Below are 45,449 nucleotides of genomic sequence, written 5' to 3'. Positions count from 1 at the left end.
ATGGAAACCGGTGGTCAAAAGCTCCCAAAAGAACTCGTTTACGATAGAGGTGGCAGAGGAAAATCAGAAATAAAGGGCGTGAAAATCTCCATCCCAAGCACTCCAAGAAAAAAAGACACTGCTTATCAAAAGCAGACAAAGCGCAAAAAATTTAGAACCAGAGCGGCAATAGAACCTATCATCGGACATTTAAAAACCGATTTTCGGCTGGCAAAAAATTACTTCATGGGAGAAACGGGACCACAAATCAATGCATTACTAGCTGCAACCGCTTGGAACATGAAGAAAATGATGGAACTACTGAAACAGAAAATTATTTTCTTATTTTAAAGTTTTCAGGAAAAAGCCCTTTTAGTTGAATATAAGGCTCTTATGGGGATAATCAAAGAAGTCAGGTAACGATTTGGTAACGGTGCTTGTTGCTTTGTATTTCAACGTGTTTCCGTTCGCTCATTGCAAATATACATTTTTTTTGTCCAAACTTTACCTACAACGCAATAGAAAAAACAGTTGAGTTAGACTGTTTCTTTGTTGCTGAAATATTCCTGTGCAATTGTTATTATTTCTGCACTAAAATATCTTTTGCCATTGCAAGCACCTATGATTGCTTTCTTAAAATCGTCTGCATCACTACCGATGACCAGATAACCGCTAACTCCGATTTTTAAAAGAGATATTACAGCTTCCTCGCTATCATCGTCACTATGGGCAATAAGATTTAAGTTTGGATATTTTGCTTTTAGTTCGTGGAGCTGTGTCAATACCTTGCTATCGAAAAAATCAAGGTCAACGATACAAACTTGGGGCAATTCTTCTAATGCTGATAATTGAGATAGTCCGTTCTCAATACTTTCCGAACGGAACAGTATATCAATTCCTGAAGCTACAAGGTTGTTGCAGATTATATCTATAATCGGGCTTTTATCATTGATAAACGCAATGCTGATTTGTTCGATAGTGTTTGCCATAACTATTTCTATTACTTAGTTATACAAACTTACACAAATATTTCAAGGGTGTCTATTTATTGCCTATGGCAATTTAATGGTTGGTTTGCGAAGTAGTCCTCTATAAATCTTTGTCCATATATTCTTCCAAAGAAGATTTCAATTGGTCTAAAAATGACGTTCGGGAGCCGGCTCGATATTTCATTCGATGAAAAAGAATTGTGTAAATCCCCTAAGGTAATCTGAAACAGTCTTTCTAAAGCCAAACTGACTTTTCGTATTCCTATTTTACCGTAGGAAAGTGAGCCATTCGCATACAGCGCATAAATCAGCTCTATTAAGGCATTTTTGGTATCCGTCCAAAGGATACCGTCAGATGAGATACTGTTTGTAGAAAGAGAGCCTGCTATTTCATCATTGTTGATTTTTTGGAGTATGTAGGTATAGAGTAGCTCATTTGCTATTATCCGAGCCACTTTGTTATCATAGTAGGTTGAAAACAACGGGTCAATTTCAAAGACAAAACTATTTAGCCCATCGTGGAAATTGATGTTGCCCAATCTAAAGTAGGTTTCATCACGGTCGGTTCTTCCTGAACGATAATATCTGTAAAAATCTGAATTGTAGATATGCTCCCTGTATTCCTGTTTTAATTCCTGCAATTGTTCTGAAAAATAACTGGCATACATCTTTCCTCCGTCAACGGGACAAGCGGTCTGTATTCGAAATATCTTATTGTGGTAAATGAGTTTGGAGAGGATATATGGCTTAATGTTGCGAAAAAAATTGATTTCCTCCCATTGGTTTTTAAAGCCCTGTTTCGTAACATCCTCTCTTATAGACCATAAATATTCTTTCAGGTATATGGTCATTTGGTATGCTTCATCAATCTCATTGGGGGAAGTGAGCGAAATAGCTTTTTCTTTTCGCTGTATCTCCGAGATAATATGATTTAATGATGATGCCATTCCGATTAGTTTTTTTATTGCTTATTAAACAGAAATATCTAAAGGTCATTCATCGGAATAACCTTTAGATTTCTTTAATTTATATGATTTGTACAGAATATATTTCTTACTTCCCCTGCTCCACACGCTTTAGTGCTTCATTGTCTTTGGTGTCAAATTTGAAATTCTGAAAGTCTTTATCTGTCGGTATTTCCAATTCAAAGCTTTTCACTTCTGCAATCTCAATTTTTAGGTCTTTCCCTGTAAAATCCAAAACGTGTCCGCCTTGTGATTTGTCCGATGAAAGAAAATGAAAATGAAAACCTTTACTGTTGATACCGTTAAGATATTCGGGCAGATGATAACCGATTAATGTGCCTTGTGTATTTGAAAATTCAAAAAACTTTTGGGTGTTAAAAATTGAAGTAATAACGGGAAATGGCTCATCCTTTATAGGGGGAAACGCCCTTGTTTTTATATGGTCGAACTTTCCTGTTATTTTAATAGCATACATCGCATTTTTATTTTTCAGTTCTTTGCTTATCTGCTCCCAAAGGGCTTTTTCTCCAATGGGATTTTCAATAGTGATTACGGTATCGGCTTTAAAGAATGTGGTAAACAACATTGACGTTTTAAAGTTATCGTCCGGTTCAACGGTTTCGCCTGTGGCTTTGGTCTGATATACTTTCCCGTCCAACATCGTCAATTCGCCATCCAGCATATCCGGTGCACCTAAACCAAAATCACCTTTTAGTTTTAGTTCTTTAAGAGTTTTTGTACCCTTGTAAAGACCACTTACGAAGGCATCAGCAACACCATACTGATACAGTCTATTATATTGCTGTTTTTCATCCATTTCCAATTCCTTTTTGTTGATTATTAATACTCTGTTTTTAAGCATTTGTGGCATATAGATTTTTTGCGTGGCAGGATTATAAAAAATATCTGCTATGCTTTCTTCGGTCAGCAACATTTCAGCTTGCTGATTTTTTAAATCGTAAATCCACAATTTGCCATAACCTTTGGTGGGAAATGTTACCCAATCCGAAATCAATAAATGGGTATCATCTATCCATTCGATGCCATCAAAAAAGCCATTGGAAATATTAGGCAATTGCCGAAAATCTTCGTTGCCTGTTTTGATGTAAACCGAACCCTCGCCCAGCATTTTCCCATTGGTGCAAACCGCAATCTGGTTGGTGCTTTTATTGAACGAAATGCCGTTTACGGCAGAGATATTTCCAATGATTTCAAACGACTTTGTTCGGGTATTCACTTTGTAAATATTGCCCGAATAGGTGTCCGTAATACCGATAAATCCATTTTCCAAACGGCAAATATCATTCAGTACGGTAGCCTGTGGAATAACGAGTTCAAAAACTGTTTTTCGGGTACTGATGTCAAAGCCTACTACACGTTCCAAGTCTGCTACGTATAAGATGCCGTTTTCAATCGTCATCCCTTTGGGAGCGTGTAATACGCCTTTGGTCGGGGCAAACTTCAATTCTATCAGCTTACCGTCTGGAGAAATTTCGCTGATAAATCCGTCACTATCCCTGCTACTGAAATCCTGTCCCTGATTGGAAACAAAAAAACGCTTGCCGTCTGATGTTACGCTTTCAGGCGTTGCAAAACCGTTGATAGCCTGTTGCGAAAAACTATTTAGTCCGATGCAGATAAGGACTACGGTCAATATATTTCTTACTCTCATTATTACGATTTATTAAATTTCTTCAAACAATTTATCAGAGTTCCAGACCGTTGCAAATTCATCATTTAAGTTTGCCAAAGAAGTTAGGTGAATTAATTCGGCATCATATTTTTCTCCATTAATCCCAATTTGGTCAAATGCGGCAGTTGCATCGGAAATCAAATAGGTGTCGTAGCCGTAGTTTCCCGCCATCCTTGCAGTTGTGGATACACAGTGATTGGTAGTCAGTCCGACAATGACCAAAGTGTTGATATTTTGATAATCAAGTTTTTCTTTAAAGTCAGTACCAATAAATGCACTGTTTACATTCTTAACGATTACTGGTTCGTTATTCAGCGGACAAACATTTTCATTAAAATCAAAACCTGAATTTGTGTTATGGAGCTTCGAAGCTGGATTTTCTGAAGAATGTTGAATATGAAAAATGGGGAGGTTAAGTTTTCGCCATTCTTTCAATATTAGACCGCAAATCTGTTCTGCATTTTTATTGTTCCTGTTTCCACCCCAATAATCTTCGTCAAGAAATCCTTTTTGGATATCAATAAGTATAAGTGCCGGATTTTTACTTCTTACTTTCATTGCCTTAAAATTTGATAATGATTTTTCCGAAAGCCTTTCCAGATTTCAGTTTTCTGAATGCTTCCTGCGTTTGGTCTATGCCATAAACGCTGTCTATGACAGGTTTAAGATTATTCTTTTCGATGGCGTTTACTAAATCGCCCAATTCCTGTGCATTGCCTACGGAATACCCTTGCAGGCGGATATAGTTCATAATGAGCGGGAACACATCAAAAGACAGTTTACTGCCCGACATAAAACCAACCAAGCCTACAAACCCGTGTTCCTTAACGGAAAGAATACTTTGCTCAATGGTTTCGTTTCCTGCCACATCGAGCGTAATATCTACGCCTGTGCCGTTGTTCAGCCGTTTTACTTCATTGCTCCACTGGGGAAAGTCTTTATAATTGATGACTTCATCAGCTCCCAAATCTTTTAGCTTTTGCTCTTTTTCCTTGCTTCCTGTGGTGGCGATGACTTTCAGTCCCGACATCTTCGCGATTTGCAGGGCAGATAAGGAAACACCACCGCTTCCCTGTACCAAAATGGTCTGCCCTGCTTTAATATCAGCTTGTGTTACGAGCATTGCCCAAGCGGTCAAACCTGCAACAGATAGCGATGTAGCTTCTTCATCGGTAAGGTTTTGAGGGGTACGTACCAATGTATTTTCGGGCTGTACGGTAAACTCTGCCAATGTTCCCGAAGTCTGTACACCTGTTCGCAAAGCATTGTGATAAGGCGTTGTTCTCCCTGCTTCCCAATGGGTAACGAAAGGAATAAGCACACGGTCGCCTTTTTTCCACCGTGTTACATTCTTCCCAACGCTTTCTACCACGCCCACACCCTCTGAAACAGGAATGAACGGAAGCGGAATATTTAAGCCATTGCTGTTTTCTACTGTAAGTAAGTCAAGGTATTGGAGCGAAACGGCGGTAGTTCTTACCAAAACCTCATTTTCGCCAACTTCGGGAGTTGGAACTTCGGTTAATTTCAGATTTTCTATACCGTAATTTTCTAATTGTATTGCTTGCATAATCTTTTGAATGGAATTTGAAATTAATAACGTTGTCCTCCGATAGTCAATCCGCCATCTACCAAAATACTTTCTCCTGTAACAAAGGATGCTGACGGACTACTCAACCAGACCACCAATTCGGCAACTTCTTCAGGGTTTCCAAAACGACCCATTGGAGCGTGCTTTTTTGTTGGTTCTTTTAGTCTATCAGCTTCTTCTTTAGGAAAAGGATAAAAACGGTCAAACATAGGGGTTTGAATATAGCCAGGCTGAATGCTGTTTACCCTTATTCCGGCTTCTGCAGCTTCAACAGCCAAAACACGAACCAATCCGTCCACAGCGGCTTTACTTGCTGAATACACTCCTGAACCTCCAAAAGCCCCTCTTGAAAGCCAAGATGAAGTGTTTACGATTGTACCGCCTGTGCCTTGTTTTTTGAATTGTTCAATTTCGTATTTGCAAGATAGCCAAGTACCTTTCAGATTAATACCAACAACAGTATCAAATTCGTCTTCATTTGTTTCGTCAATCGGTGCAAAATGCCCCTCAATACCAGCGTTATTAAAAGCAATATCAAGTCTGCCAAAAATGCGAATAGTTTCTGCGATAAGATGTTTCACTTCCTCGCTTTTGGAAACATCGGTTTTTACAAAATGAATATCAGAACTTATTTTTTGCAATTCAGTAAGAGCAGTTTCACCAAGTTCCTGCCTGCGTCCCGCAATAACAACTTTTGCACCTTTTTGTAAAAACAGTTTTGCAGAAGCCAAGCCTATGCCCGTTGCACCACCTGTGATTAGGGCAACTTTTCCTTTTAAATTTTCCTGAACCATAATTCTTAATTTTTATTACGGTACAAAGTTCGCTCCGATGCTTTTTAAAAAGTTATGCAAATCAAACAAATGGTTATGAGATAAGTATAGACAATCAGAACTCTTGCACTGTTATAAAGAATTTAAAAAATCCAAATAAGGAGATACACTTTTCTCAATCCATTCCTCTGTGCTGTTCAGCTCAATTCCATAATAGGCAAAGAACGGTTTGTAATCGGCTTTTACATACTCAAAAGTCAGTTCAAAAGGTCGGGTCAGTTCAGCCATAGTATATTTGTATTTCCCCGTTGTGTTATACTCGTGTTCATCTATTCCAACAGACATCGCCAAAGCGATTTTCTTGCCCGAAACCTTATAACCGCTCTTGCTTCCATACGCCCACCCATAGGTAAGCACATCATCCAGCCATTTCTTTAAGAATGGCGGGCAATTGAACCAATAAAAAGGAAACTGAAATACAATTTTATCGTATTGCTCTATCAGTTTTTGTTCTGCCAATACATCAATTTGATCATCGGGATAAACCTTGTGCAATTGATGAACATCATATTTATCGGGATGCTTGCTTAATTCTTCAATCCACCTCTTATTAATTACCGAACGCTCTATATCGGGGTGAACAATGATTATCAATGTTTTCATATTGTAATGATTTTCAACTATCTGTTTTTTTAATAAAAGTCGGATGTATCCATATTTGCATACACCACATTTTTATACAATGTACCCAAATCATTATGATTGGGGCGGAAATACTCCTGTGTAAAGACCAATCCAATGATATTTTCTTTGGGATCTGCCCAGTAGTGTGTACTGAAAGCTCCACTCCAAGAAAAAGTACCGATACTTGGGGATTTAGAAAATTTGTTTTCTTCAGTAACCAATTCAAAACCTAATCCGAAACGGAAATCGGGGTCGCCTTTTAAAATTACTTGATTTGAAAGTTGGTTGGTAGTCATCAGTTCAACGGTTTTTGCACCTAAAATCCGTTTTCCATTGTAAGTGCCTTTGTTCAACAGCATCTGTAAGAATTTTGCATAGTCGGCAGTCGTAGAAGACAAACCTGCTCCACCAGACAAGTATATTCCGTCTTCCAGTGGATAATCAGGGCTACTATTTTCATAAATCGTATGATTAACTTTTGCAAAATCTTTATCCGTTTTCTCCGAGACGGAAACCAAACGGTCAGCCTTATCCTGTGGGATTTTAAACTGTGTATCGGTCATCTGTAACGGTTCAAATATGTAAGTTTGGAAAAATTTGTCTAATGGAACTCCGCTGACAACTTCTACCAAATACCCTAAAACGTCTGTATTCAGACCGTAAGTGAAAGCTGTATTAGGGTGGTGTCGCAATGGCTGTTTGGCAAGCAATTCCATTTTTTCTTTCAACGTACCTTTGCTTCCAATACCCGTTACCGCTCCTGCCTTGGCGTATATTGCCTGCATTCTTGTATCATCGGAAATTAGCGGATAATCAATACCCGAAGTATGGCGTAACAAATCTCTAATAGTAACTTCCCTTTGTGCAGGAACAGTTGTATAACTGCTGTCGGTAGGATTAAATTTGTCAAGCACCTGCGGATTTTTGAATTGAGGAATATATTTTGAAATCGGGTCGTCCAACAGGATTTTTCCTTTTTCGTAAAGCATCATAACCGCTATGCTCGTTATCGCTTTGGTCTGAGAAGCAATGCGAAAAATGTTATCGGTTTTTAAAGGTTGTTTTGTGCTAACATCGGCATAGCCAAAGGCTTTGTTATAAATCACTTCGCCGTCTTTGAGCAATAATACATTCACTCCCGAAACTTCTTTTGCGTTTACCAATCGGGCAGATAAATCATCAATACTCTTTTCAAGTTTAGTATTTTGTGCGAGGCTGTTTAACGCTATTACGCAAGCTATAGTTGATAAGATTTGTTTTAACATTTTTTATTTGATTTTAAAATTACACCACAAAATTACATAGGCTACATTCGATTTCGTGCCTTTGCAACTTATTGTATGGTACTAACAAAAATGTAAGTATTGATTTGGATGTTTCCTGGTGTATGTTTTAATTTGTTTATTTCATTTCCTCGTTCAATCGGTAGCTGTCTTCCATAAAATGGTATTTTACGATTTTACCGTTGCGGATTTTAAAAATATTGACAAATTGAGCATTAAATACTTTATTGTATTTTAGAATAACTGATGATAATTGACCGACTGCTACTGCATTTTCGCCATTTATGGCGATATACTCCACATCAAATTTTAAGGATTTGATGTTTTGATATAAAACTTTGAAATAATCCTCAACTTCTTTTTTGGTTTGTCGTTTTCCAGTCCACGGAAACTTTTCTTTATTTCCTGGCAAATCAAAATCTACCATATCGGCAAACAAATCTGCTAAACTTCCCTGTTTTTTACCCGATTGAATTTCGTAAAATTCATCAACAACTTTTTTGGTTTCGGCTTCAATTGTTTTATGCTCTATTTCTATTAAATTTTTGTTTTCACTTTTCAACAAATCCACAACTTCTTTATCCTGTCCTGCGTGGTCTGGGTCAACGTAGCAATACATTCTTTTAATATGGTTTCCCTCAAATTCAAAGACCGTGCAAAATTTTCCAAATGAAATCTCATTGTCGGGAAAAACCGCTCCTGTGTGGATTGCACCTATCTCTACGCCCTCCACTACAATAGTGTTATCGGTTACGATAAAGTTGAATTTGTCCAACTCAAAAGTCAAGTTATTGAACAGATTTCGCACCTGTTGTCCGAATTTCTTAACTCCCAATTTTCCCTCCGCAAAACCAAATTTCGGATAGAAAATTTTCACATCTTCCGTAAAAAGGTCAAAATAACTGTCGTCATTAAAATCTCCGCTATTGATTTTCTCGTAATAAGATTTTGCAACCCGAAGTTGCTCGTTTTGCTCTGAATTATTTGTCATAATTTTTTCTTTATTGTTGCTTATTTTTTGTGCAAAGACTTCTCCGCTTGTCATCAAGATCGCAAAAGCTAAAATCGTTCTTGCTTGTTTTCTCATATTGTTTTTGTATTTAATTTATTTTAAACCAATCGTTCCAAAATAGAACAAAAAAAATTTTTACCGTTTTATTTGTTCCGTCAAAAAGTCCACCATTTCCAATACTTCCTGCTTATTTTGGTTCAAAATATAATGGCTCCAATAACTACTGAACGAAGCGAGAATATATCGGGCAATCACTAAGGCAGAAGTTTGGCTTTTAATATCTCCGTCTTTTTTTGCTTGTGCAATCAGGTTTTCCAAAATGGATTGCAAGGCATTTCCGCTTTTTTGGAGGAGGTTTTTCACTTCCTTGTCCGCAGGAGCAACCTCAAAAATGGTGTTCACAATCAGACACGCCTTGTCATCTGCCAAAGTCTGATTAACTACATCTCGGATAACGTATTCCAATGCTTCAATGGCTTTTCCCTTTACTTTTGAGGCTTCCAAATATTGCCTTTCTTTGAAAGAAGCGTAATTGGATAGGCATTTCAGAAACAAATCGTGTTTGTTGCCGTAAGTATCGTAAATACTACTTCTGTTCAAATTCATCGTAGCGACTATATCGTGCATAGAAGTAGCATTGTATCCCTTTTTCCAAAAAAGGTTACGCACAGTTTCTAATTTTTCGTTATAGTCAAACTCTTTATTTCTCGGCATATCGGATGCAAAGATATAATATTAAACCGAATGTTCCAAAATAGATTTATGTTTTCTGCATATTATCTGTATTGAAATTTTACAGTGTTAATCCACATACGCAACTGTCCATTTTGTATCTTTGCAACAAATTGTATAGTACTAACAAAAATGTAAGTATGAGTAAAGTAAAAGAGAGTTCTGTCAACTATGAGAACAGGCAACAGTTAGGTTCAGAATGTTCTCAAATTTATGCTACGAACCTTATTGGCGGACAATGGACATTGGCTATCTGTTGCCATTTGGCAAAGGGAAAACTACGTTTTGGTGAACTGAAAAAACGTATCCCTAATATAACCGAACGTATGCTAACGTTACAGCTCCGAAAAATGGAAGAAAATAAATTGATAACCCGAACAGTTTATGCGGAAGTTCCGCCACGTGTGGAATACGAACTAACCAAAAGTGCAATTCAACTTATACCGATATTGGAACAGTTGGAAGTATGGGGAGAGAAACATAAGAAGATGATTTAAAGTTTGCTGCATTACAGGAACTTTATCCAAGTTCTTGTAATGCTTCAATCAGTCTTTTTGTGTGGTCTTTTGCCCTGTTCTTTACTTCTTCCTCTGTATAACCTGCAACCAAAGAAGTTCCGTGAAAATAAATCGGGTCGATATAATTCATCTGTGTATGGTAAGCGGTCTGTTCCAAATGTTTGCAAAATTCATATACTCTGAAATGCTGAAAGCCCAATGTTTTATAACTGCTTTCCGATGAACCCACGGTAAAACTCGGTACAAAATTTTTGTCTTTCAACTTGTCGCCTTTCGAGCCGTAAGCAAACTGATGTAAAAACACTTCGTCAAACCAATGTTTCAAAATGGCAGGCATACTATACCAATAAAAGGGATATTGGAAAACGATTGTCTGATGTCGCAATAACGCTTCCTGTTCAGCTTCCACATCGATTTTATAATCGGGATAGAGGTCGTGAATGTTTCGGATTTCCAATTCCAAATCACTTTTTTGTAGTTCTTCAATAATCGTTTTGTTAGCAAAAGACTTATCGAAATTCGGGTGTGCTAAAATAACTAATGCCATACTATAATAATTTTAGTTGCAAAACTAATTTTAGTAAATTACATTTGCAATAACTATCGAAATGGATAGACTGAAAAAAAAATAGTAAAATGAAAACAGAATGTATAGGCGATTTCGTGAAATTGAATGGTAAAACTTATCCTTGCACGGTAAGCCTGACAATGGATTTAGTAGGTGGTAAATGGAAAGCTGTAATCCTTTATCATTTAAAAGATGAAGCAAAGAGATATAACGAACTTCGTAAAGAAATACCGTCTGTTACCGAAATGACTTTAAGTTTACAGTTGAAACAATTAGAAAAAGATGGTCTTGTTTTAAGAAAAGTTCACGGCAAAAAACCGCCTGTAAAAGTCATTTACAGTTTAACCGATTTCGGCAAAAGTATTGTTCCTGTTTTGGAAGCAATCACAAAATGGGGAAATAGAGTTGTGAAAGAAAAGGGAGAATTTATTTCTGCTGAACGTCCTATGTAATAAAATTCAAAATCTCCTGTCTAAACAACATTTGCTCCTATTTCTTTCCTAAACTGCAAAGGCGTTACCTCCGTTTGCTTCTTAAAAAAGATGATAAAGTTTGACGAATGCTCAAAGCCTAAGCTAAACGCTATTTCTGCAATATCCCAATTGCTGAATTGTAATAATGCTTTAGCTTCTTTAGTTATTCTTTCGGCAATCCATTCTGTTGTAGTTTTGCCCGTGCTTTCTTTCAAAGCCCTGTTTAATGTATTGGTATGAACGTTGAGCTGTCCGGCAAACTCGTTTGCTGTTTTAAGTTGCAGCGTTTGGCTTGGGGCATCAATGGGAAATTGTCTTTCCAGCAATTCCAAAAACAAATTGCTGATGCGCTCCGAAGCATTGGCGGGCTGATAAAAGGTTTCGGGTGGTTGTATTTTCATTGCTTCGTGCATAATAATCTGCACATAGCTCCTCAATAAATCGTACTTATTGGTGTATTCCGAGCGTATTTCACGCATCATATTCTCAAAAACGCTTTCCAAAAGTTTTAAACTTTCTTCACTCGGAAAAAATATATGGTTGCCCCCAACTTTGAACAATGCCGACTGTGAAAGATTTTCATTTTTCAGTGTCGGGCTTACAAAATCTTCTGTGAAAAGGCAGAAAAAACCTGCCTGATTTTCCGACGTCGGCTCCCACGAATAAGGAATAAGCGGATTAAGAAATGTAATAGACGGTTTGTCAATCTGTATGGATTTGTCGGCATAGCTCAAAACACCTGTTCCTTTAGTAATCATTGAGATTTTATAAAAATCCCTACGGTTAGGCGGTAATGAGGTGCTGTCACACGCAAATTCCTCTCTACGGTATATATTGAATTGTCCCGTTTTTGGATATTCCTGTCCGTGATTGGTGTAAAACTCTTTTATTGTTTCCTTACGTTTCATATTGCAAAGTTATGAAATTCAAACAACCGTTTTCACAATCTCCTCCCTTTCTGCTTCTTTTTCTTAATCCGATTGGCAAACTGGTCTTCTTCATAATTCTCTCCCTGTGCATCAGGCAACAGGCTGAACAATCCCAAATCGGAACTATGCGAATGTTCCTGTGAGATAAACTCAAAAAGGTCTTTTGGTTGGTTGTCTATTGTATTCGGTTTAGAGACAAGGCTGTCCTGTGTTTTCAGTTCGGGTTTGTTTCCATTGTTCCACCAATCGTTAAATACGTTTGCCGACAGGTTTCTGTCTAATTGTGAGCCGTTCCAAACGGTACGACCTTCGTGATCGATGAAGGTCATTCCGTAAATTCGCCCTTCATTATTACGTCTCACAACCGTATTAATTCCTTGTTCAGTCAATTGCTTTTTAAATTCTATTTCATTGTTTGTGGTGTGTATAGCCAATTCAATGGTATTCTTTAGGACAGACCTTATAGGCGTGGTTTTCATTTTCTCTTTAGACTGCTCAAAGTGTTTTTGCAGTTGTGCAACGCCTGCATCTTTCCCGAAAAGAGATGCTTTAAATGGATTGCTTGCCTTGTTGCCGTTTTCATCCAATGCAACATAGACCAATCCGTTTACAGGTTGTCCGTTCCGTTCGCCTTTGACTTCTTCTGCTGTGATATTGAAAAGAGAAAGTAACGCATTGTAGCTACCCATAGACGAAAAGCTATAATGCTTTGGCAAATACCGTACTACCGAAGCAATCTGACTTTTGATGTCGCCATTTTTATGACTTACAGGCTTGAAAACTTTATTGGCTTGTTTCTGCTCTTGTTCAGTTGCCTTTTTCATATTATATCTCTGTTCTAAATCCCGACAGATTGCCATTGAGCGTGGATGGTCGTAATCATCGGGGATTTTCTTTCCGTCAATGCCTACACAGGTCGAAACGATATGAATATGGGTGCGGTCAATGTCCGTATGTTTGAAAACTATATAAGGTTGATTGCTATAACCCATACGCTCCATATACTCGTGTGCCATTTCGGTAAACTGTTCATCGCTAACCTTGTCTTTCGGGTCGGGGTTCAATGAAATATGCCGTACCGTTTTATCCGTTTTGATATTTGCCGATAGATACGGCTCAAAGCACTTGTTAAAATACGCTACGGAATACCTGCCGTTCATTGTATCGGGTATCTTGTTCAACAGTAAAACCGCTCCGTTTTCCGTTTCCACTTTCTGCTGATTGTACAAAATAGCTCCATACATATTGTTTCCCTTTCCTATTTTTGCAATCATTTTTCTACTCTTTATTTAGATATTTCTTTTCAAATTCTTCGGTAAGAATTAAAACCTTTTGCAATAATTCTTTCATTTCTTTGGTCTCTTTTTCCAATTTAAAGAGGTATGCAGATGCTTTTTTATCTGAAAAGTTGGCGTTCAAAAGCTTTACAATTTGATTGTAATTCGTTGCTATTCCTCGAAATTGACCGAAAAACTTGGTCAAACCTGCGTGGTATTCTATTGCATCCATATCAATTTTAACGGTCTTAACCGTCTTTTGAAAGATGCAAGCTGTAATAAAATGAGCTATTACTTTCATTCCCGATTGGTCAAAGAGAGCAAGGAACTTGGCATCGTCTTCTGCATTCAGGTTAATGGAATACCGATTGACCGCAGGGTCGTTCTTCGGTTTTCTTCCTGTTTTACTAAACTTTTTTCTGTCTTTCTCTTCCATAATATCCATTTTTAATTTTTAATAAACGTGCGACTTCGGAGCCGTTTCCAGCCCCCTGCAAGGGCAAGTGCTTTTGAGGTGCCGAAATTCATTTCGAGTACCTCAAAAGATAACTTGCTCTGAACAGGAGTTCAGAAAAATCCGTTTTGCAAACGGATTGTAGTTAGCAGGGAAAACCCATAGCTTCCATTACAAATTTCGGTAAGACTATTTGAATAACAGCTATTTACAATCACGACAATGAACGCCAAATGCTACCTTTGAGTGCCACATCAACATAGACTGGAATTGCTTTCGCTTCCTTTGTATATGGTTAGCTGGCTGATTGGTTATATCCTTAATGAAGTAACTAAACAGCATAAATCCCGACAGTAAATCTGCGTGATTGAATGCATACGAATTGCAGATTTTTGAGTTAATGAACTAACCAATTAAGGGTCTGCAGGTGCTTAGGTAGATAGGTAGTTACATAGATTCAACAGTATATACAGCTGATTGCTTAGTTAACCAAACAGCTAATTGGATATAATATTAAAAATGATAGATATGATACACGAAGAAAACAAAAATCAGCAACCCGAAAAAGAGGATTTCTCTATTGAAAATTTCATAACTGATGAAAATAAACAATCTTTCACGGAACAACAGGTAGTAGCACATCGGGAAGATTTTGTCAAACCCAAAGTAGATGAGGAAGCTATTATGCGTGTAATGGCAGGCGAAGAACCTTCGGAAACTGAAACGGAAAATACAAAAACACCTGAGAGTAATACAAGAAGGATGACTTACAAGCCAAAGAAGCTGACCAAAGTGGACTACTGCGGACGGTTCTTCAAAATTCCCACGACAACGGCAAGCAGGGGGAAATCAGTGTATGTACGGCAGGAACACCACGAGACATTTAACAGACTTACAAACATTATGGGCATCGACAAACTGACGATTTATGCGTATCTGGACAACATTATCGAATACCACTTTCAGGAGTTCGGGGAATTGATTAGGGAAATCTATAACGAGAAACACAAACCGTTGTTTTGATAACTATACGTGGTGGGAGGTACGTTTCTACCTCTTAAAATTATTTTCCAAAAGAAAAAAACAAAAAAAAAGAAAGCCATTTTAACAAGGGGGACAGGCGGAAAAACCAAAAGGAAACGGAATAAGTCCCGAAGGGTGGCAGGGCAACAGATTAACCAGATGAAGCCATCATATTTGCCCTGCCATTATGCCGTAAGCTTTTGGTTGGGCGGTGCGGTGGCTGTCCGCCTTATCTTTGCTATCTTTTTTATTCTTTTTGGGTATAATTTTAATCCACATCATTGTTTCCTCTTACAAGTTTCCTCATATCAGTATTAAATGATTTTTCTTTCGATTGCAAAACTGAAAAGAAACTGTTGTCGGTTTCTTCAACTATTTTCATTGCTTTTTCTAAAATCGTCTTTCCGCTTTTCGAAAGCGAAATATTTTTGGCTCGTGTATCGGTTTTGTCTTCTTTCCGATTTACAAATCCTTTTTCCTGTAAAGTTCGCAACACTTTTGAAACCATCATTCTGTCCGTATTGCTATGCTTAGCAATATCAACCTGCGTAACTGTTTGATTGCTTTTGGAAAGCCAAGCCAATACCGCTAATAAAACATATTGTGTATGAGTTAAGTCCAATTTGTCCAATGCTCTTTTCATCTTTCTCTGCCAAAGCATACTGACCTGCCAAAGCAAAAAACCCGAACTTTCTTCGGGCTGTTCGTGATAGAAATCTACTGTATTATTCATGAATTTTCTTTTAACATTAATGACGAAATCAATTCAAAATCATTTTGATTTATTTCTAAAATACCAAAGCGAAACGGATAACCCCAACTTTTTTTGTTCGGAATAAAATCCAACAGATTGACTAACGGCAAAATGGAAATCTCCTCACAATCGAAAAAGTTAATATTTCTCCGAAACGGGCAGAAATCTGCTGTCATTTGGAACGGATAAACTTCATCATCTTTCACTTTGCCTATCGCTGTAAACTCCTGACATTTGTTTGTTTTTCCAAATGTTTCTTTCCCCGAATAATAAATCACAAAATCGCCCTTTTGCATTCTTTTCAATGGCGTTGCTTTTCCGTGACAAGCTTGTGCAACACCTTGTTTCACACCTATTTTTACGTGGTCTTTCGATGCGACGATAATCCAATATTTTATATCCCGCATATTTTTAAGGAATTAAGAGGTTCGTATATTCGAAACGATAAGCGTAAATTAAAAACACGTTCATCAGAAAAATAAAAAGTCCGGGACCGACAACAGGCGGAGCAAGGAATGTGTGAAATAACAGAATATTGATAGAAATAGGGAGTAAAATCAACAATGCTAATGGTGTAAGATAACCCGTAAGCAAAGCAATTCCGATAATCAATTCCGTTCCTTGTATGAACGTCAATAAATATCCTGTTTCGCTAAAGGTATTCATTACCATTTGAGCTTTTTCAGGCATTTTAGGTTTGAACGCTTTAATAAATAAAGCATTTATAGGAAAAATGACCAATATTATTCCCAATAAAATCCGTACAATAAGTGTTGCTAAAATCATGTTATTTTTAATTGTTGTTGCAAAGATAATAAACACGACAACAATATAAAAACATTCAGTAGTTTTATTAACATCATTTTGCTCACGCCTGAAAAAATATAAACCAAAGTTGGGATTATAAACGAGTATTTGGCAACTGTACGCCAAATACCGCCATCGGATGCAACATTAAAATGACCTATTTGAATAGCTTTTATTTTAGAGGTTTAAATGATGCAGATATGGAAATAACAGTTTTAGACATTCAGATTTTGAAAGCATTGCATAGGGAAGTTAAGGAAGTTTCCAATTTGATAGCGGAAATGACTACACCCTACAAAGCACTGCAACAGGCAACTAAATGGCTCGACCAACAGGAAGCCTGCCAATTGCTCAACATCAGCAAAAGAACGTTGCAGACGTATAGGGCAAAAGGCATTCTTGGAGCAACGCAAATTAATCGGAAAACGTATTTCAGATTATCCGAAGTGGAGTTACTTATGCAGGGAGAGCGACCATTAAAAAAGCAAAAGAAATGAAACAGATTGGAAATTCAAACGAAGATATGCTTGCCTTGCTCGAAGCTGTGGTAGGCATCAAAAATGAACTGTTGTATATCAGAGAATATTTCCACCCATTACTAAAGGGGGAAATCTACCTGTCAGGTGAACAGGTCTGTAAGATGTTACATATCAGCAAACGGACGTTGCAACAGTACAGGGATGACGGACTGATACCCTTTATCAAACTCGAACGGAAAATCTTGTTTCGTGAAAGCGATATTGTGAGAATATTGGAAAGAAATTATAATGGATAGTGTTTTTTCAATAGCTGAAAATTGTAAATGACCACCCATTTTGTTCAATTAAAAATCCCTCAAGCCTCTAAATTGTGGCAGGCAGGTCAAGGGTAGGTTTTATGTATCTGGTTAAGCCGTATTTTGGCGTAGCAAAATGTGGTAAAGGGGTGTCTCTTATCTTAATCCAAATCTATAAAAATCGTCCGGCAAAGCCTTTTCTTTGAAGTGAAGTTGATTAGCCCAATAAAGTTTGTCGAAATCTCCTTGCTCGTAGGGGGAAAACGTTAGAAAAGTATCGGTTGCTTCGGAATAGCTTTTAAATTTTAAAGGACTTTGAAGATAAGTGGCACAAACATCCAATTCATCAATTGCATACATCCGTCCGTGCATTTCTCTTCTAAGATTTAAGAAGTTGAGAAACTGGCTTACAGGGCTTTTAATATTCTGTTTTAAAGCAAGTAAAAATATTTCAAGGTCATCAATATATATAGACCAAGGATAATCAATGTTGTCATCCTTTTGAAGCAATAAACTTAAATCTGTTTGTAAACTACCAAACCGCTCTAATGTAACTACAATGGAATAAATATTCTTTATCTTATTTGGATTTACCTTGTACAATATTTTACCTTTCTCATCTGTAATATCAAAAGGATTATCATCGAAAAAGTAATCTTCAACTCTTTTGCATTGTTCGAAACCGTATTGAATAGAATCTTTAAAATCATCTTTTAATCTAATGATGGCTTTATCTACATCTCTGAATGGTTCTCTTAATTTGGCTGCTTTTGTTGCTACAATGATAACAGTTCCTTTAAAAATTATCAGAAGGTCTTGCTCGTAATTTTTTTCAATGAAGTAGTTTTCATAAAAGAATGCTTCTTGTTTTGGAAAGAAGTATTTAAAAATGTCTGTCACTTTATGTTCGAGGTTTTTTTCTCTATGCTTCCGTAACTTACTGTTGTATTTCTGGTCACTTATTAAATGAGCATAAAATAGTTTGTAAATAGAAATGGGAAGTTGTTTGCCGTATAAGCTTAAATATTGCCCATTAGAAAATCTCAGCAGTGGAGCTAACTCAAAAGGACTTTCAGCAGTATAATACCTAATACTTGCATCTGGTAATGGTTCACGGGAAAATAGCGCTAAAAATTTATCAACTTTTTCGGTTTCAAAACTATGGTATAAATCTTCGGCTTTGAGCATCAAATAAGCATACGTTTTAGAATGAAAAGAATGAAATGCTTCCTGAATATTTTCTGGTAATAAATCGAAAGCCTCAGAAAATCCCATTTTCTTACTCTGAACTCTTTCCGAAAATTCTACAAACTCATCGGTATGCATAAATTCCATTGTATGCTTACGCCTAATCATAGATATCAACTCTATTTCTTTGCAAACCTCAATTAGGAAATTAATATCTAATCCAAAGTCTTGAATAATTTTGTCTTCAAAAGGCGTGAAAACTCTTCTTATTTTTTCTAAATCCTGCTCCACATAACTCAATACACCATTGTCAAAATGGTTTCTTACAGCCATTTCGTGAATAACGGATTCTTTTGTGTAATCATTTACTTTTTTAGGATTATTAAACCCTTTGATATCATTAAGTTTATCTACAAGTATTCCTAAATTATTTTGAGGAAATTCAAATTTTTCATTTCCTCGTTTGTCTGAAAATGCATTTAATCCGATTAGATAAAGAAAATCTTTCAACTTAGATTCAAACTTATTTAAATCAATTTGTGCAGCGGGGTCTGGGTGCCTTTTTATAAAAAAGGCAAAGAATCCTGCAAAACTTTCGGTATCATATTGTGATACTAATTCTTGTAGTTCATCAATTTTGTTTTCAATATTCATTATTTTCAATCAGGTTACTTCTTTATAAATAAAAAGGAGCTATCGGTATGAATAACTCCTTTAATAGTAATTTAAAAAAGCGATAGTTATTATGCAGATAAAAACGCCTTGAAAAGTTTTGTCCATTTATCTATATACTCTTGTGGTATAGCATCAGCTTTCTTACTTTTTAATTGAGCTTTTGCAGCCATAGATATGCCTACTTTCCATCCCTTTTCTAACTCAATTCCATTAGCCGCAGCAAATGTTTCAATTTGAGTAACTACAGGAATTTTTTCATTATAAGTATCTTCAAAATCTACTTCATCTAAAGAGTTGAAAAGTCTTCCAACACCTTTCTTTATCAATGAAAATGGAATCAAATCTTCCACTTCTGATTTTTCAATTTCAGTAAAATCTTTAACATCAAGTATTCTATTTTCAAACCCTTGATACAAACCGGATAATAATCTTTTCTTCGCATCTTCGCCGCTCTTGTCAGAATCGATAATTAAATAAGGTATCTCATCTGCTTTACTCGAAATCATACTAACTACACCTGGAACTCCTTTTACACCGCCCGACGGTACAAATACAATTTCTTGTTCCGGAGCAATAAGTTTTTCTCTAATTAAAAATCCTTTAATAGCATTAAGATAAAACTGGTCAGATGGTCCTTCAACTACGACAGCTTGGCAACCCTGTAATAAGACATCTGAAACACTTAACCCTAAAGCGGCGTGAACTGCATATATAGATTTTTCATTTAAGGCATCGCTACCTTGTCTTAAATTACTTGAAGCAACCGTATAGCCATCCTTATCCATAAAAACGACCCTGCATCTGTCTATATTAGAAGTGTCAACAATGAATGGAGAATGGGTTGTATTGATTATCTGATTGCCTTGCGACAAATTATCAAAAAATACAGCAAGGTCTTTTTGTGCCAATGGATGTAAAGTAAGTCCCGCTTCATCAAGCAATAAAATTGCTCCTTTATGTTGTTCTTGACTTTCAACAAGGAAAATTAAGTAAAAGCTGATAAACCATTGAAGCCCTGTACTACGAAGTTCTAAGGCAACTTCGTCGGTTCTTACACTATCAGATACCCAAATACGGAAATAGTCGCCATCTGCTTCAAACCTAAATCTATATTCTCCCTGTTTCCACCATTCTTTAAACTTATTTGTCAAATCGCCGGAAGCAGACTGCAAGAGAATACTTCTTTCTTCCTTATCATTTTCTGCTTGTTTAATTTCTTCAGCAGTTGGTTGCATATTACCGTTTCTGCCGTTCCTAAGCATTGCCATTTCCTTAGGGTCTTGTCCCAGTTCCAAAATTTCTTTTGGGTCTAACTTCACAAATTCAAAAAGAACTCTTAATGTACGAACTTGTTCTTCGTTTATATCTATTCCATCTACAGCTTGCCCATTCAACCATTTGATAACATTAGGAAGATAGATTTTCGATGATAAGTTTCCATAGTTTGAGTAATAAACAAATGAAGGTAATTCTGCAAGAATTGCCTTTTCTAAATCCACATCTTTAAGGGGAACAATAACATCTTCTTCAATCGGTTCTTCGCCTTCTTCAACTTCTTTTGTTACTTTTTCTGTTTTAGTTGATTGTGGTTTCCCACTTGGAAATTCAAATGTGTAGCTTCCATCATAAAAACGTGTAACAGTTACTAATTTATCTCCTTGCAAGCTACATTCAACTTCATCTTCAATGCTCTTTATCGCTTCATCATCAAGTTCAAATTCTGCTGTAATAAATTTTACTTCTTCAGGAGTTTTTCGATAAGTACTTAGTTTAGAAACCGGCATATCGTGTAAAATATCAATATTTCCTTCTCTTGCTGGATTTAGCTTCCACAAAGCCAAAAGTAAGTTTGATTTTCCTGCTTCGTTAATTCCCACTAACGTTGTCACATTATCACAATCAATCCAACCGCTATCAAGAACTGACCGAAAATTTTCTACTTTGTATCTCTTTAGTACCATATTTTATTAAGGATTTACATTTGTTTGTTTTATGTATTTAATCTTGATGCCCATAACCAAGCTCTTCATTCTTATCCCAAAAAGACATAAAAAGTTCTGCCGGCGTTCCTTTTCTACTTGTCCATTCTGCAACAATTTTTATTGCTTCTTCCAAATCTTCAGTATAAGCCATTCTACCGTCGCTTCCTCGAATACCTTTTTCATCTTTTTTAGCACCTCGGTTTATAAGGACATTCTTTTCATCATATACTATTCTGCGAACATCCTCAAACTCTTTACCTTTAGGTAAATTATCTTTTAATAATTTAGTAAGTCCGTGATAGTATAACTGAAATTTTTGAACAGGGTCATCTATTTTTTGACCGAGTAGTTTTTCCGCTTCGTTTTCAATTACTACTTCTGAATCATAATTTATAAAAAGCTGTTCGCCTTTTACTTCTTCTGATTTTTGTAAAATCTCTAATCTTTCTAAATCTTCTTTAGAGAGATTACGTTCTACTTTGTTTTTGTTTAAATTATTATCGTTCATTCTGGTGGCTTTATACTGTTAATAATTCTCTTATTTTTAATGATGCTTCTTTGATTGATTCCACATCCCAATTAGCAACATTCAATTTTTTGGTTATATTTTTTATGTTCGGAAAAGCATCTTTAAATGCTGCCCAATAATCGTTTCCTAATTCAGATTGCCTCCATTGATATTGAGAATAAATAATACAAGAATGTATTTGACACTCCTTAGCAAATTTCTCTACCATAAACTTATTATGAATCAATTTCTCGATGTATCTCATTTTTTCTGAGGACAACAAGTATTCAGAGGCAAATTCATTTGCTTTGTCCTCCTGAATTAAAAACAAATCCGGCTCTCCTGATAAATGGTAACTTGTTTTCTGTATTGTTTCTAAATCAAATAATACGTGATGTAATTCGTGGATTAACGCAAACCAAATGGTGGCATAGTTCTTATTGAAATCAGTGATAACAATACACGGTTTATCATTTATGAAAAAAGTTGCGCCCCTAATCTGTGTTTTAGGTAATAATGGCTGAAAAACTACGGTAACGCCAATATTATATAATGCTTGAAAAACAGTTAGCAATCCATTTTCTATATTTTGAGTGTAAGGTTTGATTTTAGGAATCAGTTCCACTAATTCCTTTCTGCTATATTCATTTGGATTGTCAATAAGCTCGAAATATTTATAGCTGGATTTTATCCAAAAGTCTTTCATTTTATCACTGAAAGACTTTTTAGTTCTACTGTAAAGAGCATCACTTAACTCTCTATCGTAATCGTAAATAGAATCCAAGCCAAAAAAGCTACAAATTCGGTCTTTCAGAGTTTCCAAAGAATCATTCTTTTGAATAAATCCTAATCCCGCCAATGTTTTTAAATCAAAATATTTATTGATGAATGTAATATCCATTGATGATTGAAGCTCTCTGATTTCTTCAACCGGTCTATCTTTGAAATAAATAATGAGTAAGTCACTTAAATCAACTTCTAAAAACTCGGCGAGCTTTAATAGTTTAATAATATCAGTTTGCTTAGAAGTCTTATCTAAAATAGCATCCAAACTTCTTCTCTCCATTCCAGATAGCTTCTCAAATTGGGTTTTTGTTAAGCCTGACTGCTCTAATTTCTCTGTAAACAGGTCTTCAATAGAAGGTCCGTTATACTCAAAACTTTTATGTAATAAATTATCTATCATTCCTACTAAAGGTAAATTTACCTCAAAAATAATAAAATATTTCGAATAAAAAACAAAATAGAGGTAAATTTACCTCTATTTTGGAATTAGTTATTTTAATAATGTAGATTATAGTTCAGAAACAAAAGACCTCTCCATATCTTTAAACTTGTGAGATACCTTTTGCATATCCTTACCAACTTTCTCGTTGAGTATCTTGGCATAAATCTGTGTAGTGGCAATATTTTTATGCCCTAACATCTTACTCAAACTTTCGAGCGGAACACCTTCGCTTAAAAACAGAGTGGCAAAGGTATGACGTGCCAAATGAAAGGTTACTTTCTTCTCTTTAAGACAGTCTATTTGTTTGGATATTCGTTTTAAGCTGTCATTGCAAACAGTGTTTGAGGGTACAGGAAAAACCCTGCCGTCCTTTGACAATCCTGCATATTTTTCGATAATCATTTTGGGAATATCCAACAGCATTACATTGGATGATGTTGATGTCTTTTTTCTGCGTATGATAATCCATTGATTGCCGTCAAAGAATTCTTGAAGATTGCTGTTTTTCAATCCTTTTATATCTGAATAGGAAAGTCCTGTAAAGCAACTGAAAACAAACAGGTCTTTTACCAACTCATCTTTTTTTATGTCGCAGTTAAATGTTACAAGCTGTTCCAGCTCGTTCCGTAACAGATAGCCTCTGTCTTTGTCCTTTTTGGTATTCTTGTACTCGCTGAAAGGATTAAAAGCAAGATGTTTTCTGCTCATTGCCAATCGGCAAAGCGTGGTAAACCCAATCATATACACCCAAACCGTGTTATGCCCCAAATGGTGGTTATCACGCAGGTAGTAATCAAAGTCCTGCACAAAATCAGGAGTAAGGTCACTAAACGATACATCGGTATAACCGTATTTCACACGTGCAAAATTGCGAAGATGCTTTATGAGTGTTCTGTATCTCCGGTAAGAACCTATAACCCTAAGTCCGCTACCGACTTTTTTCTCGAAGTCCAAAAGAAATTGTTCGCAGAACTTGAAAAAGGTCAGTTTTCCGCTTTCCATACCGAGAAAGGCATTTTTAAGTTTCGCACTGTTTACTGCTCCCTCGTTTTTCAGGATTTTGGTATAGCACTCTTCAATACCCAAACGTATCTTATCAAGTTTACCGTTTACGTCTTGAGCTTCTCGGCTTTTCCCTAAAACCCTGCCGTACTTCAAATCCCAATTTGTTGAAGAAATATCCAGTTTGGTACTGAATGCAGACTGCGTACCGTTTACGGTAATCCTACACATAATCGGAATCAATCCGTTTTTCTTTGGAGCGTTCTTTTTAAGGTAGAAAAGCACCTTGAATGTTGATTTTTTTGTCGTTTCCATACTCACAATTCTTAATGATAAAATTAAACTTATGTGAGCCACGGAACAATATGAAAAACTATGCAAAAGGCTGAAATACAGTGTCTTGAAATATTTTTTTTCAATATTCAAAAGTAACGTTTTAGTAACCTTACTTTTGCCAATCGTTGCTTTTTCCTGCTTTTTACCTCACTACAAAAAATCATAAAACGGCTGTAAATCCTTTATTTACAAACGTTTTACCTGTTTTTAATCTTTGATGTATTTTTAGTGAAAATTTATTTTATAAGATACAAATTATGCTGTTTTCTAATCCTGTTTTTAAAAATAAATTAAATAGTGGGTTTTGTTAAGGAACGACTAACTAATGATAATTAAAATAAATTTTAGGGGGCGTATGTCTCTATATCATTGGGGGACAGAGACAATATCGAAACCTAATAATAATTCAATTTGGGTAATTTTTATTAGTCCCTCCTTCAAAAATCGGGGACTAAATTTGGGATTGTTCATTGGGTTTTAATGTTTTTCATTGTGTTATAAAATATTGTAAAATGTTAAAAAACAATAAAATAAATATTTATGGTTGTTTATTGAAATTAATCTATACTCCCGTCTTCGCTACTAAAAACCTCCTAATTACGGGAGGTTTTTTTATTTCCACACACTTGTACCAATCAAATAGGTTTACGATATTTGAGACCATTTATTTTTACCTTTATACTGGCGGATGTAATATTGTTTCATAATCTGATTATCAGGATGGTTCAGTAGAGAATCCTGTTCCAATATCTTTTCCACGGCAGATTTTGAAGCTTTTATAATGGCGGAATCTTCGATAAGGTTTAATTTTTTAAAATCGATCGTGCCACTTTGTTGTGTTCCCAATATATCGCCTGGCCCCCGAAGCTCCATGTCCACTTCAGAAATCCTGAAACCATCATTAGTTTGTACCATTGTTTTTATTCTGGTCCTGCTTTCTTTACTTAGTTTATCATCGCTCATCAGGATGCAGTAGCTTTGTTCAGCGCCTCGTCCTACTCGTCCGCGAAGTTGGTGTAACTGCGAAAGTCCAAACCGTTCTGCGCTTTCTATTACCATAACGGATGCATTAGGAACGTTCACGCCTACTTCAATAACGGTTGTAGCAACCATAATCTGAGCCTTCCCCGAAGCAAAATATTGCATATTAGCGTCCTTTTCTGCTGGTTTCATGCGGCCATGGACCATGGTGACATTGTAGGATGAGAAAAAATTCATCACATGGTCCAAACCTTCCATAAGGTTTTTATAATCCAATGTCTCCGATTCCTCGATGAGTGGATAAACAAAATAGATTTGCCGGCCTTTTTCAATCTCTTCTCTGCAGAAATTATAAACCGAAAGTCTGTCCTTTTCCCGCCTGTGAGCTGTAATAATTGGTTTTCTGCCAACCGGCATTTCATCAATCACAGAAACATCCAAATCCGAATAAAAACTCATGGCGAGAGTCCTTGGGATGGGTGTTGCTGTCATTACAAGGATATGTGGCGGGATATTGTTCTTGGCCCAGAGTTTTGCTCGTTGGGCTACACCAAACCGGTGCTGCTCATCAATAATGGCTAACCCAAGATTTTTAAATTTCACCTTATCTTCCAGCAATGCGTGGGTACCTACAAGTATTGATAACTCACCATTCTCCAATTCATTATGGATAATTTTTCTGTCCGCCGTTTTTGATGATCCGGTCAGGAAACGCACATTGATGGCAGTATCCTGCAGCAATCCTTTGATAGAGTTAAAGTGTTGCTGAGCCAATATCTCTGTAGGTGCCATCAGGCAGGACTGGAAACCATTGTCCAATGCAATCAGCATGGTTAGAAGTGCCACCATCGTTTTACCGGATCCCACATCTCCCTGTAACAGACGGTTCATTTGCGTAGATCGCCTCATGTCGGTTCTTATCTCTTTGAGAACTCTTTTTTGAGCACCGGTGAGCTCAAACGGCAGACAGTTTTCATAAAAGTGGTTGAAGTAGTCGCCCACGATGGGGAATGGGTTGCCAAAAGATTTGGTTTTCTGGTGAAGTTTTTTCAAACCGTATCCCAGTTGGAAGAAAAATGCTTCTTCAAACTTAAGGCGTCTGTCCGCAGCTTGAAAATGCTGATAGTCCTTCGGGAAATGGATATTGTAGAATGCACTTTGCCGGTCGGTCAATTGGAGTGAACTGGAAAGATATGTGGGAAGGTTTTCGGAAATTAACGATGGTAATTCTTTAAGGATGCTTAATATTACATTCTGAAAAAATTTATTGTTAATTCCTCTTTTACTAAGCTTTTCGCTACCAGGATAGATAGGGAGCAAAGTGCCATGCAACGCTTTCTTTTCATCGGTTTCAATATCCGGGTGAGGCATAGAGAAACTACCATTAAAGAAGTTGACCTTCCCGAAAATAAAAAGTTCCTTATTGAGAGGAATGCTTTCCTTCATCCATTTGCTGTATCTAAACCACACCAGATCAAGAGAGCCGGTCTCATCCCGGAATTTGGCCGAGAGGCGTTTCCCTTTGTTATAAGCGATCTCCTGGATATCCGTAATTTTCCCTCTCAGCTGAATATCTGCATCAGGCTCTTTGGTAAGATCACCAATTTTGTAAACTTTACTTTTATCCATATAACGTAACGGATAAAATGTAAGGAGGTCCTCCACAGTAGCAAGGCCCAAAACATTTTTGATTACTTTTGCACGCTCGGGTCCTATGTTTTTAAGAAATTCTATGGAAGTATCTAAAGTCAAGAAGGGTGATTTTTATTCCTACGAATTTCGGGAAATTATCTGATAATTAAAAGGCCGCTGACTAAGAGCGGTTTTAATCAGTCTCTGATTCTTGATTTGAATTTTTTCTGGTAATTTTCCCATTCTTTGCGTGACTTGATATTCTTGTAGAGGTTTTTGGATATCATCGTAAAGTACGGCTCAACTTCCTTAGCTTTCAGATCGCCGGACAGACTGGTGATAGGATTAGAATCTTCATCCAGAAAAACCATCGTTGGAATCATGTTGATATTCATGTATTTTGAAAACTGATGAAGAGGGTTTTTTGCTTTTTTTCCTTTATAGTCAGGGTTTGTAAAGCTCCGCCCGTCAAAATGCACCGCCTCGTTCCCGTCACTCTCAAACCGGACTGCATAAAAGTTATCATTAATGATCTTAGCTATTTCCGGATGGTTAAAGGTATATTTTTCCATCTCCTTGCAGGGTGCACACCAGTCTGCATAAAAATCAATCAGGATCTTTTTAGGTGCTTTTTTCTGAGCTTCCAGTGCCTGAGAAATGGTCATCCAGCGCACCTGCGCATGGCCTGAGCCCTGCGCAAGTAACAGAATAAGGATTAAAACTAATTTTTTCATTTGTGTTTTGTGTGTGTTTATTGTCTACTTCACGCCCTGCATCAGTTTTTTTACAAATGGTGATATCAAAATTAATACAATACCTGCAATTAAAGCGTACAATCCCAATTGTTTATATCCATCGGTGTAAGTGATAAGAGCATCGTAATTTGATGCGCCGGATTTAACTTTTGCCAGCCCCGCACCAATCTGCCCCGCCACATATTGCCCATAGGCTGAGGCCAAAAACCACATTCCCATCATCATGCCCTGTAATTTTTCTGTGGAAAGTTTGGTCATAATAGACAGGCCGATAGGTGAAAGGCATAATTCTCCGAAAGTGATGACCAACAGAGCAATTGTAAAAATATTAAGTGATGTAATACCTTGCAGCGTAGCAAAAAATTTGGTTCCGAATAGGATGTAATAACCCAACCCCAGAAAAATAAATCCCAACCCGAATTTATTGATAGTGTTTGGTTCCAGGTTCTTTTTGCTCAGCCAGATCCATACAAGGCCTATCAGTGGCGCTAAGAAGATGATAAACAGTGCACCAGCAGAATTGTTGACGCCGTTAGGATCCAGCCCAAGAAGGTCTTTATTAAGATTGTTGGCCGCAAAAATGCTTAACGATCCACCGCTTTGTTCATAGATTCCCCAAAACAGGATAGAGAATATGATGAAAACCAATGCCGCCCAGAGTTTTTTCCTTTCGGAGGAATTAACCTTAGTCATCTCATAGAAGAGGTAGAGTAGCGTGAGAGGACCTACTGTCCACATAAAGTAATCTGTATATTCCGGTACAGAAACCATGATCATTATTAAAGGGATAAAAACGATCGACAAAATATAAACACTGTACTCTTTCCATTTATCCAGTGGTGAGAATGTCCCGTCAGCATTCAGTTTTTGTGGTTGTAGGCCAATTGGGCCAAGCCGTCTCTGTGTGAATATAAAATTGACGAGGCTTACCAGCATGACTATTGCCGCCAGTCCGAATGCTACATTCCATCGTTTGTGTTCCGGTATCAGATCAGAGAACATCTCGCCTTTTCCTATGGCAATGCAGAGATAGCCGCCCAGGAGTGCTCCCAAATTAATACCCGCATAGAATAATGAAAATCCGGCATCCGTCCTGCTATCATTGGCCTTGTATAATTTACCTACCATCGTAGAAATGTTCGGTTTGAAAAAGCCTGTTCCTACAACCGTAAAAGAAATCCCGAGAAAGAAATAATCATGAGGGTTGGCCGCCAAAATAATGCTCCCAATTATCATCAGGAATCCGCCCCAGAACAGGGATTTTCTAAATCCTAAAATCTTATCAGCAAACAGACCACCGACAAAGGTGAATGCATACACAAATGCCTGTGTGGCACCATACTGTAAATTGGCCTGCTCATCATCAAACTTTAACTGCGAAATCATGAAGAAAACCAGCATGCCGCGCATACCATAAAAACAGAAACGTTCCCACATTTCTGAAAAAAATAATGACCATATTTGTCTTGGATATTTGCCTTTGAAGTTCTGAATTTCTTCAAGTGTAAGATTCATTGGATGAAATTTTGTTTTTGATAAAAAAAGTACCAACAAAGTTAAATAAAAAAACCATCTAAACGGTGGTTTAATTTTATAAAAGCTCTGCTGCAAGATTATTTGATACCGTGCATCATCTTTTTAAGGAATGGCGAAATTATAGCCAGAATAATACCTGCGATACCGCAAAGAACAACAAAAACCATAAAAAATTCGTAAAGATTATGGATTTCGTACCCGGCAAATGTGTGATTGGCCAACGGTATTTGGTTTTTGGTAAATAATTCAACCTGACTCGCATTGAGAGTCACTTTCTTATCAAGCACATCCTGTAGATTAATGCCCAACTCTTCAGCTTTTTTGAACTTATCACCTGTAGCAGGCATGATAGATCCCAGGGTTCCTGCCAGTGCATAACCAGCGGCATTAGAAATAAAGAATACGCCGTAAAGCAACGAAGCAAATCTTTTTGGTGCCAATTTACCTACCAAAGAAAGACCTATTGGAGATAAACAAAGTTCACCACATGTCTGTAGGAAATAAAGCAAAATCAGCCACTTGATAGCCAGTAATCCCGAGTTGCCAAGGTCTTTTACATTGTGTGCCAATATAAAGTAGCTGATGGCAATAATAACAAGCCCCATGGCTTGTTTAAGAGGTGATACAGGTTCTTTGCCCACACCTCTCAGTTTATCCCAAAGAAAACTGAACGGTACAGCCATTACAACAATAAAAAGTCCGTTGAAAATCTGAACCATTGATGGTGGCATAATCCATCCAAAGAAGTTACGGTCTGTTTGGTTATCAGCAATAAATGTTAATGATGAACCAGCCTGTTCAAATGCTGCCCAAAAGAAAATAACAAAGAATGAAACCACATAGATTACCAGAATACGGTCTCTCTCTACCTTGGTAATGGATGAGTCAGAAATAATTAATCCGGCTAATGTTAATCCGGCAGAATAAACCAGCGAGTAGACCACATTTTGACCTATACCAAAGTGAAACAAAAGGCCTAATAGAACAAAGGCAATCACGGCGCCGATGATAGATTTTTGAGAAAATTTTGCGGACTGTGCCTCGCCTTCTTCAAAATCCTCTGCCGTATTGTTTTTTGGAAGTCCACCAATCGGTCTGCCTTCAGGTGTTACAACATATCTGTTTTTAAGGAATAAAAACGTTAATGTGCCAAAAAACATGGCGATGGATGCTGCCAGGAATCCCCATTTGAATGCATGAATATCTCTGATGCCATCTACACTTTTTACATCTCCCAAAATTGGGCAAATTAGTTGTCCCAAAAATGCACCAAGATTAATTCCCATATAGAAGATTGTAAAGGCAGAATCCAGCTTGTTTTTTTCCTGTTTAGGATACAAGCTACCTACCATAGACGAGATATTTGGTTTGAAGAAACCGTTACCAAATATGATAACACCAAGTCCTACCCACAGCAGTGTTTTGGCTAAATCCAGGTTTTCACCAAATAATGTAGCACTAAAGAAAAGGATCAATTGACCAATCCCCATCAAGGTACCTCCCAAAAGTATACAATATCTGTTTCCCAGGTATTTATCTGCAATGAAACCGCCTAGCATAGGCGTCAGGTAGCATAAAGCCAAAAATCCTCCATAGATAATTGATGTTTCAGACTCTATAATTCCCAGGGAATTGATCATAAAAAGCGTTAGCAACGCTCTCATCCCATAAAAATTAAAGCGCTCCCACATCTCGGTTCCAAATAATACCCATAATCCTTTTGGATGTCTGGAATTGGATTGAACTGTTTCCATATATTTTAATTGTTAATTTTTATTAAAGGTAACAAATATAGTTTTTTTTCATAAACGGGAGCGGTAAATTGCAGGCGATTAACATAATGTGACAGTTTATTTTAAATTATGAATATTAGGAAGTCCACAGAAGAAGATATCTACGAAATCATGAACTGTATCAATACAGCAAGGCAGTTGATGCGCGATAATGGAAATAATGTCCAATGGACCAATGGCTACCCGTCACAGGAACTGATGTTAGAAAGCATAAAAAACGGATTTAATTACCTGATCATGGATGAAGGAGCCGTGGTTGCAACATTTGATTTTATTTTGGACGATGAGCCCACCTACGCTGTAATAGAAAACGGAAGCTGGCTTAATAACGAAAAATATGGTGTGATCCATCGTCTTGCTTCCAACGGGAAAGCAAAAGGTGTTGCACAATTCTGCTTCGAATGGTGTTTTTCACAATTCCCGAATATCAAAATAGATACGCACGAGAGTAACATCCCCATGCAAAAAGTCCTGGAACGGGTCGGCTATCAAAAATGTGGTACCATCTACATTGCCGATGGTTCAGCCAGGATTGCGTTTCAAAAAGCATGAATTAATTTGGGCAGCTTATCCGCCTTCCATTCCCGCTGTTTGTATTTTTTCCCGGCGGAATCCAAGACAAAAAATCCAAACGAGCTCCATTCAAGTCGGGCTGCGTGCCATTCGATGCCAAAAAAAATGATTGACAATTATTAATCATCAATTATCATTTATCATTAATTACTAGTATCAGTGTCCGCTTTCTCTCATGATTTTGTTAAGCTTTTTAAGCATTGATAATCCCAAAAGCGTTGCGAAGATTAACAGGGCAAAATTAACCAAGAAATAGTTGGCTTTGTTTTCATAATTGTACCATGTACTTGCCAGGATTCCGGATAATTTGTTCCCAACCGAATTGGCAAGGAAAAAACCTCCCATCATCAGTGCTGTTAACCTTGCCGGGGACAATTTGGAAACGAATGATAGTCCCATGGGCGAAAGGCAGAGTTCACCAATGGTAATCACGCCGTAAGATGCGACCAGCCAAAGTGCAGAGACTTTTTCCGCGCCGTTGTTTCCTGCAAAAACTGCAGCAACCATTACAAGGCAGGATAATCCTGAGATAAATAAACCCAAAACAATTTTTGTAGGTGTCAAAGGTTCTTTTCCCCGTTTCCTCAGTAATGCCCAAAAACCAACAACTATGGGTGTTAACGCAATGACCCAGAATGGGTTAATCGACTGGAACAATTCTGTATTATAGATAAAAATGGATTTATCCGGGCTTTTTTCTAATTCCGCCTTTTTTTCGGGTGATATATTCCTGAAATAGATATCTTTTCCGGATTCTTTCAAAGTCTTGCCATCTTTATCTTTCTGAGAACGGAATTGAGCGTCGAAAACAGGTGTCTCCTTATTTTCGTATTTTTTTTCTTCAACCATATAGAGCGAGGCTAATGGTTTTTCTATAGATTCGGAAACGCTTCTGTCCGTGTAATAATTAGCCCATCTCGTCAGTGCAGTTCCGTTCTGTTTAAAAACCGCCCAGAAAAACATACTGATCAAAAATATCGAAAGCAATGCGCCGATAGCGGGTTTCTCCAATTTATTAGATTTAAAATAAAGCGAAACGTAAAAGTAAATCACAGGCACACAGGCGAAAATAAATGCATCTGTATTGGTGCTGCCAAACACGTTAGTCCCCAGGATCATTGTTGGGACAAACCATCCAATAACACCTGCAATTATTGCCGGAACAAAAACTTTCATCAGGATCTCGGACAGTTTTGTGTCGCCTTCCTGTTTAGGTTTCATTTGTGCAGCATGGATATAGTGTTTTCGGCCGATTGTAAATATAAGCAGGCCGAGCAACATCCCAACACCGGCGGTTATAAAAGCTTCGCCCCAACCGAATTTGTTACGCATAAAAGCAGCAATAATGTTACAGATAAATGCCCCAATATTGATACCCATGTAGAAAATATTGTAACCGGAATCTTTGTTGGCCTTATAAGGTTCTTCGGAATAGAGATTACCCAATAGCGTTGATATCGTAGGTTTGAAAAAACCGTTACCAATTATAATGAGCGCCAGAGATCCATAGAACAACGGCAAATCCTTAAAAACGCCAACGCCAATGTAACCCAACGCCATCAGGACACCACCAAGGTAAATGGACTTGATATATCCCAAAACCCGGTCAGCCAAAAAACCGCCAAGGAAGGGTGTAAGGTAAGTCAGCGCGATGAATGTGCCGAAAATATCATCGGCATCTTTGTCAGGAAATCCCAATCCGCCATGCAAACCTTGCGGTTCTATAAGGTACAGTACAAAAATTCCGAGGATAAGATAATAACCAAATCGTTCCCACATCTCGGTAAAAAACAGGAATGGCAGGCCTTTAGGATGTTTTGTCATAATTTAATTTTTCACAACTTCCCAAAAATAGGCTTTTAAATTTAATAAAAGAAAAAGCCTCTCAAATTTTGAAAGGCTCTGCTCTATTTTTTGGTTGTTATGGGTGGCGGTGGAGTTGTGTAGTTATTAACTTCTGTAACTTTTGATTTCTCTGTTTTTACTAAACCATTAATGAGATCTTCAATATTTATTCTAGAACTTAAAAATAAATTTTCAAATGTATAGGAGAATACACCAGCATAACCTTCTTCTGTCAAATAATAGTTAGCTAAATAATGAAAATCCATGCCTTGAAAATTTGCAGAGTAATCTAAATACAAAACTTTGATTCCGTTAAGTGTTCTATATTCTGAAGAAATTAATCTGAAAAAACTGGCTCTTTTTTGAACATTCGAAATTATAAGGTCTTTCAAATTTTTTAATGTTTGAATTGGAGCTTTCTCAGAAACAAAAACACCATAAGATTGATTTGTGGTATCTTGAAACGTATATTCTGCTATTGGAGAAATGTCAGCTTTTACAGTTTTCCATTGTTTTGGATTAAAATAGATTCCAGCATTCAATTTCTGACTTCTTAAAAGAAAAGTGGCATCTTTGGATTTAGAAAAACTAGTGTTATTAGTAACAATTTCATCCATCGTTTCTCATCACTTTCATTTACAAATCGCCAAGTTTTATTTTCAAAAAGTACTACTTCCTTTCCATCTTCTGTGAGTGCTTTTATTTGTGATGTCAAAAAGGAATAAGTGAGCATTAGAAAGAGAATAGAATTTTTTTTCATTTAGATTGATTTTATAGTTTTTATTTTCACAACTTCCCAAAAATAGGTTTTTAAAATGAATTAGAAAATTTTTATAACTTTGATTAAGCTAAATATATAGAGATGGAAATTACAATAAAAGACCTTTATAAAAATATTGATTCTTTACCAAAATCATTATATGAAATTGTTTATAACTATATAAATTTATTAAAAGAAGAATCAAAAACAAACATTACTGATTGGCAGAAAAATGAGGTGAGGAAGAGAATTGAATTTGCAAAATTACACCCGGAATCGTTAGTTGATTTTGATAGTTTTATAGAAGATTTTGAAAAGCAATTTCTGAATGAAAACTAAGAAAATTATTTTAAAATCTGTCGATTTTGATTTGCTTGAAATAGTCAACTGGTATAATAAGATTGATAAGAAATTAACTAAAATGTTTTTCCAAGAGTTTAAAAACAAAGTTAACTACCTTACAGAAAACCCTAAATCGAGTGAAATAAAATACGATGATATTAGAATTGCTTATTTGATAAAGTTCCCATATTCCATTCATTACAAGTATGATGAAATAAAAAATACATTAATAATTTATTCTGTTTTTCACAATTCAAGAAATCCTGAAATCTGGCGAGAAAGAACATAAAAAATCCATTCAATTTTTTGAATGGATTTTTAGCTTTGATGAATTTTACAAATTCTCCAAAATAAAATTCGTCATTTTCTCATACAGCTGAGGCCTGGTGTTTCCGCCGTAGATTCCGTGGTTTTTATCCGGATACGCCATAAAATCAAACTGCTTTTTGTTCTGGATCAGAGCCTCAGAAAACTCCATAGAATTTTGGAAATGTACGTTGTCATCCGCCGTTCCGTGAATCAAAAGGAATTTCCCTTTCAAGAGATTGGCAAACGTTGTAGGCGAGTTTTGGTCATAACCATCGGCATTTTCCTGCGGGGTTTGCAAAAATCTCTCGGTATAGATGCTGTCATAATACCTCCAGTTGGTCACCGGCGCCACCGCAATGCCCATTTTGAAAACATCTGCGCCTTTTGTCATCGCAAGGCTGGTCATATAACCACCAAAACTCCATCCGAAAATCCCGATCCTTGATTTATCAATATAGAACTGATTGCCGAACCATTTTGCCGCTGTGATTTGGTCTTCTATTTCGTATTTACCCAATTGCTTGTACGTCACTTTTTTGAATTTTGCGCCTTTATAACCCGTTCCGCGTCCGTCAACACAAGCTACGACGTAACCTTTTTGAGCAAGCATCTCGAACCAGATTCCGTTTCCGCCATCCCAGGAGTTGGAAACCTGCTGAGAACCCGGACCCGAATATTGGAACATAAACAACGGATATTTTTTATTTGGGTCAAAGTTTTTTGGTTTGATGATCCACGCATTCAGTTGGTCGCCCACAGCATTAGGAATGGTAATGAATTCTTTTGTTACAAAACTGTCTTTGTTGAGTTTAGAAAGCAGTTCATTGTTGTTCTGCAATTCTTTGATCTCTTTCCCGGCAGCATCTTTCAAAACGTATTTGTTGGGCGTTCCTGCCGTAGAGTTGGTATTGATGAAATAATTGAATGACTTGCTGAAATTGGCTGAATTGTTCCCTTCAGGATAAGATACCAATGTCGTTTTACCATTGTCTATATTCAGCTTGGAAACCACTTTGTTAAGACTTCCTTTTTCTGTGGTTTGGATGTAAGCTTCCTTGGTTTTTGGATTATAGCCGTAATAATCGGTGATTTCCCAATTGCCTTTAGATACCTGTTTTTTTAACTTTCCGGTTTTATCGTACCAATACAAATGTCTAAAACCATCACGTTCCGAAGCCCAAAGGAAAGAGTTGTCATCCAAAAATTCCATTGTCAGATTATCGGTGTCAATCCAGGCATTATCCGTTTCTGAGAATAATTTGCTTACAGTCCCTGATTTTGTGTCCACATTCAGGAGGTCAACTTTGTTCTGATGCCTGTTGCTGGTGGCAATCACAATCTCGTTTTCACCGTTGGTCTGGAAAATCTGTGGAATGTAATAATTCTCAAAGTTTCCAAGATTGAGTTGAGATGTTTTCCCCGAATTTAATTGGTAAAGCTGCGCAGAAACCGTTGAGTTGTTTTCTCCTGCTTTTGGGTACTTGTACCGCATTTCGGTTGGATACAGCGATTTTCCATAGATTGGGATATAGATCTCCGGGACAGCAGATTCATTAAATTTCACGAAGACAATGGCATTGCCTGCTTTATTCCATTGATAATAATCGGGATGGCCAAATTCTTCTTCGTAAACCCAGTCTCCCAATCCGTTGATGACAGAATTCTTTTTTCCGTCAGTTGTGATTTGATTAATTTTTCCGGAACTCAAATCCTGATAAAAAAGGTTATTATCTACGATAAAGGCTACTTTGCTCCCATCCGGAGAAAATTTGGGTTCCTGAATATAATTTCCGTTGTTAAGGGGAGTTACCTGATTTGATTTCAAATCTTTAACATCAAATTTCCCCAGGAAAGAATGCCTGTAGATAGGTTGGCTTTCTTTCTGAAGAAGGATTTTGGACTCATCTGCTGAAAAAATGTAGGCTTCATAACTACCATCTACAATATTTCCAGATTTCTGAGATGTTTTGTAATTGTATTTTGCGATGCCATCTTTTTCTATGGTGGCGTAGTTTTCGCCGTCATTAAGAGAGGCAATGCCTGCGATCCCTTTTCCGCGGTAATAGCCGGAATAGATTTTATCGAGTGTAATTTCTTGTGCTTTAATGTTTTGTGAAAAAATTGCCGTTATCAAAACAACAGGTAAGAAAACTTTTTTGTTCATAGCTTTTCTATTTGTATACAAGGATTTATAAGCCTTTCTGTTCTAATTTTTTTTGAATTGTAAATATATTTAATTTTTGTCTATAATGTTGAGTTATAGTCTAACCCTTTCAGAGTTTCAAACTCTGAAAGGGTTTTCAACGTAGAATCGCCAATGCGTGAGGGATAGAAACGGAAATCCTTTTATGTTTTTTGCTAAAAACATAAAAGATTACAGTGCATAGCCCGACCCGAGCTTTGGCCTTGGCTTGGACGAGGGGCACGCCCAAACTGACAACGGTTAAACAAAAACTATCAACTAATATTTGTATCTTTGCGCCATTATTTTTCTCACTTAAAACGTTTATAGCATGCAACTGTACAACACCTTAAGCGCAGAAGAAAGAGCTCAACTTATTGATGAAGCTGGTAAGGAACGCCTTACATTGTCTTTCTATGCGTACGCCAAAATTGAAGATCCTAAAAAATTTCGCGACGACTTATTTATAGCCTGGAACGCTCTTGATGCGTTGGGTCGTATTTATGTGGCGACTGAAGGTATTAACGCTCAGATGAGCGTTCCTGCAGAAAATTTTGAAGCTTTTAGGGATACGCTGGAAGCATACGATTTTATGAAGGGTATCCGTCTGAATGTGGCTGTGGAGCAGGATAACCACTCTTTTTTGAAATTAACTATTAAGGTCAGAAATAAGATTGTTGCGGACGGGTTGAATGATGAGACTTTTGATGTCACCAATAAAGGGATTCACCTGAAGGCTCAGGAATTCAATAATATGTTGGAAGACCCGAATACGATCGTCGTTGATTTTAGAAACCACTACGAAAGTGAAGTGGGCCATTTTGAAGGTGCAATTACGCCTGATGTAGAGAATTTCCGGGAAAGTTTGCCGATTATTAATGAGCAATTGCAGGATTATAAAGAAGATAAGAATCTTTTGATGTATTGTACCGGCGGCATCCGTTGTGAGAAGGCGAGTGCTTATTTTAAACATCAGGGGTTCAAAAATGTTTACCAGCTAGAAGGTGGGATTATCGAATATACGCGCCAAATCAAGGAAGAAAATATTGAAAGTAAATTTATAGGAAAGAACTTTGTGTTTGATCACCGTTTAGGCGAAAGAATTACAGATGATATTATTTCGCAGTGTCACCAGTGCGGAAAACCTTGTGATAATCATACGAATTGTGCTAATGATGCCTGCCATTTGTTATTCATCCAATGTGATGAATGTAAAGCTAAGATGGAAAACTGTTGCTCAACAGAATGCCTGGAAACCATCCATCTGCCTTGGGAAGAGCAGGTTGCAAGAAGAAAAGGATTGCAGGTTGGTAACAAAATTTTCCGAAAAGGTAAATCTGATGCGTTGAAGTTTAAACAATCCGGGGATTTGTCAACACTTACGTTGGCTAAAGCAACAAAGGCAAAAACAAATGATGTCCGCCAAAAAATAAAAGTTAAAAAAACGTTGATAGGAAAAGCGGAACATTATTTTACCAAATCAAAAATTGCCCAGTTTTTAATCGAAAATAATGGATTGGCTGTGGGAGATAAAGTTTTGATTTCCGGACCTACAACTGGCGAACAGCAAATCACTATCACTGAACTTTTCGCCAATGGAATTTCAACTGAGACTGCAAAGGTTGGAGATCAGATTACTTTTGTGCTTCCGTTCAGAGTTCGCTTATCTGATAAGTTGTATAAAATCTTATAAAATCTAAGATGACAAACAACGGTAAAATAGAACTGATGGCGCCGGCCGGCGATTTTACAGCAATGCAGGCAGCTTTGGACAATGGTGCAGATTCCATTTATTTTGGTGTAGAACAGTTGAATATGCGTGCAAGAGCGTCAATGAATTTTACGATTGACGACCTTCCGGAAATCAGCAGACGCTGCAGCGAAAAAGGCGTGAGAACTTATCTCACACTCAACACAATTATTTACGATCACGATCTATCTATCATAAAAACCCTTCTATACAAAGCAAAAGCGGCTAATCTAACGGCTGTTATTGCGATGGACCAGGCGGTGATTTCGTATGCGAGACAAATCGGACTGGAAGTCCATATTTCTACGCAGATCAATATCACAAACATTGAAACGGTTAAGTTTTATGCGCTTTTTGCCGATACAATGGTAATGAGCCGGGAACTGAGCATCACTCAGATAAAAAAGATCTGTGACCAGATTGTAAAAGACGATGTTAGAGGGCCTTCCGGAAATCTGGTAGAAATTGAGATTTTTGGACACGGAGCGCTCTGTATGGCCGTTTCCGGAAAATGTTACCTGAGCCTGCATTCGGCTAATTCTTCTGCGAACAGAGGTGCCTGCAAGCAAAACTGCAGAAAAAAGTATACAGTCATCGACCAGGAGACAGGTTTCGAAATCGAACTGGATAACGAATATATGATGTCTCCAAAAGATCTTTGCACCATAGGTTTCCTTGACCAAATCGTGGATGCAGGCGTGAAAGTTCTGAAAATTGAAGGCCGCGGACGTGCACCGGAATATGTCGCGACGGTTGTCAAAGCATACAGAGAAGCAATTGATTCTATTGCAGAAGGTACTTTTTCCCAAGAGAAAGTTGCGGAATGGATGAAGCAGCTGGAAACTGTTTACAACAGAGGATTCTGGAGCGGCTATTACCTTGGACAGGAGTTGGGAGAGTGGTCTCATAATTCTGGTTCCAGCGCCACTCAGAAGAAAGTTTACATTGGAAAAGGTCGCCATTTTTATCCGAAGTCCAATGTTGCAGAATTTCTTATAGAAGCTTATGATCTGACAGTTGGAGACAAGGTTTTGATCCAAGGGCCAACCACCGGTTCTCAGGAAATGGTGATTGAAACGATGCAAGTAGATGAAAAGCCGGATTCTGAAAAAGCGATAAAGTCTGATGTGATTACTTTCAAAACCGATTTCAGAGTTCGCCCTTCGGATAAGCTGTATAAAATAGTTCAGGCATAAAGCAATTCGGAGTTTCAAGTTAACATTGTTAAACCTTGAATCTTAAACCTTAAACTAAAAATGGTAATTGTAACACTTCAGCGGGATAAATGTATTGGTTGTAATTATTGTGCGGAATTTGCGCCGGACTTTTTCAGAATGTCTAAAAAGGATGGTAAGTCGGTTTTGCTGAAAGCTACCGATAAGAAAGGATTCTATACAATAAAAACACCGCAGCACGATGCTTTTGAACCTTGCGAAAAAGCAGCGAAAGCTTGTCCAGTTAATATTATTTCGGTCAAAGAGATTTAGAATGAATTCAGGCCTTTCAAAAACAGAGCTCAGAACTATTTATAAAGCCAAAAGAATGGCCTTATCACAGCATGAGGTCGATTTTTTATCTCAAAAAATCTTCAAGCAATTTATTTTACAATTTAATAGTATTGAAAATCAAATAATTAGTGTCTTTTTACCTATTAAGAAATTTAATGAGGTTAATACAAAAATTTTTATTGAATATTTTTTTGAAAATAATAATAGGATTTTTGTTCCAAAAATTCAGGATGGCAAAATGATTTCTGTAGAGATTTTTCCGGATACAGAATTCAAAATCAAAAGCTGGGGAATCCCAGAGCCGGCCTCTGATAAGAGTGTAATTGTTGAATATGACTACGTTCTTACACCATTATTATACTGTGACCGTTTCGGAAACAGGATTGGATACGGAAAAGGATTTTATGATCAATTCTTTGCACACCATTTAGGGATTCGTAAAAAAATAGGACTTAATTTCTTTAATCCTAATAAGGATATTAATGACAAATCAGTTACAGACTTCCCATTAGATGGATTAATTACACCAGACAGATATTTCGAATTTTAATTAAGTGACTGATTGTTAGTGTATTTTATTTGTAAAATGCTTTACAATAGGTTTACAAGCTATTTATTCGGGATTTTTAGATTTGGATACTACTTTTGTCATGTAAAGATTGATCAACAATCAGAAAAAAAAATATCACAATAATTAATTTAAATTTTTAGAACATGAAAAAGTCATTATTTGTAGCTGCTATTGCTGCTATCGCTCTTGTAGCTTGTAAAAAAACTGATAAAGTAGAAGCTGCTGCTGTTGATTCAGTAGACGCTACAGCTGATTCTGCTGTTGCTGCTATCGATTCTACTAAAACTGCTACAGTTGATTCTGTTAAAGCTACTGCCAATTCTGCTAAAGCTGAAGTAAAAGCTGACGAAAAAGCTGCTAAAGCTGAAGTAAAAGCTGACGAGAAAGCTGCTAAAGAAGAAATCAAAAAATAATTAGATCATTCTAATTACTGAAAAAGCCGCTATTATTTAGCGGCTTTTTCTTTTGTTATGCTGTCTGCTTTTTTCTGATAAAAGTGGATAAAATAAAATTTAAATTCTTTTTTAAACTGCACCGGCGATGCTTTTAACATGTATTGTGCATTTCTGTTGACCGTGGCTATATAAGTTTTTCTATTGTCGTAATACTCCACATCGAAGTTTGCGAAATCCAAAGTGTCTTTTTCCCGAATCGATTTGGATGTCGTTAAATTATTGACTTTTACATAACGGACTTTAAGGCTGTCCATCTCGTGCAGAAGTGGCTTTAGATTATTAGAATCTTTGCTTAAAAAGTGAGCCTGCATCTGTGTATATATCACCGAATCAATCTCAGTATCCTTATTACCCGACGTATAAAGAGTAGATAACTCCAATAAATCTTTTACTTTCTGAGTCGTGATGAGGTTGATAGCCTGCACACTGTCCAGTTTTGTTTTAGAATAAGTTTTTTGGTTGTTCTTATATTTTATGCTTTCTATAGAAGATCCGTCGCCGTCGTATTTTTTGTTGCAAGAGGCAACAACAGCAAGAATTGTGAAGAGGCCAATCAACGTAGCCTTTCTGTTATTTCTTTTTTTCATCGTCTGTAATTTTGAATTTAATCATAACAATTTTCCCATTTTTCATTTGAGAATCAATTACTTCCAGATTTTCAAGAGACGTTGTAGGAAGTGTGACCAAGGAAATGTATTTTTGTTTATCCAGGGTTTCTATCCCATAGATGTCGCTGTCTACCACCTGATAAATCAGGGCGTTATCGCTGATGAGTTTATTAAGTTCGCTTGTTTTTTTCTTAAAATCTTTAATCGATTTGGAGTAGTAATACAGTTGTACAGCATACTCGTTGGGTTTAAGTTCTATATTTTCAGTGTCTGGTGCATTGGTTAGATCTCGGGTAATGGTTTCAGATTTGTAGAAAGGTGATGAGATCTCCATTTTAAGGTTTTTGCTCTTTGTTTCGTAGACAAAAGGTGCATTAGGCTTCACCTTAAAGAGAATGGGAGATTCGTTTTCACGGATGATTTTAACGTCCAGTTCACCCTTTATGGATGAGTTCCTGTCCGCATCTATAAATGCATAAGTGTATTTTTTGTAAAAAAGATTGTCATAAAATACAAGAACTAAAACGACAGCAAACAGAAAAATCGAGATTCCCAGCCATAGATATCTTTTTAGGAAGTTAGAATGTTGGCTGCGGTTCGCAATCTGATTATTAATCTCATCGACGGCCTGGTTGTCTATAGAAACAGGTTGTTGCTTAGTAGGGCTTAAGTCAGAGCTTTCAGGAGCCTGATTTGTGTTAATCTGCTCTGCTGTCTCGGGTGAATTTTTTTCTTCTACTATTTCAGGCTTAGGCGTCGGGAGAGAAACCGGGTTTTTCTTTTTAAACTCAAACCAGGAGCTGTATCCAACATATACAGACAAGATGTTCAGCATATCGATCCGCGGCGTTTTTTCCTGTGCGTTATTTTTAAAGTAGGTGTAAAATGTCTTTTCGCTAATGTTGCCTTTTGCCTTTTGTCTAAGATCTTCCTGAAAATAAATGATGTCAATACCCCGCCATTTCGAGATATCGTCGTGTGATGGTGAATGAGTTTCAAGATATTTATCCTGAATCGCATTTTTTAAGGATTGAAAATATGAAAATTCTATATCGCTCAAAACTAAATTTATTCTTAATTAATTGATTTACAGTTAGACTTATTTGTAAATCGTGTTTTACAAATATATTACAATTAATTTTCAAATACCAAATTTATTTATTGTCATAATTTTGCTCTGTTCAAATGAGGACAATCTATTAACTAACAATTTAAATTTAATTATTATGAAAAAGTCATTATTCGTAGCTGCTATCGCTGCTGTAGCTCTTGTAGCTTGTAAAAAAACTGAAAAGGTAGAAACTGCATCTGCTGATTCTTCAGCTGCTGTTGTTGATTCTGCTGCTGCTAAAGTTGATTCAGCTGCTGTAAAAGTTGATTCAGCTGCTGCTAAAGTTGACGGTGCTGCTGCTAAAGTTGATTCAGCTGCTACTAAAAAATAATCTTAACCAAGTTAAGAATTTTAACCACTTCTTTTTAGGAGTGGTTTTTTTATTGTTCAAGTTTCTGTCTCAGAACTTCGTAGCAGGTAATGGCAGCGGCATTGCTGAGATTAAGAGAATCAATTGTACCCGCCATTGGGATCAATATATTTTCTCCTTTTCCTCTCCAAAAACCGCTTAGGCCGGAATGTTCGGTTCCAAACAATACAGCGCTTTTTTTTGTCAGATCCTTATCCTGTAATTTCTTTGCGTCATCTGACATAAAAGTCGTAAAAATATTATAACCGTTGATTTTTAAAAATTCTAACGTTTCTTCATTAGATGCCTGGAAGATATTCATCCCAAAAAGACAGCCGACACTGGAACGTATGACATTGGGATTATAAAAATCAGTTTTGGGATCAGTTACAATCAGTGCATTAAGCCCAAAGGCTTCGCAGCTTCTAAGGATTGCTCCAAGATTCCCTGGTTTTTCGACACTTTCTAAAATGATGATAGCCGAATCCTGCTTTGGTTTGAACTCGGCAAGATTTCTTTGTTCCAGTTTATAAATCCCGATAATCCCTTCTGTTGTTCCTCGATAGGCAATTTTTTCATAAAGCTTTTCTGACACGTAATGTACCTTAGAATCCGGCAATTTCCCTTTGAAAATCGCTTCGCAGATGTAAAATTCTTCGGGCTGGTTGCCAAAATGCAGTGCACGCTCGTTCTCCTGCTGGCCTTCCACAATAAAAACGCCGGCTTTTCTCCGGTCCTGATTTTTAGAAAGAAGTCTGGTCAGTCTTTTGATTTTTTCGTTTTGAAGGCTTTCGATGAGCATTTTTCTGAATTTTTCACAAATGTACAATGTATAATGTATACTGTAAAATGTGCCTTATGAAAAGTTGAATCTTTACGATCTGCGGTATGCGTGAGGGATTGCAGTGAAAAGCCCGCAGCGAGGTACGAGCGAGGACTTGTAACATAAAGCCCGGCCCGCGATGCTGCTATGTGTGGGGGGAGGGCACGCCCAAATATTTATTACAAGAAGTTGAAAATTATCTATCTTTGTTTTATGATTTTACGCGGAGAAAATTTAATCAAAGAATACGGACCCAAAAAAGTTGTAAAAGGAGTGTCTCTGGAGGTTCAGCAGGGTGAAATTGTCGGACTTTTGGGGCCAAATGGTGCGGGGAAAACGACATCCTTCTACATGATTGTGGGACTGGTAAAACCAACTTCGGGCAATGTTTTTCTTGATAACCAGAATATAACGCAGGACGCGATGTACAAAAGAGCCCAAAAAGGTATTGGATATCTGGCTCAGGAAGCTTCTGTTTTCAGGAAATTGTCTGTGGAGGATAATATCCTGGGTGTTCTGCAGCTTACCAAACTTTCCAAAAAAGAACAGCAAAAAAAATGTGACGAGCTGATCGAGGAATTCCATCTGGAACACGTACGTAAAAACCGTGGCGATCTGCTTTCCGGAGGCGAAAGACGTAGAACCGAGATTGCACGCTGTTTGGCGACAAGCCCCAATTTTATCCTTTTGGATGAGCCTTTTGCCGGTGTTGACCCGATTGCAGTGGAAGATATCCAAAAAATCGTAAGATCATTGGTAGAGAAAAATATTGGGATACTGATTACCGACCACAACGTGCAGCAAACTTTGGCGATTACCAACAAAACCTACATTATGTTCGAAGGAAAAATCCTGAAAGAAGGCCTTCCGGAAGATTTGGCTAATGATCCCGAAGTTAGGCAGGCTTATCTTGGAGAGAATTTTAGGTTTGAAAAGATTTAGATTTTATCGCAAAGGCGGAAAGTTTCTAAAATTCAAAATTATATTATAAGTCGCAAAGGAAAAACTTGGCGACTTTCTTTTATAAATACATTAAATGTTTTTTGCGACTTTGCGATAATAATTAGTCATTCCTTAAAATAAATACAACGATTTGATATTCAATATTTTATTATCAAATTTCGCTTAAAAATGTTGTATAAAATTGCAGAAAATCGTATTTTTAGGGTATAAAAAGTGGCAAAATGTTAGGAAAAATAAAACAGGATTTACAGCAAAATTTATTCAAGACCAGACTTACCGAGCTTATTAATATGGATCATCCACTTGTAAAATTAGCGCATGAGATTTCTTGGGATAAAATAGAAGCTGAGTTCGAGGGTTTATTTTCAAAAGAAGGAAGACCCTCTATTGCGGTTCGCAAAATAG

At 37.0% G+C, this 45,449-nt stretch carries 47 protein-coding genes and 2 pseudogenes; 17 read left to right on the top strand and 32 right to left on the bottom strand.

Features of this window, described 5'->3' with window-relative positions:
- A pseudogene (locus B0B05_RS16610) lies at positions 1-330 on the top strand (IS5/IS1182 family transposase); the annotation flags it as partial.
- Between the two features lie 185 nt (positions 331-515).
- Here B0B05_RS16610 and B0B05_RS11355 read toward each other — a convergent pair.
- The 10 genes from B0B05_RS11355 to B0B05_RS11310 form a co-directional block, all read right to left on the bottom strand.
- Positions 516-968, bottom strand: a complete 453-nt coding sequence (locus B0B05_RS11355; protein WP_019974512.1) for a response regulator — start codon at positions 966-968, stop codon at positions 516-518.
- Between the two features lie 56 nt (positions 969-1,024).
- On the bottom strand, positions 1,025-1,915 hold the full coding sequence (locus B0B05_RS11350) for an RteC domain-containing protein (RefSeq protein WP_449528487.1): 891 nt from the start codon (positions 1,913-1,915) through the stop codon (positions 1,025-1,027).
- Between the two features lie 106 nt (positions 1,916-2,021).
- Positions 2,022-3,605, bottom strand: coding sequence for an acetolactate decarboxylase (budA, locus tag B0B05_RS16935; RefSeq protein ID WP_245799309.1), 1,584 nt, complete (start codon positions 3,603-3,605; stop codon positions 2,022-2,024).
- A 12-nt stretch (positions 3,606-3,617) separates the two neighbouring features.
- Complete coding sequence (locus B0B05_RS11340) at positions 3,618-4,184, bottom strand: cysteine hydrolase family protein (protein ID WP_076783756.1); 567 nt, start codon at positions 4,182-4,184, stop codon at positions 3,618-3,620.
- A 4-nt stretch (positions 4,185-4,188) separates the two neighbouring features.
- Complete coding sequence (locus B0B05_RS11335; RefSeq protein ID WP_076783755.1) at positions 4,189-5,196, bottom strand: zinc-dependent alcohol dehydrogenase family protein; 1,008 nt, start codon at positions 5,194-5,196, stop codon at positions 4,189-4,191.
- Between the two features lie 23 nt (positions 5,197-5,219).
- A complete protein-coding gene (locus B0B05_RS11330) occupies positions 5,220-6,011 on the bottom strand; it encodes an SDR family NAD(P)-dependent oxidoreductase (protein ID WP_076783754.1) in 792 nt (263 codons plus the stop codon).
- A 111-nt stretch (positions 6,012-6,122) separates the two neighbouring features.
- Positions 6,123-6,653 carry an NAD(P)H-dependent oxidoreductase gene (locus tag B0B05_RS11325; protein WP_019974517.1) on the bottom strand — a complete coding sequence of 177 codons (531 nt, stop codon included), beginning with the start codon at positions 6,651-6,653 and terminating at the stop codon, positions 6,123-6,125.
- Between the two features lie 29 nt (positions 6,654-6,682).
- Positions 6,683-7,939: a serine hydrolase domain-containing protein gene (locus tag B0B05_RS11320; RefSeq protein ID WP_019974518.1), complete on the bottom strand. Its 1,257-nt coding sequence runs from the start codon at positions 7,937-7,939 to the stop codon at positions 6,683-6,685.
- Positions 7,940-8,075: 136 nt separating this feature from the next.
- Entirely contained in the window at positions 8,076-9,044 is a 969-nt protein-coding gene (locus B0B05_RS11315; RefSeq protein ID WP_076783753.1) for a nuclear transport factor 2 family protein, read from the bottom strand.
- 60 nt (positions 9,045-9,104) lie between these two features.
- Positions 9,105-9,683, bottom strand: coding sequence for a TetR/AcrR family transcriptional regulator (locus B0B05_RS11310; protein ID WP_019974520.1), 579 nt, complete (start codon positions 9,681-9,683; stop codon positions 9,105-9,107).
- Between the two features lie 158 nt (positions 9,684-9,841).
- On the opposite strand from B0B05_RS11310, the gene B0B05_RS11305 reads away from it, so the two are divergent.
- Entirely contained in the window at positions 9,842-10,198 is a 357-nt protein-coding gene (locus B0B05_RS11305) for a winged helix-turn-helix transcriptional regulator (RefSeq protein WP_019974521.1), read from the top strand.
- Between the two features lie 22 nt (positions 10,199-10,220).
- Here the strand turns inward: B0B05_RS11305 and B0B05_RS11300 are convergent, their stop codons facing one another.
- Positions 10,221-10,766 carry an NAD(P)H-dependent oxidoreductase gene (locus tag B0B05_RS11300; RefSeq protein WP_019974522.1) on the bottom strand — a complete coding sequence of 182 codons (546 nt, stop codon included), beginning with the start codon at positions 10,764-10,766 and terminating at the stop codon, positions 10,221-10,223.
- Positions 10,767-10,855: 89 nt separating this feature from the next.
- Here B0B05_RS11300 and B0B05_RS11295 point away from each other — a divergent pair, with 89 nt between their 5' ends.
- On the top strand, positions 10,856-11,239 hold the full coding sequence (locus B0B05_RS11295) for a winged helix-turn-helix transcriptional regulator (RefSeq protein ID WP_019974523.1): 384 nt from the start codon (positions 10,856-10,858) through the stop codon (positions 11,237-11,239).
- 20 nt (positions 11,240-11,259) lie between these two features.
- Here B0B05_RS11295 and B0B05_RS11290 read toward each other — a convergent pair whose 3' ends face one another.
- The 3 genes from B0B05_RS11290 to mobA are packed head-to-tail and all read right to left on the bottom strand — an operon-like array spanning position 11,260 to position 13,902.
- Positions 11,260-12,168, bottom strand: a complete 909-nt coding sequence (locus tag B0B05_RS11290; RefSeq protein WP_076783752.1) for an AraC family transcriptional regulator — start codon at positions 12,166-12,168, stop codon at positions 11,260-11,262.
- Positions 12,169-12,200: 32 nt separating this feature from the next.
- Positions 12,201-13,463, bottom strand: coding sequence for a conjugal transfer protein MobB (gene mobB, locus B0B05_RS11285; protein ID WP_076783751.1), 1,263 nt, complete (start codon positions 13,461-13,463; stop codon positions 12,201-12,203).
- A gap of 4 nt (positions 13,464-13,467) precedes the next feature.
- Positions 13,468-13,902, bottom strand: coding sequence for a conjugal transfer protein MobA (gene mobA, locus B0B05_RS11280; protein ID WP_076783759.1), 435 nt, complete (start codon positions 13,900-13,902; stop codon positions 13,468-13,470).
- A 546-nt stretch (positions 13,903-14,448) separates the two neighbouring features.
- Between mobA and B0B05_RS11275 the strand changes: the two genes are divergently transcribed.
- Positions 14,449-14,943: a DUF3408 domain-containing protein gene (locus tag B0B05_RS11275; protein WP_031504889.1), complete on the top strand. Its 495-nt coding sequence runs from the start codon at positions 14,449-14,451 to the stop codon at positions 14,941-14,943.
- Positions 14,944-15,211: 268 nt separating this feature from the next.
- Here B0B05_RS11275 and B0B05_RS11270 read toward each other — a convergent pair whose 3' ends face one another.
- Genes B0B05_RS11270 through B0B05_RS11260 form a run of 3 tightly spaced genes read right to left on the bottom strand, consistent with a single transcriptional unit; the run spans position 15,212 to position 16,483 of the window.
- Entirely contained in the window at positions 15,212-15,676 is a 465-nt protein-coding gene (locus tag B0B05_RS11270; protein ID WP_076783750.1) for a MarR family winged helix-turn-helix transcriptional regulator, read from the bottom strand.
- Entirely contained in the window at positions 15,673-16,104 is a 432-nt protein-coding gene (locus B0B05_RS11265; protein ID WP_076783749.1) for an EVE domain-containing protein, read from the bottom strand. The genes B0B05_RS11270 and B0B05_RS11265 overlap by 4 nt, the downstream gene beginning before the upstream one ends.
- A 4-nt stretch (positions 16,105-16,108) precedes the next feature.
- Positions 16,109-16,483, bottom strand: a complete 375-nt coding sequence (locus tag B0B05_RS11260) for a DoxX family membrane protein (protein WP_076783748.1) — start codon at positions 16,481-16,483, stop codon at positions 16,109-16,111.
- 221 nt (positions 16,484-16,704) lie between these two features.
- On the opposite strand from B0B05_RS11260, the gene B0B05_RS11255 reads away from it, so the two are divergent.
- Together B0B05_RS11255 and B0B05_RS11250 are read left to right on the top strand one after the other, a co-directional pair.
- Positions 16,705-17,001, top strand: a complete 297-nt coding sequence (locus tag B0B05_RS11255) for a helix-turn-helix domain-containing protein (RefSeq protein ID WP_031504736.1) — start codon at positions 16,705-16,707, stop codon at positions 16,999-17,001.
- Positions 16,998-17,279 (top strand): helix-turn-helix domain-containing protein, encoded by a 282-nt coding sequence (locus tag B0B05_RS11250; RefSeq protein ID WP_076783747.1) that lies wholly within the window; start codon positions 16,998-17,000, stop codon positions 17,277-17,279. The genes B0B05_RS11255 and B0B05_RS11250 overlap by 4 nt, the downstream gene beginning before the upstream one ends.
- 156 nt (positions 17,280-17,435) lie before the next feature.
- Here B0B05_RS11250 and B0B05_RS11245 read toward each other — a convergent pair whose 3' ends face one another.
- The 9 genes from B0B05_RS11245 to B0B05_RS11205 form a co-directional block, all read right to left on the bottom strand.
- Entirely contained in the window at positions 17,436-19,121 is a 1,686-nt protein-coding gene (locus B0B05_RS11245) for a hypothetical protein (protein ID WP_076783746.1), read from the bottom strand.
- Between the two features lie 89 nt (positions 19,122-19,210).
- Positions 19,211-21,103: an AAA family ATPase gene (locus B0B05_RS11240; RefSeq protein ID WP_076783745.1), complete on the bottom strand. Its 1,893-nt coding sequence runs from the start codon at positions 21,101-21,103 to the stop codon at positions 19,211-19,213.
- A gap of 37 nt (positions 21,104-21,140) precedes the next feature.
- On the bottom strand, positions 21,141-21,632 hold the full coding sequence (locus B0B05_RS11235; protein ID WP_076783744.1) for a hypothetical protein: 492 nt from the start codon (positions 21,630-21,632) through the stop codon (positions 21,141-21,143).
- A gap of 10 nt (positions 21,633-21,642) precedes the next feature.
- On the bottom strand, positions 21,643-22,818 hold the full coding sequence (locus tag B0B05_RS11230) for an ImmA/IrrE family metallo-endopeptidase (protein WP_076783743.1): 1,176 nt from the start codon (positions 22,816-22,818) through the stop codon (positions 21,643-21,645).
- 108 nt (positions 22,819-22,926) lie between these two features.
- Positions 22,927-24,177 carry a site-specific integrase gene (locus B0B05_RS11225; RefSeq protein ID WP_076783742.1) on the bottom strand — a complete coding sequence of 417 codons (1,251 nt, stop codon included), beginning with the start codon at positions 24,175-24,177 and terminating at the stop codon, positions 22,927-22,929.
- Positions 24,178-24,843: 666 nt separating this feature from the next.
- The gene (recG, locus tag B0B05_RS11220; RefSeq protein ID WP_076783741.1) at positions 24,844-26,931 is read right to left on the bottom strand and encodes an ATP-dependent DNA helicase RecG; all 2,088 of its coding nucleotides are present in this window, start codon (positions 26,929-26,931) and stop codon (positions 24,844-24,846) included.
- Between the two features lie 77 nt (positions 26,932-27,008).
- Positions 27,009-27,545 carry a thioredoxin family protein gene (locus tag B0B05_RS11215; protein ID WP_076783740.1) on the bottom strand — a complete coding sequence of 179 codons (537 nt, stop codon included), beginning with the start codon at positions 27,543-27,545 and terminating at the stop codon, positions 27,009-27,011.
- Between the two features lie 24 nt (positions 27,546-27,569).
- Entirely contained in the window at positions 27,570-29,081 is a 1,512-nt protein-coding gene (locus B0B05_RS11210) for a peptide MFS transporter (protein ID WP_076783739.1), read from the bottom strand.
- Positions 29,082-29,179: 98 nt separating this feature from the next.
- On the bottom strand, positions 29,180-30,856 hold the full coding sequence (locus B0B05_RS11205) for a peptide MFS transporter (protein WP_076783738.1): 1,677 nt from the start codon (positions 30,854-30,856) through the stop codon (positions 29,180-29,182).
- Between the two features lie 108 nt (positions 30,857-30,964).
- On the opposite strand from B0B05_RS11205, the gene B0B05_RS11200 reads away from it, so the two are divergent.
- Entirely contained in the window at positions 30,965-31,447 is a 483-nt protein-coding gene (locus B0B05_RS11200; RefSeq protein ID WP_084173943.1) for a GNAT family N-acetyltransferase, read from the top strand.
- Between the two features lie 177 nt (positions 31,448-31,624).
- Here B0B05_RS11200 and B0B05_RS11195 read toward each other — a convergent pair whose 3' ends face one another.
- Both B0B05_RS11195 and B0B05_RS11190 read right to left on the bottom strand, forming a co-directional pair.
- On the bottom strand, positions 31,625-33,295 hold the full coding sequence (locus tag B0B05_RS11195; RefSeq protein WP_076783736.1) for a peptide MFS transporter: 1,671 nt from the start codon (positions 33,293-33,295) through the stop codon (positions 31,625-31,627).
- A gap of 80 nt (positions 33,296-33,375) precedes the next feature.
- Positions 33,376-33,930, bottom strand: a complete 555-nt coding sequence (locus tag B0B05_RS11190; RefSeq protein WP_076783735.1) for a hypothetical protein — start codon at positions 33,928-33,930, stop codon at positions 33,376-33,378.
- A gap of 245 nt (positions 33,931-34,175) precedes the next feature.
- Between B0B05_RS11190 and B0B05_RS11185 the strand changes: the two genes are divergently transcribed.
- Together B0B05_RS11185 and B0B05_RS11180 are read left to right on the top strand one after the other, a co-directional pair.
- On the top strand, positions 34,176-34,412 hold the full coding sequence (locus B0B05_RS11185) for a hypothetical protein (protein ID WP_076783734.1): 237 nt from the start codon (positions 34,176-34,178) through the stop codon (positions 34,410-34,412).
- A complete protein-coding gene (locus B0B05_RS11180; protein WP_076783733.1) occupies positions 34,402-34,704 on the top strand; it encodes a hypothetical protein in 303 nt (100 codons plus the stop codon). Before B0B05_RS11185 ends, B0B05_RS11180 begins: the two co-directional genes overlap by 11 nt.
- 45 nt (positions 34,705-34,749) lie before the next feature.
- Here B0B05_RS11180 and B0B05_RS11175 read toward each other — a convergent pair whose 3' ends face one another.
- A complete protein-coding gene (locus B0B05_RS11175; protein WP_076783732.1) occupies positions 34,750-36,888 on the bottom strand; it encodes a S9 family peptidase in 2,139 nt (712 codons plus the stop codon).
- 349 nt (positions 36,889-37,237) lie between these two features.
- On the opposite strand from B0B05_RS11175, the gene trhO reads away from it, so the two are divergent.
- From trhO to B0B05_RS11145, 5 genes are all read left to right on the top strand, one after another.
- Positions 37,238-38,599: an oxygen-dependent tRNA uridine(34) hydroxylase TrhO gene (gene trhO, locus B0B05_RS11165; RefSeq protein ID WP_076783730.1), complete on the top strand. Its 1,362-nt coding sequence runs from the start codon at positions 37,238-37,240 to the stop codon at positions 38,597-38,599.
- Between the two features lie 8 nt (positions 38,600-38,607).
- Positions 38,608-39,852 (top strand): peptidase U32 family protein, encoded by a 1,245-nt coding sequence (locus tag B0B05_RS11160; protein WP_076783729.1) that lies wholly within the window; start codon positions 38,608-38,610, stop codon positions 39,850-39,852.
- Positions 39,853-39,912: 60 nt separating this feature from the next.
- Entirely contained in the window at positions 39,913-40,143 is a 231-nt protein-coding gene (locus B0B05_RS11155) for a ferredoxin (protein WP_076783728.1), read from the top strand.
- A 1-nt stretch (position 40,144) separates the two neighbouring features.
- Positions 40,145-40,714, top strand: a complete 570-nt coding sequence (locus B0B05_RS11150; protein WP_076783727.1) for a 5-formyltetrahydrofolate cyclo-ligase — start codon at positions 40,145-40,147, stop codon at positions 40,712-40,714.
- A gap of 164 nt (positions 40,715-40,878) precedes the next feature.
- A complete protein-coding gene (locus tag B0B05_RS11145; protein WP_076783726.1) occupies positions 40,879-41,148 on the top strand; it encodes a hypothetical protein in 270 nt (89 codons plus the stop codon).
- 32 nt (positions 41,149-41,180) lie between these two features.
- On the opposite strand, the gene B0B05_RS11140 is transcribed toward B0B05_RS11145, so the two are convergent.
- Positions 41,181-41,777, bottom strand: a complete 597-nt coding sequence (locus tag B0B05_RS11140; protein WP_076783725.1) for a hypothetical protein — start codon at positions 41,775-41,777, stop codon at positions 41,181-41,183.
- Positions 41,761-42,858, bottom strand: a complete 1,098-nt coding sequence (locus B0B05_RS11135; protein WP_076783724.1) for a hypothetical protein — start codon at positions 42,856-42,858, stop codon at positions 41,761-41,763. Before B0B05_RS11135 ends, B0B05_RS11140 begins: the two co-directional genes overlap by 17 nt.
- A 166-nt stretch (positions 42,859-43,024) precedes the next feature.
- On the opposite strand from B0B05_RS11135, the gene B0B05_RS11130 reads away from it, so the two are divergent.
- Positions 43,025-43,240 carry a hypothetical protein gene (locus B0B05_RS11130; protein ID WP_076783758.1) on the top strand — a complete coding sequence of 72 codons (216 nt, stop codon included), beginning with the start codon at positions 43,025-43,027 and terminating at the stop codon, positions 43,238-43,240.
- A gap of 49 nt (positions 43,241-43,289) precedes the next feature.
- Here the strand turns inward: B0B05_RS11130 and B0B05_RS11125 are convergent, their stop codons facing one another.
- The gene (locus B0B05_RS11125; protein WP_076783723.1) at positions 43,290-44,060 is read right to left on the bottom strand and encodes a TrmH family RNA methyltransferase; all 771 of its coding nucleotides are present in this window, start codon (positions 44,058-44,060) and stop codon (positions 43,290-43,292) included.
- A 234-nt stretch (positions 44,061-44,294) separates the two neighbouring features.
- Here B0B05_RS11125 and lptB point away from each other — a divergent pair, with 234 nt between their 5' ends.
- Positions 44,295-45,023, top strand: a complete 729-nt coding sequence (lptB, locus tag B0B05_RS11120; protein WP_076783722.1) for an LPS export ABC transporter ATP-binding protein — start codon at positions 44,295-44,297, stop codon at positions 45,021-45,023.
- A gap of 242 nt (positions 45,024-45,265) precedes the next feature.
- Positions 45,266-45,449, top strand: a pseudogene (locus B0B05_RS11115) (IS5/IS1182 family transposase); the annotation flags it as partial.

Source organism: Epilithonimonas bovis DSM 19482 (genome assembly GCF_900108115.1).
GTDB lineage: Bacteria > Bacteroidota > Bacteroidia > Flavobacteriales > Weeksellaceae > Epilithonimonas > Epilithonimonas bovis.
Note: the sequence above shows the minus strand (reverse complement) of the source record. Positions and strands in the feature narration are given on the sequence as shown.

Bases quoted from the DNA above. Each gene is read 5' to 3' on its own strand.
- B0B05_RS11160 (WP_076783729.1), top strand. From the start codon at position 38,608: ATGACAAACAACGGTAAAATAGAACTGATGGCGCCGGCCGGCGATTTT.
- B0B05_RS11140 (WP_076783725.1), bottom strand. From the start codon at position 41,777: ATGAAAAAAAGAAATAACAGAAAGGCTACGTTGATTGGCCTCTTCACA.
- B0B05_RS11155 (WP_076783728.1), top strand. From the start codon at position 39,913: ATGGTAATTGTAACACTTCAGCGGGATAAATGTATTGGTTGTAATTAT.
- mobA (WP_076783759.1), bottom strand. From the start codon at position 13,902: ATGGAAGAGAAAGACAGAAAAAAGTTTAGTAAAACAGGAAGAAAACCG.
- lptB (WP_076783722.1), top strand. From the start codon at position 44,295: ATGATTTTACGCGGAGAAAATTTAATCAAAGAATACGGACCCAAAAAA.
- B0B05_RS11300 (WP_019974522.1), bottom strand. From the start codon at position 10,766: ATGGCATTAGTTATTTTAGCACACCCGAATTTCGATAAGTCTTTTGCT.
- B0B05_RS11305 (WP_019974521.1), top strand. From the start codon at position 9,842: ATGAGTAAAGTAAAAGAGAGTTCTGTCAACTATGAGAACAGGCAACAG.
- B0B05_RS11290 (WP_076783752.1), bottom strand. From the start codon at position 12,168: ATGAAACGTAAGGAAACAATAAAAGAGTTTTACACCAATCACGGACAG.
- B0B05_RS11190 (WP_076783735.1), bottom strand. From the start codon at position 33,930: ATGGATGAAATTGTTACTAATAACACTAGTTTTTCTAAATCCAAAGAT.
- B0B05_RS11275 (WP_031504889.1), top strand. From the start codon at position 14,449: ATGATACACGAAGAAAACAAAAATCAGCAACCCGAAAAAGAGGATTTC.
- B0B05_RS11175 (WP_076783732.1), bottom strand. From the start codon at position 36,888: ATGAACAAAAAAGTTTTCTTACCTGTTGTTTTGATAACGGCAATTTTT.
- B0B05_RS11150 (WP_076783727.1), top strand. From the start codon at position 40,145: ATGAATTCAGGCCTTTCAAAAACAGAGCTCAGAACTATTTATAAAGCC.
- B0B05_RS11340 (WP_076783756.1), bottom strand. From the start codon at position 4,184: ATGAAAGTAAGAAGTAAAAATCCGGCACTTATACTTATTGATATCCAA.
- B0B05_RS11180 (WP_076783733.1), top strand. From the start codon at position 34,402: ATGAAAACTAAGAAAATTATTTTAAAATCTGTCGATTTTGATTTGCTT.
- B0B05_RS11230 (WP_076783743.1), bottom strand. From the start codon at position 22,818: ATGATAGATAATTTATTACATAAAAGTTTTGAGTATAACGGACCTTCT.
- B0B05_RS11240 (WP_076783745.1), bottom strand. From the start codon at position 21,103: ATGGTACTAAAGAGATACAAAGTAGAAAATTTTCGGTCAGTTCTTGAT.
- B0B05_RS11225 (WP_076783742.1), bottom strand. From the start codon at position 24,177: ATGGAAACGACAAAAAAATCAACATTCAAGGTGCTTTTCTACCTTAAA.
- mobB (WP_076783751.1), bottom strand. From the start codon at position 13,463: ATGATTGCAAAAATAGGAAAGGGAAACAATATGTATGGAGCTATTTTG.
- B0B05_RS11315 (WP_076783753.1), bottom strand. From the start codon at position 9,044: ATGAGAAAACAAGCAAGAACGATTTTAGCTTTTGCGATCTTGATGACA.
- budA (WP_245799309.1), bottom strand. From the start codon at position 3,605: ATGAGAGTAAGAAATATATTGACCGTAGTCCTTATCTGCATCGGACTA.
- B0B05_RS11130 (WP_076783758.1), top strand. From the start codon at position 43,025: ATGAAAAAGTCATTATTCGTAGCTGCTATCGCTGCTGTAGCTCTTGTA.
- B0B05_RS11210 (WP_076783739.1), bottom strand. From the start codon at position 29,081: ATGAATCTTACACTTGAAGAAATTCAGAACTTCAAAGGCAAATATCCA.
- B0B05_RS11265 (WP_076783749.1), bottom strand. From the start codon at position 16,104: ATGCGGGATATAAAATATTGGATTATCGTCGCATCGAAAGACCACGTA.
- B0B05_RS11310 (WP_019974520.1), bottom strand. From the start codon at position 9,683: ATGCCGAGAAATAAAGAGTTTGACTATAACGAAAAATTAGAAACTGTG.
- B0B05_RS11330 (WP_076783754.1), bottom strand. From the start codon at position 6,011: ATGGTTCAGGAAAATTTAAAAGGAAAAGTTGCCCTAATCACAGGTGGT.
- B0B05_RS11335 (WP_076783755.1), bottom strand. From the start codon at position 5,196: ATGCAAGCAATACAATTAGAAAATTACGGTATAGAAAATCTGAAATTA.
- B0B05_RS11200 (WP_084173943.1), top strand. From the start codon at position 30,965: ATGAATATTAGGAAGTCCACAGAAGAAGATATCTACGAAATCATGAAC.
- B0B05_RS11295 (WP_019974523.1), top strand. From the start codon at position 10,856: ATGAAAACAGAATGTATAGGCGATTTCGTGAAATTGAATGGTAAAACT.
- B0B05_RS11255 (WP_031504736.1), top strand. From the start codon at position 16,705: ATGGAAATAACAGTTTTAGACATTCAGATTTTGAAAGCATTGCATAGG.
- B0B05_RS11205 (WP_076783738.1), bottom strand. From the start codon at position 30,856: ATGGAAACAGTTCAATCCAATTCCAGACATCCAAAAGGATTATGGGTA.
- B0B05_RS11235 (WP_076783744.1), bottom strand. From the start codon at position 21,632: ATGAACGATAATAATTTAAACAAAAACAAAGTAGAACGTAATCTCTCT.
- B0B05_RS11145 (WP_076783726.1), top strand. From the start codon at position 40,879: ATGAAAAAGTCATTATTTGTAGCTGCTATTGCTGCTATCGCTCTTGTA.
- B0B05_RS11185 (WP_076783734.1), top strand. From the start codon at position 34,176: ATGGAAATTACAATAAAAGACCTTTATAAAAATATTGATTCTTTACCA.
- B0B05_RS11355 (WP_019974512.1), bottom strand. From the start codon at position 968: ATGGCAAACACTATCGAACAAATCAGCATTGCGTTTATCAATGATAAA.
- B0B05_RS11325 (WP_019974517.1), bottom strand. From the start codon at position 6,653: ATGAAAACATTGATAATCATTGTTCACCCCGATATAGAGCGTTCGGTA.
- B0B05_RS11125 (WP_076783723.1), bottom strand. From the start codon at position 44,060: ATGCTCATCGAAAGCCTTCAAAACGAAAAAATCAAAAGACTGACCAGA.
- B0B05_RS11270 (WP_076783750.1), bottom strand. From the start codon at position 15,676: ATGAATAATACAGTAGATTTCTATCACGAACAGCCCGAAGAAAGTTCG.
- B0B05_RS11215 (WP_076783740.1), bottom strand. From the start codon at position 27,545: ATGAAAAAATTAGTTTTAATCCTTATTCTGTTACTTGCGCAGGGCTCA.
- B0B05_RS11250 (WP_076783747.1), top strand. From the start codon at position 16,998: ATGAAACAGATTGGAAATTCAAACGAAGATATGCTTGCCTTGCTCGAA.
- B0B05_RS11245 (WP_076783746.1), bottom strand. From the start codon at position 19,121: ATGAATATTGAAAACAAAATTGATGAACTACAAGAATTAGTATCACAA.
- B0B05_RS11320 (WP_019974518.1), bottom strand. From the start codon at position 7,939: ATGTTAAAACAAATCTTATCAACTATAGCTTGCGTAATAGCGTTAAAC.
- B0B05_RS11350 (WP_449528487.1), bottom strand. From the start codon at position 1,915: ATGGCATCATCATTAAATCATATTATCTCGGAGATACAGCGAAAAGAA.
- trhO (WP_076783730.1), top strand. From the start codon at position 37,238: ATGCAACTGTACAACACCTTAAGCGCAGAAGAAAGAGCTCAACTTATT.
- B0B05_RS11260 (WP_076783748.1), bottom strand. From the start codon at position 16,483: ATGATTTTAGCAACACTTATTGTACGGATTTTATTGGGAATAATATTG.